General features: G+C 70.6%; 50 protein-coding genes (1 of these 50 running past the window's edge). 22 read left to right on the top strand and 28 right to left on the bottom strand.

Annotated features, from left to right (window positions below; translation table 11 throughout):
• The coding region (gene dsbD, locus G6N75_RS01915) for a protein-disulfide reductase DsbD (protein WP_165346370.1) at window positions 1–1,779 on the bottom strand (1,779 nt) is incomplete at its 3' end.
• A 13-nt stretch (window positions 1,780–1,792) separates the two neighbouring features.
• Window positions 1,793–2,131, bottom strand: a complete 339-nt coding sequence (cutA, locus tag G6N75_RS01910; RefSeq protein WP_165346369.1) for a divalent-cation tolerance protein CutA — start codon at window positions 2,129–2,131, stop codon at window positions 1,793–1,795.
• Between the two features lie 201 nt (window positions 2,132–2,332).
• On the opposite strand from cutA, the gene G6N75_RS01905 reads away from it, so the two are divergent.
• The 5 genes from G6N75_RS01905 (at window position 2,333) to G6N75_RS01885 (ending at window position 8,301) form a co-directional block, all read left to right on the top strand.
• A complete protein-coding gene (locus G6N75_RS01905) occupies window positions 2,333–2,623 on the top strand; it encodes a co-chaperone GroES (RefSeq protein WP_165346368.1) in 291 nt (96 codons plus the stop codon).
• A 63-nt stretch (window positions 2,624–2,686) separates the two neighbouring features.
• On the top strand, window positions 2,687–4,312 hold the full coding sequence (gene groL / locus G6N75_RS01900) for a chaperonin GroEL (RefSeq protein WP_165346367.1): 1,626 nt from the start codon (window positions 2,687–2,689) through the stop codon (window positions 4,310–4,312).
• A 100-nt stretch (window positions 4,313–4,412) separates the two neighbouring features.
• The gene (gene glnE, locus G6N75_RS01895) at window positions 4,413–7,319 is read left to right on the top strand and encodes a bifunctional [glutamate--ammonia ligase]-adenylyl-L-tyrosine phosphorylase/[glutamate--ammonia-ligase] adenylyltransferase (RefSeq protein WP_165346366.1); all 2,907 of its coding nucleotides are present in this window, start codon (window positions 4,413–4,415) and stop codon (window positions 7,317–7,319) included.
• A 27-nt stretch (window positions 7,320–7,346) separates the two neighbouring features.
• Window positions 7,347–7,556 (top strand): zinc-finger domain-containing protein, encoded by a 210-nt coding sequence (locus G6N75_RS01890; RefSeq protein WP_165346365.1) that lies wholly within the window; start codon window positions 7,347–7,349, stop codon window positions 7,554–7,556.
• A 13-nt stretch (window positions 7,557–7,569) separates the two neighbouring features.
• A complete protein-coding gene (locus G6N75_RS01885; RefSeq protein ID WP_165346364.1) occupies window positions 7,570–8,301 on the top strand; it encodes a 3-deoxy-D-manno-octulosonic acid kinase in 732 nt (243 codons plus the stop codon).
• Here the strand turns inward: G6N75_RS01885 and lpxL are convergent.
• Window positions 8,256–9,215 (bottom strand): LpxL/LpxP family Kdo(2)-lipid IV(A) lauroyl/palmitoleoyl acyltransferase, encoded by a 960-nt coding sequence (gene lpxL, locus G6N75_RS01880; protein ID WP_165346363.1) that lies wholly within the window; start codon window positions 9,213–9,215, stop codon window positions 8,256–8,258. The genes G6N75_RS01885 and lpxL overlap by 46 nt on opposite strands.
• A gap of 104 nt (window positions 9,216–9,319) precedes the next feature.
• On the opposite strand from lpxL, the gene waaA reads away from it, so the two are divergent.
• Window positions 9,320–10,597: a lipid IV(A) 3-deoxy-D-manno-octulosonic acid transferase gene (gene waaA, locus G6N75_RS01875; protein WP_165346382.1), complete on the top strand. Its 1,278-nt coding sequence runs from the start codon at window positions 9,320–9,322 to the stop codon at window positions 10,595–10,597.
• A gap of 18 nt (window positions 10,598–10,615) precedes the next feature.
• Here waaA and G6N75_RS01870 read toward each other — a convergent pair whose 3' ends face one another.
• The 3 genes from G6N75_RS01870 to G6N75_RS01860 form a co-directional block, all read right to left on the bottom strand.
• Window positions 10,616–12,061 carry a TolC family outer membrane protein gene (locus G6N75_RS01870; RefSeq protein ID WP_165346362.1) on the bottom strand — a complete coding sequence of 482 codons (1,446 nt, stop codon included), beginning with the start codon at window positions 12,059–12,061 and terminating at the stop codon, window positions 10,616–10,618.
• Between the two features lie 93 nt (window positions 12,062–12,154).
• A complete protein-coding gene (locus tag G6N75_RS01865; RefSeq protein ID WP_165346361.1) occupies window positions 12,155–12,475 on the bottom strand; it encodes a rhodanese-like domain-containing protein in 321 nt (106 codons plus the stop codon).
• Complete coding sequence (locus tag G6N75_RS01860) at window positions 12,475–13,125, bottom strand: protein-L-isoaspartate O-methyltransferase (RefSeq protein ID WP_165346360.1); 651 nt, start codon at window positions 13,123–13,125, stop codon at window positions 12,475–12,477. Before G6N75_RS01860 ends, G6N75_RS01865 begins: the two co-directional genes overlap by 1 nt.
• 184 nt (window positions 13,126–13,309) lie before the next feature.
• Here G6N75_RS01860 and thiC point away from each other — a divergent pair, with 184 nt between their 5' ends.
• From thiC to G6N75_RS01845, 3 genes are all read left to right on the top strand, one after another.
• On the top strand, window positions 13,310–15,202 hold the full coding sequence (gene thiC, locus G6N75_RS01855; protein WP_165346359.1) for a phosphomethylpyrimidine synthase ThiC: 1,893 nt from the start codon (window positions 13,310–13,312) through the stop codon (window positions 15,200–15,202).
• A gap of 25 nt (window positions 15,203–15,227) precedes the next feature.
• Entirely contained in the window at window positions 15,228–17,468 is a 2,241-nt protein-coding gene (locus G6N75_RS01850) for an EAL domain-containing protein (protein ID WP_165346358.1), read from the top strand.
• A gap of 117 nt (window positions 17,469–17,585) precedes the next feature.
• Window positions 17,586–19,604 carry a sodium-translocating pyrophosphatase gene (locus G6N75_RS01845; protein WP_165346357.1) on the top strand — a complete coding sequence of 673 codons (2,019 nt, stop codon included), beginning with the start codon at window positions 17,586–17,588 and terminating at the stop codon, window positions 19,602–19,604.
• Window positions 19,605–19,703: 99 nt separating this feature from the next.
• Here the strand turns inward: G6N75_RS01845 and G6N75_RS01840 are convergent, their stop codons facing one another.
• On the bottom strand, window positions 19,704–20,957 hold the full coding sequence (locus G6N75_RS01840; RefSeq protein WP_165346356.1) for a 6-phosphofructokinase: 1,254 nt from the start codon (window positions 20,955–20,957) through the stop codon (window positions 19,704–19,706).
• Window positions 20,958–21,118: 161 nt separating this feature from the next.
• On the opposite strand from G6N75_RS01840, the gene G6N75_RS01835 reads away from it, so the two are divergent.
• On the top strand, window positions 21,119–21,763 hold the full coding sequence (locus G6N75_RS01835) for an adenylate kinase (protein ID WP_165346355.1): 645 nt from the start codon (window positions 21,119–21,121) through the stop codon (window positions 21,761–21,763).
• A gap of 27 nt (window positions 21,764–21,790) precedes the next feature.
• On the opposite strand, the gene rnd is transcribed toward G6N75_RS01835, so the two are convergent.
• Window positions 21,791–22,894 carry a ribonuclease D gene (rnd, locus tag G6N75_RS01830; RefSeq protein ID WP_165346354.1) on the bottom strand — a complete coding sequence of 368 codons (1,104 nt, stop codon included), beginning with the start codon at window positions 22,892–22,894 and terminating at the stop codon, window positions 21,791–21,793.
• Between the two features lie 44 nt (window positions 22,895–22,938).
• Between rnd and G6N75_RS01825 the strand changes: the two genes are divergently transcribed.
• Genes G6N75_RS01825 through G6N75_RS01805 form a run of 5 tightly spaced genes read left to right on the top strand, consistent with a single transcriptional unit; the run spans window position 22,939 to window position 26,428 of the window.
• Window positions 22,939–23,505: a hypothetical protein gene (locus G6N75_RS01825; protein WP_165346353.1), complete on the top strand. Its 567-nt coding sequence runs from the start codon at window positions 22,939–22,941 to the stop codon at window positions 23,503–23,505.
• Window positions 23,505–24,887, top strand: a complete 1,383-nt coding sequence (gene mpl, locus G6N75_RS01820; protein WP_165346352.1) for a UDP-N-acetylmuramate:L-alanyl-gamma-D-glutamyl-meso-diaminopimelate ligase — start codon at window positions 23,505–23,507, stop codon at window positions 24,885–24,887. The genes G6N75_RS01825 and mpl overlap by 1 nt, the downstream gene beginning before the upstream one ends.
• Window positions 24,884–25,498, top strand: a complete 615-nt coding sequence (locus tag G6N75_RS01815; protein ID WP_165346351.1) for a flavin prenyltransferase UbiX — start codon at window positions 24,884–24,886, stop codon at window positions 25,496–25,498. Before mpl ends, G6N75_RS01815 begins: the two co-directional genes overlap by 4 nt.
• Window positions 25,495–26,079 (top strand): LON peptidase substrate-binding domain-containing protein, encoded by a 585-nt coding sequence (locus G6N75_RS01810; protein ID WP_165346350.1) that lies wholly within the window; start codon window positions 25,495–25,497, stop codon window positions 26,077–26,079. The genes G6N75_RS01815 and G6N75_RS01810 overlap by 4 nt, the downstream gene beginning before the upstream one ends.
• Window position 26,080: 1 nt before the next feature.
• The gene (locus G6N75_RS01805; RefSeq protein WP_165346349.1) at window positions 26,081–26,428 is read left to right on the top strand and encodes a DUF2007 domain-containing protein; all 348 of its coding nucleotides are present in this window, start codon (window positions 26,081–26,083) and stop codon (window positions 26,426–26,428) included.
• Between the two features lie 360 nt (window positions 26,429–26,788).
• On the opposite strand, the gene hemL is transcribed toward G6N75_RS01805, so the two are convergent.
• Genes hemL through G6N75_RS01790 form a run of 3 tightly spaced genes read right to left on the bottom strand, consistent with a single transcriptional unit; the run spans window position 26,789 to window position 29,545 of the window.
• Complete coding sequence (gene hemL / locus G6N75_RS01800) at window positions 26,789–28,060, bottom strand: glutamate-1-semialdehyde 2,1-aminomutase (RefSeq protein WP_346765466.1); 1,272 nt, start codon at window positions 28,058–28,060, stop codon at window positions 26,789–26,791.
• 52 nt (window positions 28,061–28,112) lie between these two features.
• Window positions 28,113–28,763: a thiamine phosphate synthase gene (gene thiE / locus G6N75_RS01795; RefSeq protein WP_165346348.1), complete on the bottom strand. Its 651-nt coding sequence runs from the start codon at window positions 28,761–28,763 to the stop codon at window positions 28,113–28,115.
• Window positions 28,763–29,545, bottom strand: a complete 783-nt coding sequence (locus G6N75_RS01790) for a hydroxymethylpyrimidine/phosphomethylpyrimidine kinase (RefSeq protein WP_165346347.1) — start codon at window positions 29,543–29,545, stop codon at window positions 28,763–28,765. The genes thiE and G6N75_RS01790 overlap by 1 nt, the downstream gene beginning before the upstream one ends.
• Window positions 29,546–29,616: 71 nt before the next feature.
• Here G6N75_RS01790 and G6N75_RS01785 point away from each other — a divergent pair, with 71 nt between their 5' ends.
• The gene (locus tag G6N75_RS01785) at window positions 29,617–29,781 is read left to right on the top strand and encodes a rubredoxin (RefSeq protein ID WP_165346346.1); all 165 of its coding nucleotides are present in this window, start codon (window positions 29,617–29,619) and stop codon (window positions 29,779–29,781) included.
• A 34-nt stretch (window positions 29,782–29,815) separates the two neighbouring features.
• On the opposite strand, the gene G6N75_RS01780 is transcribed toward G6N75_RS01785, so the two are convergent.
• The 3 genes from G6N75_RS01780 to G6N75_RS01770 are packed head-to-tail and all read right to left on the bottom strand — an operon-like array spanning window position 29,816 to window position 32,058.
• Entirely contained in the window at window positions 29,816–30,712 is an 897-nt protein-coding gene (locus G6N75_RS01780) for a TraB/GumN family protein (protein WP_165346345.1), read from the bottom strand.
• The gene (locus G6N75_RS01775; RefSeq protein WP_165346344.1) at window positions 30,713–31,297 is read right to left on the bottom strand and encodes a class II aldolase/adducin family protein; all 585 of its coding nucleotides are present in this window, start codon (window positions 31,295–31,297) and stop codon (window positions 30,713–30,715) included. It lies immediately after the preceding gene.
• Complete coding sequence (locus G6N75_RS01770; protein ID WP_206202845.1) at window positions 31,294–32,058, bottom strand: metallophosphoesterase; 765 nt, start codon at window positions 32,056–32,058, stop codon at window positions 31,294–31,296. Before G6N75_RS01770 ends, G6N75_RS01775 begins: the two co-directional genes overlap by 4 nt.
• Window positions 32,059–32,148: 90 nt before the next feature.
• Here G6N75_RS01770 and G6N75_RS01765 point away from each other — a divergent pair, with 90 nt between their 5' ends.
• Window positions 32,149–32,811, top strand: a complete 663-nt coding sequence (locus G6N75_RS01765) for a class I SAM-dependent methyltransferase (protein ID WP_165346342.1) — start codon at window positions 32,149–32,151, stop codon at window positions 32,809–32,811.
• 4 nt (window positions 32,812–32,815) lie between these two features.
• Here G6N75_RS01765 and ahcY read toward each other — a convergent pair whose 3' ends face one another.
• Both ahcY and metK read right to left on the bottom strand, forming a co-directional pair.
• Entirely contained in the window at window positions 32,816–34,234 is a 1,419-nt protein-coding gene (ahcY, locus tag G6N75_RS01760) for an adenosylhomocysteinase (protein ID WP_206202844.1), read from the bottom strand.
• 88 nt (window positions 34,235–34,322) lie between these two features.
• A complete protein-coding gene (metK, locus tag G6N75_RS01755) occupies window positions 34,323–35,477 on the bottom strand; it encodes a methionine adenosyltransferase (RefSeq protein ID WP_165346341.1) in 1,155 nt (384 codons plus the stop codon).
• 89 nt (window positions 35,478–35,566) lie between these two features.
• Here metK and G6N75_RS01750 point away from each other — a divergent pair, with 89 nt between their 5' ends.
• From G6N75_RS01750 to pyk, 5 genes are all read left to right on the top strand, one after another.
• Window positions 35,567–36,121, top strand: a complete 555-nt coding sequence (locus tag G6N75_RS01750) for a thioredoxin family protein (RefSeq protein ID WP_165346340.1) — start codon at window positions 35,567–35,569, stop codon at window positions 36,119–36,121.
• 119 nt (window positions 36,122–36,240) lie between these two features.
• Entirely contained in the window at window positions 36,241–38,235 is a 1,995-nt protein-coding gene (tkt, locus tag G6N75_RS01745) for a transketolase (protein WP_165346339.1), read from the top strand.
• A gap of 59 nt (window positions 38,236–38,294) precedes the next feature.
• The gene (gene gap / locus G6N75_RS01740) at window positions 38,295–39,308 is read left to right on the top strand and encodes a type I glyceraldehyde-3-phosphate dehydrogenase (protein ID WP_165346338.1); all 1,014 of its coding nucleotides are present in this window, start codon (window positions 38,295–38,297) and stop codon (window positions 39,306–39,308) included.
• A 7-nt stretch (window positions 39,309–39,315) separates the two neighbouring features.
• On the top strand, window positions 39,316–40,494 hold the full coding sequence (locus G6N75_RS01735) for a phosphoglycerate kinase (protein WP_165346337.1): 1,179 nt from the start codon (window positions 39,316–39,318) through the stop codon (window positions 40,492–40,494).
• Window positions 40,495–40,507: 13 nt separating this feature from the next.
• A complete protein-coding gene (gene pyk / locus G6N75_RS01730; protein WP_165346379.1) occupies window positions 40,508–41,929 on the top strand; it encodes a pyruvate kinase in 1,422 nt (473 codons plus the stop codon).
• Between the two features lie 17 nt (window positions 41,930–41,946).
• Here the strand turns inward: pyk and sulP are convergent, their stop codons facing one another.
• The 12 genes from sulP to G6N75_RS01670 form a co-directional block, all read right to left on the bottom strand.
• Window positions 41,947–43,650, bottom strand: a complete 1,704-nt coding sequence (sulP, locus tag G6N75_RS01725) for a sulfate permease (protein WP_165346336.1) — start codon at window positions 43,648–43,650, stop codon at window positions 41,947–41,949.
• Between the two features lie 104 nt (window positions 43,651–43,754).
• Window positions 43,755–44,285 carry a peroxiredoxin gene (locus tag G6N75_RS01720; RefSeq protein ID WP_165346335.1) on the bottom strand — a complete coding sequence of 177 codons (531 nt, stop codon included), beginning with the start codon at window positions 44,283–44,285 and terminating at the stop codon, window positions 43,755–43,757.
• A 50-nt stretch (window positions 44,286–44,335) separates the two neighbouring features.
• Window positions 44,336–45,244, bottom strand: a complete 909-nt coding sequence (gene rapZ / locus G6N75_RS01715; protein WP_165346334.1) for an RNase adapter RapZ — start codon at window positions 45,242–45,244, stop codon at window positions 44,336–44,338.
• 19 nt (window positions 45,245–45,263) lie between these two features.
• Window positions 45,264–45,740 carry a PTS sugar transporter subunit IIA gene (locus G6N75_RS01710; RefSeq protein WP_165346333.1) on the bottom strand — a complete coding sequence of 159 codons (477 nt, stop codon included), beginning with the start codon at window positions 45,738–45,740 and terminating at the stop codon, window positions 45,264–45,266.
• A gap of 30 nt (window positions 45,741–45,770) precedes the next feature.
• Window positions 45,771–46,088 (bottom strand): ribosome-associated translation inhibitor RaiA, encoded by a 318-nt coding sequence (gene raiA / locus G6N75_RS01705; RefSeq protein ID WP_165346332.1) that lies wholly within the window; start codon window positions 46,086–46,088, stop codon window positions 45,771–45,773.
• A 100-nt stretch (window positions 46,089–46,188) separates the two neighbouring features.
• Window positions 46,189–47,634, bottom strand: a complete 1,446-nt coding sequence (locus G6N75_RS01700) for an RNA polymerase factor sigma-54 (protein WP_165346331.1) — start codon at window positions 47,632–47,634, stop codon at window positions 46,189–46,191.
• Window positions 47,635–47,643: 9 nt separating this feature from the next.
• Window positions 47,644–48,369, bottom strand: coding sequence for an LPS export ABC transporter ATP-binding protein (lptB, locus tag G6N75_RS01695; RefSeq protein ID WP_165346330.1), 726 nt, complete (start codon window positions 48,367–48,369; stop codon window positions 47,644–47,646).
• The gene (locus G6N75_RS01690; protein ID WP_165346329.1) at window positions 48,366–49,025 is read right to left on the bottom strand and encodes an LptA/OstA family protein; all 660 of its coding nucleotides are present in this window, start codon (window positions 49,023–49,025) and stop codon (window positions 48,366–48,368) included. Before G6N75_RS01690 ends, lptB begins: the two co-directional genes overlap by 4 nt.
• Window positions 49,006–49,557, bottom strand: coding sequence for an LPS export ABC transporter periplasmic protein LptC (gene lptC, locus G6N75_RS01685; protein WP_165346328.1), 552 nt, complete (start codon window positions 49,555–49,557; stop codon window positions 49,006–49,008). The genes G6N75_RS01690 and lptC overlap by 20 nt, the downstream gene beginning before the upstream one ends.
• Complete coding sequence (locus G6N75_RS01680; protein ID WP_165346327.1) at window positions 49,558–50,046, bottom strand: HAD hydrolase family protein; 489 nt, start codon at window positions 50,044–50,046, stop codon at window positions 49,558–49,560.
• Entirely contained in the window at window positions 50,046–51,035 is a 990-nt protein-coding gene (locus tag G6N75_RS01675) for a KpsF/GutQ family sugar-phosphate isomerase (protein WP_165346326.1), read from the bottom strand. Before G6N75_RS01675 ends, G6N75_RS01680 begins: the two co-directional genes overlap by 1 nt.
• Before the next feature lie 3 nt (window positions 51,036–51,038).
• Window positions 51,039–51,102 carry the 3' end of a calcium/sodium antiporter gene (locus G6N75_RS01670; RefSeq protein ID WP_165346325.1) on the bottom strand. The gene runs 896 nt beyond the window's last position, so 64 of the gene's 960 nt are visible here — the last part of the coding sequence; its start codon lies off the right edge, out of view; its stop codon occupies window positions 51,039–51,041.

Below are 51,102 nucleotides of genomic sequence, written 5' to 3'. Positions count from 1 at the left end.
CTGCCCGCCGGCCGCCGCGCCGACCAGCAGCACCGCGCCGTAGAGCAGCGCCATCAGCCCCAGGCCCTTGGCGATGCGTCGCCCGGGGCCGGCTTCGGGCCGGAGCGGCTCCAGTCCGCCGAGGAAAATCGCCGCCAGGAAGAACAGGCCGGCCCACAGCGCCAGCGCCACCGGCGGCGGCACGATGCGCTCGAGCATCCAAACCGCCACGCCCAGCAGCAGCAGCCCGAAGAGGTTCTTGATCTGCTCCATCCAGGCGCCGGCCCGCGGCAGCAGCTTGCCCGCCGAGGCGCCGAAGGCCAGCAGCGGGGCGCCCATGCCGAGCGACAAGGCGAACAGCACTGCGCCGCCGCGCAGGGGATCGCCGGAGGCGCCGATCACGATCAGTGCCGCAGCCAGCGGCGCCGCGACGCACGGTCCCACGATCAGCGCCGAGAACACGCCCATCGCGCCGGCCCCCAGCCAGGTGCCGGACTGCTGGCGATTGGACCAGGCGGCCATGCGCGCCTGCAGCGAGGCGGGCACCTGCAGCTCATAGAAGCCGAACATGGCGAGCGCGAGCAGCAGGAACACCAGGGAGAAGCCGATCAAGAGCGCCGGATGCTGGAAGGTCGCCTGCAGGTTGTGGCCGAGCAGGGCGACCACCACCCCGGCAATGGTGTAGGTCAGCGCCATCGCCAGCACGAATACCAGCGACAGGGAAAAGGCCCGGCGAGTGGTGACGTCGGGACCCTGCCCGACGATCAGGCCCGAGAGGATCGGCACCATCGGCAGCACGCAGGGCGTGAAGGCGAGCAGCAGGCCGAGGCCGAAGAACACCGCCAGCACTGCCGGCAGGGAGCCGTCGCTGATCAGGGCCGCCAGCCGGTCGGTTTCCGATACCGGGCCGCCCGGGTCCGACGCGGCTGCCGGGCCGGCGCCGGCCGGCGCCGGCCCGAGGCTCGCCAGCTCGATGCGCCAGGTCTCCGGGGGATAACAGATGCCGTCCTTGGCGCAGCCCTGGTAGCGGGCGACCAGCACCTCCGTGCCGGCCGGCGGAACGACCCGGGTCGTGGCCCCGTCGAACAGCACCTCGACGTCGCCGAAGGTCTCGTCCCGGATCATCTCGCCACGGGGAAACTCGGCGGCCAGCGGGGCGTCGCCCGCGCTGACGCTGAACTTGTCGCGGTAGAGGTAGTAGCCGGGCGCGATGTCCCAGTCCAGCACGATCGCCTCGCCGTCGCGCCAGGCGCTGGTCCGGAACGCTTCGCCCGGCGGCAGGAAGGCCTGCTGGGTCGGCGCGCCATCGCCGGTCAGGAACGACAGCAGGGAGCGCCGGGGCGGCTCGGCGGCCGGGGTCGCGGCGGGCGCGGCCGGTGCCAGGCCGGCAGGCAGGACTTCGGCCTGCCAGGTCTGCGGCGGCAGGCACACGCCGATGTCGGCGCAGCCCTGGGAGCGGATCTCGATGCTGAACGGGGCGTCGGCCGGCTCGCCTGCCAGCGGGATGCGGATCTCGAACTCGCCGCGGTGGATGGTGGTGGCGCCGAAAAACTCGTCCTCGTAGGGCAGCCCGGCCGGCATGTCGGGCTCGCCCAGCTCGACTGCCGGGTCCAGGCTGCGGAACCCGAAGCGGTCCTGGTACATGTAATAGCCGTCGGCCACCTGCCAGCGCAGGACGACTGCGCTGCCGTCGTGCGCGGCGGTATAGCGGAAGGCCTGTTCGGCCCGCAGCAGCTGGGGCTCGGCCACGGCCTGGAAGGAGCCCAGCGTCGCCAGCACCAGCAGGAGGATTCTCAGCATTCTGGTTCGCCGTTCATGAGCCGGGGGCGCCGGCCACGCTGCTTCTGACCCAGTCGAGGTAGGGCTCGAGGCCACCGCTTACAGGGACCGCCACGATCTCCGGAAGTTCGTAGGGGTGCAAGGCCCTGATGCGGGCGCTCAGCTCGGCCAGGCGCGCCGTGGTGGACTTGATCACCAGCAGCGTCTCGCGCTCCTCTTCGACCCGCCCTTCCCAACGGAAATTCGATACCACGCCAGGCAGGCGATTCACGCAGGCGGCCAGCCCGTCGCCCACCAGCGCGCGCGCGATCCGGCTGGCCGTGTCGTCCTCCGGGGCGGTGCACAGCACGACAATGCATTGCGGCTCAGTCACTTGCGCTATCCCGCTGAATCTCGTGGCGGACAAGGATAGCCGCCCGGGCCGGTTCGCGCCATGCGTAGACGATAACCCTTGACTCCGGTGGAACCGCCCCTATTATTAGCACTCACTCGGGACGAGTGCTAACAGCTTCGCCCCCAAGAACAGTCCGGGTTGGAGCAATCAACCCATTGATTTTCCAAGGAGAATACGAATATGAAGATTCGTCCGCTTCATGACCGGGTCGTCATCAAGCGCCTCGAGGAAGAGCGCACCTCGCCAGGCGGCATCGTGATTCCCGATACCGCCGCCGAGAAGCCGATTCGCGGTGAAGTGATCGCCGTGGGCAACGGCAAGATCCTTGAGAACGGTGAGACCCGGCCGCTGGACCTGAAGGTGGGCGACCGCGTCCTCTTCGGCAAGTACAGCGGGACCGAGGTGAAGGTCAACAACGACGAAGTTCTCGTGATGCGCGAGGACGACGTGATGGCCGTCCTCGAGGGCTGAAGCCCCCGTCCGCCTCTCCCACCGCACTAATCCAGCGAACACCAAATCCAGGAGCAGACATCCATGGCTGCAAAAGAAGTCAAGTTCAGCGATGAAGCCCGCGGCCGCATGGTCCGTGGCGTCAACATCCTCGCCAACGCCGTCAAGGTGACCCTCGGCCCGAAGGGCCGCAACGCCGTGCTCGAGAAGAGCTTCGGTTCGCCGACCGTGACCAAGGACGGCGTCTCCGTCGCCAAGGAAATCGAGCTGGCCGACAAGTTCGAGAACATGGGCGCCCAGATGGTGAAAGAAGTCGCTTCCCAGACCTCCGACGAGGCGGGCGACGGCACCACCACCGCGACCGTGCTGGCGCAGGCCATCCTGCGCGAGGGCATGAAGTCGGTTGCCGCCGGCATGAACCCGATGGACCTGAAGCGCGGCATCGACAAGGCCACCACGGCCGTGATCGGTGAGCTGAAGGAGCTGTCGAAGCCCTGCGAGGACCGCAAGGCCATCGCCCAGGTCGGCACCATCTCCGCCAACGGCGACAGCGAGATCGGCAACCGCATCGCCGAGGCGATGGACAAGGTCGGCAAGGAAGGCGTGATCACTGTCGAGGACGGCTCGGGCCTGGAGAGCGAGCTGGACGTGGTCGAGGGCATGCAGTTCGACCGTGGTTACCTCTCGCCCTATTTCATCAACGACCAGCAGACGCAGTCGGTCGTGCTCGAGAACCCCTACATCCTGCTGCACGACAAGAAGATCTCGAACATCCGCGAGATGCTGCCGCTGCTGGAGGCCGTGGCCAAGTCGAGCCGCCCGCTGCTGATCGTCTCCGAGGACGTCGAGGGCGAGGCGCTGGCCACCCTGGTGGTCAACACCATCCGCGGCATCGTCAAGGTCGCCGCCGTCAAGGCCCCGGGCTTCGGTGACCGCCGCAAGGCCATGCTGCAGGACATCGCGATCCTGACCGGCGGCACGGTGATTTCCGAGGAAGTCGGCCTGCAGCTCGAGAAGGCCACCCTGGCCGACCTCGGCGAGGCCAAGAAGGTCCAGGTCACCAAGGAAAACACCACTGTCATCGATGGTCACGGCAAGGCCGACGACATCAAGGGCCGGATCGAGCAGATCCGGGCGCAGATCGAGGAGGCCACCTCCGACTACGACAAGGAGAAGCTGCAGGAGCGAGTCGCCAAGCTCGCCGGCGGCGTCGCCGTGATCAAGGTCGGCGCGGCCACCGAGGTCGAGATGAAGGAAAAGAAGGCTCGCGTCGAGGACGCGCTGCACGCCACGCGTGCCGCGGTCGAGGAGGGCGTGGTGCCCGGCGGCGGCGTGGCCCTGGTGCGCGCGGTGGCTGAGCTGGGCAAGCTCAAGGGCGAGAACCACGACCAGGACATGGGCGTGAAGATCCTGCTCCGGGCCGCCGAGGAGCCGCTGCGCCAGATCGTCGCCAATGCCGGCGAAGACGGCTCGGTGGTCCTGAACAAGGTGCGGGACGGCAAGGGCAACTACGGCTACAACGCCGCTTCGGGCGAGTACGGCGACCTGATCGACATGGGCATCCTGGATCCCACCAAGGTCACGCGCCTCGCGCTGCAGAACGCGGCTTCCGTGGCCGGCCTGCTGCTCACTACCGAGGTGATGATCGCGGAGGCGCCGAAGGACGACGAGAAGGCGCCCGCCATGCCCGACATGGACGGCATGATGTAGTCATCCGCGCCAGCGGCACTGACGAGGGCCGGGCGGCCGAGGCTGCCCGGCCCTTTTCTTGTCCGCCCCCCGTGGTGACTGGCTGCTATCCTCTGCAGCGATGAATCCCGCCTCCCCGACCGATGCCGTGGCCGCCGGCCTGGCAGCGCTGCCGAAGTCGTTGCGGCGCGACTTGCCGGAGCGCTGGCGGCGCTTCGCCGCCGCCGCCCCGGACGCGGCCCGTGCCTTGGCCGCCGACGAGACCCTCGCGGAGTCGGCGCCCGCGGTCTGGGCGGCCAGCGAGTTCGTCAGCGAGCAGGCCCTGAAGGACGGCGCGGCGCTGCAGGCGCTCGGCGCGGCCGCGCAGCGCCACTGGACGCCGGGCACGCTGCTCGCCCAGGTGCCCACGCTGCTGGAGGAGGCCGCCGACGAGGCCGCCGCCATGAGCCGGCTGCGCGCGTTTCGCCGCCAGGAAATGCTGCGCATCGCCTGGCGCGATCTCGCCGGCTGGGCAGCGCTGGAGGAGACGCTCGGCCACCTGAGCGAGCTGGCCGAGGTCTGCATCCGCGCCGCGGCCGACTGGGTGCATGCCGGCCTGGCGGCGCGCCACGGCGAGCCCCGCGGCGCCGACGGCGCGCCCCAGCGCCTGCTGGTGATCGCCATGGGCAAGCTCGGCGGCGGCGAACTCAACTTCTCGTCCGACATCGACCTGGTCTTCCTTTACCCCGAGGCCGGCGAAACCGACGGTGCACGCAGCCTGAGCAACGAGCAGTTCTTCACGCGGGCGGGGCGCCAGCTGATCCGGCTGCTGGACGAGGCGACGGCCGACGGTTTCGTATTCCGGGTCGACATGCGATTGCGGCCGTTCGGCGAGAGCGGCCCGCTGGTCATGAGCCTGCCGGCCTTCGCCAACTACCTGCAGCAGCACGGCCGTTCCTGGGAGCGCTATGCCTACGTCAAGGCGCGTGCGGTCACCGGCCATCGCGCCGGCATGGGCCTCTATCGCGACATCCTGCGGCCCTTCGTCTTCCGGCGCTACCTCGACTTCGGGCTGTTCGAAGCCCTGCGCGAAATGAAGCAGAAAATCGCGGCCGAGGTGGAGCGGCGCGAGTTGCGCGGCAACATCAAGCTCGGCCGCGGCGGCATCCGCGAGATCGAGTTCGTCGTCCAGTGCCTGCAGCTGCTGCGCGGCGGCGCCGATCCGCGGCTGCGCCAGCAGGGCCTGCCGGCCGCGCTGGCGCGGCTGGAGGAGACCGGGCTGTTGCCGGCGGCGGCGGTGACCGAGCTGCGGGCGGCCTGGCGCTTCCTGCGGCTGACGGAGAACCGGCTGCAGGCCTGGCAGGACCGCCAGACTCACCAGTTGCCGGCGGACGAGACGGGGCGGCTGCGGCTGGCCGTGGCGATGGGCTATGCCGCCTGGGACGAGTTTCACGCGGCGCTGGACGAGCACCTGGAGCGCGTCGACCGCTGGTTCCGGCACCAGACTGCCGGGGCCGCCGGCGGGCCGGCCGAGGACGCCGTCGACACCGCCTGGCGGGCCGACGCCAACGAGGCGGCTGCCCGTGACGGCCTGGCCCGGGCGGGCTTCGCGGCCCCCGAGCGTGCCCTGGCCGCGATGCAGGGTCTGGCGGCGGCCGGCTGGTACCGGCGGCTCGACGAGACCGCCCGCCAGCGCCTCGACCTGCTGGTGCCGGCCCTGGCCCGGGGGGCGGCGGCCCTGGACGCGCCGGAGGAAGCGCTGGAGCGCCTGTTGCGGGTGGTCACGGCGATCGGCGGCCGGAGTGCCTACTACGCCCTTCTGAACGAGAACCCGGCGGCCTTGCAGCGCTTCATCACGCTGTGCGGCGGCAGCGAATTTCTCGCCAGCCAGGTGGCGGTGCACCCGCTGCTGCTCGACGACCTGATCGACCCCCGGGTGATGGAGTCGCCGCCGGGCCGCGAGCAGCTGGCGGTGGAGCTGGAGGAGCGCCTCGCCGGCGTGGAGCCGGACGATCTCGAGGCGCTGATGGATGCGCTCCGGAATTTCCAGCGGGCCGCGGTGTTCCGGGTCGCCGTCGCCGACCTGACGGGCCGGCTGCCGGTGATGAAGGTCAGCGACCAGCTGACCTGGATCGCCGAGGTGCTGCTGGAGGCGTGCATCCGCATCGCGCGCGCCGATGCCGAGCGCCGCCACGGGCAGCCGCTGTGCGGCGCGACCACGGACACCCTGAGGCCGTGCCACATGGCGGTCATCGGCTACGGCAAGCTGGGCGGGATCGAGCTCGGCTACGGCTCCGACCTGGACCTGGTGTTCGTGCACGACGCGGCCGGCGAGCTGCAGCAGACCGAAGGCCCCGAGGTGATCGAGGCCGGCATGCTGTTCGCCCGCATGACCCGGCGCATCGTGCACCTGCTTGCCACGCCGACGGGCTCGGGCGTGCTGTACGAGGTGGACACGCGCCTGCGGCCGAGCGGCAAGGGCGGGCTGCTGGTCACCAGCCTGCATGCCTTCGAGGCCTACCAGCGCGAGCAGGCCTGGACCTGGGAACACCAGGCCCTGTTGCGGACCCGCGCCGTCGCCGGCGATCCCGGCGTCCGCGCGGCTTTCGAGGCGTTGCGCGAACGGGTGCTGGTGGAAGCCGTGCGCCGCGACGGCCTGCGCGGCGAAGTGGCGGCGATGCGCGAGCGCATGCGCAGCGAACTGTCGAAGGGCACCGCCGAGCTGTTCGACCTGAAGCAGGACGCGGGCGGCGTGGCCGACATCGAGTTCATCGTCCAGTACCTGGTGCTCCAGCACGCGGCGGAGCACCCGGGCCTGCTGCGCTGGAGCGACAACGTGCGCCAGCTGGAGGACTTGCGGGACGCCGGCCTGCTGGCGGCGGCGGACGCCGCGCTGCTGCACGAGGCTTACCTGGAATTCCGCCAGCGGCTGCACCGGCTCGCGCTCGCGGGCGGCCCCGGCCTGGTGCCGGCGGCCGACGTGGCCGGCTTGCGGTCGCGCGTCCGCGAACTGTGGCAACGCATCATGGAGGCGCCCGCCCCGCTATAATGCGCGGGCCGGGCAGCAGGAACGAAGATGGCCGAGAACGAACTCCTCGAGGCGAACGCCGAGCGTCACTACCAGGTCCGCCGGGAAGACCTGCCGCTGTCCTGTCCGACGCCGGCCATGATGCTGTGGAATTCCCATCCCCGCGTCTACCTGCCCATCGAGGCCACCGGCAGCGCGAAGTGCCCTTACTGCGGTGCCGTGTTCACCCTGGTCGACGGGCCGGACGAGACGGGTTGAGGCGGCGGCGGCCATGAGCCCGGCCGCCGCGCGCGGCCCCGGCTGGGGCCTGCTCTACGACGCCCGGCTGGTGCCCGACCCCGGCCCGGAGTTCATCGCGTCACTGTGGGCTCGCAGTCCGTCCGGCCTGGCGGAGCGCGGCCGCACGCGGGTGGTGTTCGTCGAGGCTCCGGGCGGGCAATGGGCGGTGCGGCATTACCGGCGCGGCGGGCTGTACGGCCGCCTGGTGCCCGATCTCTATGCCTGGCGCGGGGCCGAACGGACGCGGTGCTGGCGCGAATGGCGCATGCTGGCCCGGCTGCGCGAGCTCGGCCTGCCAGTGCCGCGGCCGGTGGCGGCCGCGTGGCGCCGGCAGGCGCTGTGGTACCGCGCGGACCTCGTGACTGTGCGCATTCCCGGCGCCCGGCCGCTGTCGAGCTGCCTCGGGGCAGGCGGGGAGGTCGACTGGGCGGGGATCGGGACCATGATCTGGCGCTTCCACGAGGCCGGCGCGCAGCACGCCGACCTCAACGCCCACAACGTCATGCTGGACCAGGCCGGGGCGCCGTGGCTGCTGGACTTCGACAAGGCGCGGTTTCGCCCCCCGGGGTCCTGGCGCGAGGACAACCTCGCCCGGCTGCAGCGTTCGCTGCGCAAGATTGCCGGCGAGCCGGGCGCGCCCGCCTTCGACGCCGCGGGCTGGGAGGCGCTGCTGGCCGCTTACGAGGAGGCGCGGCGCTTGCGCCTGCGCGCCAGCGGGCCGTAGTAGTCCTCGCCGTCCGCGCCGGCGGGCTTGAAACGCCGGTGCACCCAGAGGTACTGCTCGGGACAGAGCCGGATTCGCTCCTCCAGCAGCCGGTTGATGCGCGCGGCGTCCGCCGCCGGGTCGTCGCCCGGGAAGCCCGCCAGCGGCGGCAGGATCTCCAGGCGGTACCCCGCGCGGCCCGGCAGCCGTACCGGAAAGAAGGGAATGACCGGCGCCCCGCCGAGCCGGGCGAAGGCCGAGGTGGCCGTGTTGGTTGGCGCAGGCACGCCGAAGAAGGGCACCACGGCGCTGTACTTGCCGCGCTGGTGGGCCTGGTCCGGGGCGTACCAGACGAGGTGGTTGGTCCGCAGCGCCCGGATCATGGCGCGGACGTCGGTCTTGACGAAGGCCTGGCGCGCCGAGCGCTCGCGCCCGCGCCGCATGATCTCCTCGAACAGCGGGTTGCGGTGCGGGCGGTACATGGCGCTCACCGGCGCCAGCCGCGTCAGGAAGCGGCCGCCCAGGTCGAGCGTCGTGAAGTGGCCGGTGAGCATGATGCCGCCGTGCCCGGCCGCCAGCGCGGCCTCGACATGCTCGAGGCCGGACACCTCGACCAGTCGCGCAATGCGCTCGTCGCTCGCCCACCAGCAGATGCCGGTCTCGATCACCGACATGCCGAGCGATTGGAAATGCTGCAGCAGCAGGCGGCGCCGCGCCGCAGGGTCGAGCTCGGGGAACGCCAGCTCGAGATTGCGCGCCGCGATGGCCTTGCGCTTGCCGCCGAGGAGGAAAGCGACCCGGCCGATGCCGCGGCCGACTATGCATTGCGCGCCGAAGGGCAGCGCCACCAACAGCCGCACCACGCCGAGCGCCAGCCATAGCGGCCAGAACCTGGGGCCGAGAAAGCGATACAGCGGGGTCGGTTGTGAGCTCAAGGCGAGTCCGGTGGCGGCAGGGCTGCGGGGTGGCCCGCATTATAGCCAGCCCGGCCGAGGCGCGACCGGCGCTGTGCTACCATCGCGGCCACTCCCCGGGGGCTATGTCCTTGTACCGGTTCTACGTCCTCATCTCCTATCTCGCCCTGCCTCTGGTGGCCCTCGTCCTGCTCTGGAAGGGCGTCGGCAACCCGGCCTACCGCGAACGCTTCCCGGAGCGCTTCGGCTTCGGCCGCAGTCGCCTGGAGCGGCCGGGCATCTGGGTCCACGCGGTCTCGGTCGGTGAGGTCGTGGCCGCGTCGGCGCTGGTCGAGGCGTTGTTGCGCGACTATCCCGAGTACCCGGTGGTGATCACCACCGTGACCCCCACCGGCGCGCAACAGGTGCGCGACCTGTTCGGCGACCGCGTGCTGCACAGCTACGCCCCCTACGACACGCCGGGCTCCGTGCGCCGTTTTTTCGAGCGCATGCGGCCCCGGCTGGCCATCGTCATGGAGACGGAACTCTGGCCCAATCTGTATGCGGAATGCAGCGCCCGGGAAGTCCCGCTGGTGCTGGCCAACGCGCGCATCTCGCCGCGCTCGGTCGGCCGCTACCGCCGTTTCGGGAGGCTGTTCCGCGAGGTGCTCGCACACGGCGTCGTCGTGGCCGCACAGAGCCGTCAGGACGCCGAGCGGTTCCGCCTGCTCGGGGCGGAGCCGGCGCGCACCGTCGTGACCGGCAACCTGAAGGCCGACCTCCGGATACCTGCCGGACTGGTCGAGACAGGGCTGGCCTGGCGGCGCGAGAATGCCGGCGAACGCCCGATCTGGATCGCTGCGAGCACCCACGACGGCGAGGAGCTGGCCGCGCTCCAGGCCCACGACCGGGTGCGCGAGCAGGTCGGCTCGGCGCTGTTGCTGCTGGTGCCGCGTCACCCGGACCGCTTCGACGGCGTGGCCGACCTGCTGGCGCGGCGGGGCACGAGCTTCGTGCGGCGTTCCTCGGGACGCCTGCCGGGAGGCGATGACCCGGTTTACCTCGTCGACACGCTCGGCGAGTTGACGACGTTCTACGCGGCCGCGGATGTCGCTTTCGTCGGCGGCAGCCTGGTGCCGATCGGGGGGCACAACCTGCTGGAGCCGGCGGCCCTGTCCGTGCCCGTCCTGGCCGGACCGCACAACTTCAATGCCGAGGACATCGCCCTGCTCCTGCACGAGGCCGGCGGCCTCGAGATCGTGCCGGACGCCGCCGGCCTGGGGCACGCGGTTACGCGCCTGCTGCAGGACGACGGCCTGCGCCGCGAGCGAGGCGCGGCAGCGCGCCAGGCGGCCGCCGACAGCAGCGGCGCGCTGCAGAAACTGCTGGGGCTGCTGGCGCCGTTGCTGGACGGCCCCCCTTGAGGGGCGCCGGCGGCGGCGTCAGGGCTGGGTCGGCGGCGGGACCTCGGCCGCGGGCTTGAGCCAGCTGTCGACCAGGGCGATGTCCGCTTCCTGCAGCGTGCCCGCCGCCAGCTTCAGGCGGAGCGCGTTCACCAGGTAGGTGTACCGGCTGTTGGCGTAATCCCGCTGGGCCTCGAACAGCTGCCGGCGCGACTGGAGCACGTCGACCGTGGTGCGGGTACCGACCTCGAAGCCGGCCTCCGTGGCGCGCAGGGCGGTTTCGCTGGACTCGACGGCCTGCGCCAGGGCCTGCACGCGACTGATCTCGGCGGTCACCGACAGGTAGGCGTCGCGGGTCGCGCGCTCGGTCTCGCGGGCGACGCGCTCCAGTTGCTGCTGGCTGGCCTCGTGGCGGAAGGTGGCCTCCCGCACGTTGGAGGCAACGGCGCCGCCGGAGTAGATCGGCACGCGGACCTGCAACCCGTAGGCGTCCTGCCAGGAGTCGCTGTTGGCCGGCTGGAACGGCTGGGGATCCGGCGCCGGGTCGCCCGGCAGGGTCTCCGGGATGGTCTGGCGCTCGGACGTGATCCGCGTGTTGCCGCGCGAGGCGAACAGTTCCAGCGTGGGGTAGTGGCCGGCCCGCTGCAGCTCGATTCCGTCGCGGCTGATCTCGGCGGACAGGCGGGCCGCCTCGAGGTTGAGGTTGCGGGTCAGGGCGATCTCGACCCACTGCTCGACGTCGGCCGGGTCGGGCGTGATCAGCGGCGTGTCGCCGCCGGCATCCGCCAGGTCCTCGTAATACTCGCCGGTGATCTCCCGCAGGAATTCGCGGGCCACGGCATAGGCCCGCTTGGCCTCGATCAGCCCTGCCGTCGCCGCGTCGAAGCTGGCCCGGGCCTCCTGCACGTCGGTGATGGCCGAGAGGCCCACCTCGAAGCGCTTCTCCGCCTGCTCCAGCTGGCGGCCGATCGCCTCGCGCGCCGCCTCGGCGGCGTCCAGCGTGGCGCGGGCGCCGAGCACGTCGAAATAGCGCCTGGCGACCCTTGCCATCAGGTCCTGCTCGGCGGCCCGGAACTGGGCCTCGGCCTGCGCCAGCTGCTTGTCGGCCTGGCGCAGCGCAACCCACTGGTCCCAGCGGAACAGCGTCTGGGTCACGCGCAGCTGCCAGCTGCGGTTGGGCTCGACTTCCTGGCGAAAGCCCGTAGACAGCGTGACGACGTCGTCACCCGCCAGGGTGGTGAAAGTCTGGGTGCCCGACGATTCCTGGTGCTGGTAGCTGCCGGTGGCTTCGAGCTGGGGCAGCAGCCCGGCGCGCGCCTGCGGCTTCGCCTCCAGGGTGGCGTTACGGTTCGCGGCGGCCTCGCGCAGGGTCGGGTCGCTGCGCAGCGCGTCGCGGTAGGCATCGAGCAGGCTGGTGGCGCCGGCCTGCGGGGAAACCAGCAGCGCCAGGGCGGCGAGTAGCGGGCACAGGCGATAGAGCTTCATGGCGAATTCCTTCAATCTCGATTCATGGCACTGGTGATATAGTGAGATATATCACCATATCGCCTGTCGGCTGGCAAGGTCCGGCGCGGCGACTCAATAAGGGGTCAGGTCCGGGTCGAGCGCCTGGCCCCAGGCCAGGATGCCGCCGGCCAGGTTCCAGACCCGGGTATGGCCGTGATGCTGGAGGAAACGCGCGACCTGGGCGCTCCGGCCGCCGCTGCGGCACAACACCACGACGCCCCGGTCGGGGTCCAGTTCGCCGAGCCGGTCCGGCACGTCGCCCATCGGGATGTGCAGCGCCTCGTCCAGCCGCGAGATGGCCAGCTCCCAGTCCTCGCGCACGTCCAGCAACAGCAGGTCCTCGCCCTGCTCGCGGCGCGTCACGAATTCCCTCGGCGTCATCTCGGCCACCATCAGAACACGAACTCCGGGGGTTGCCGCGCGTTTTCCAGCGGCGGCAGGCAGGTCTCGAATATCTTCTCGGTCGTCCAGTCGTCCTCGCCCCGTCGCGTCACCAGCAGCGCTTCCATCACCGGCGGGCGCCCCGCCACGAGGAACAGGCGGCCTCCGGGGCGGAGGAGGCGGCTGAGCCGCGGCCCTGGAGCGGGGAGCGAGCCGTTCACGCATATGACATCGAACTCGGCGGGGAATTCCATCGCCAGGCCGTCACCTTCGACCACCTCGACGTTATGGATGTCGAGCGCGGCGAGATTGGCGCGGGCTGCCGCCGCCAGCTCGGGATGCAGTTCGACGGCCGTGACGCGGCGCGCCAGGCAGCCGAGGCACGCGGTCAGGTAACCGCTACCGCAGCCGATCTCCAGCACGTTGTCGTCTTCCCGGGGCCGCACGGACTGCAGGACGCGACCCTGGATCTTCGGCGGCGCCAGCGCCTTGCCGGCGGCCAGCGGGATCTCCGCGTCCGCGTAGGCCAGGGACTGCCACTCCGCGGGCACGAACCGCTCCCGCGGGACCGCCGCCATCACGTCCAGGACGCGCTGGTCGAGCACCTCCCAGGCGCGCAGCTGCTGGCCGATCATCTGTTCTCGAGCGGTGGCAAAATCCATCGTGACAGGCGCCTGGCGCGAGCCGCGGGGCGGCGGAGCGTGCTGAGGTTAGTTGCTGTCGCCCGGTGTGACAAGCGACGGCGCCATGGATTATGGTGAATCGTCGGCAGTCCGCGGGGACTGATCGGCTAAGCTCAACCGATTGCGCGCATGCGCTGTCGCCACAAGCGGACAAAGGAAAGGAATGAGCGCAAGCCCAAGGGACGAACTGCGCGATCCCACGCGCCTCGGCGACGCCGTCACGCGTCCCTATCCCGGGTCGCAGAAAATCCATGTGAGCGGCAGCCGGCCCGACCTGCGCGTGGCGATGCGGGAGATCCGGCAAACCCCGACGCCGTCGGTCGACGGTCCCCGGGTCAATCCGCCGGTGGTCGTGTACGACACGTCCGGGCCGTACACCGATCCCGCGCATCGGGTCGATCTCCTCGCCGGCCTGCCCGGCCTGCGCAGCCGCTGGATCGAGGAGCGCGGTGATGTCGCGCCGCTGGACGAGCGCAGCTCCACCTTCGCGCGGCAGCGGGCCCGGCACCCGGAAGCGGACGCGCTGGCTTTCCCGGCGCTGCGCCGGCCGCACCGCGCGACCGCCGGCGCCAACGTCACGCAGATGCACTACGCCCGGCGCGGGATCATCACGCCCGAGATGGAATACGTGGCGCTGCGGGAGAATGCCGAGCTCGAGGCCCGGCGCGAGGCCTATGCCGCCGCCGGCCTGCTCGCCCGGCACCCCGGCCAGGGCTTCGGCGCGCGGTTGCCGGCGATCGTGACGCCGGAGTTCGTGCGGGCGGAAGTCGCCGCGGGCCGGGCGATCATTCCGTCGAACATCAATCACCCCGAACTCGAGCCGATGATCATCGGCCGCAACTTCCGCGTGAAGGTGAACGCCAATATCGGCAACTCGGCGGTCACTTCCTCGATCGCGGAAGAAGTCGAGAAGCTGGTCTGGGCCATCCGCTGGGGCGCCGACACCGTGATGGACCTGTCGACCGGCAAGCACATCCACGAGACGCGGGAGTGGATCATCCGCAATTCGCCGGTGCCCATCGGCACCGTGCCGATCTACCAGGCGCTGGAGAAGGTGGAAGGGCGTGCCGAGGAGCTGAGCTGGGAGCTGTTCCGCGACACCCTCGTCGAACAGGCGGAGCAGGGCGTGGACTACTTCACCATCCACGCCGGCGTGCGCCTGCCCTTCATCCCGCTGACGGCGCAGCGCGTCACCGGCATCGTCTCGCGCGGCGGCTCGATCATGGCGAAATGGTGCCTGGCGCATCACGAGGAGAACTTCCTCTACACGCGCTTCGACGAGATCTGCGAGATCATGGCGGCCTACGACGTGGCCTTCTCGCTGGGCGACGGCCTGCGGCCGGGCTCGATCGCCGACGCCAACGACGAGGCGCAGTTCGCCGAGCTGGAAACCCTGGGCGAGCTTACGGCCAAGGCCTGGGAACGCGATGTCCAGGTGATGATCGAGGGCCCCGGGCACGTGCCGATGCAGCTCATCCGCGAGAACATGGACAAGGAGCTGGCCGCCTGCATGGAGGCGCCGTTCTATACCCTCGGGCCGCTGACCACCGACATCGCGCCGGGCTACGACCACATCACCTCGGCCATCGGCGCCGCCCAGATCGGCTGGTACGGCACGGCGATGCTCTGTTACGTCACGCCCAAGGAGCATCTCGGCCTGCCGGACCGGGAAGACGTGCGGGAGGGCATGATCGCCTACCGCATCGCGGCGCATGCGGCCGACCTGGCGAAAGGCCATCCGGGCGCGCAGCTGCGCGACAACGCCTTGTCGCAGGCCCGGTTCGAGTTCCGCTGGGAGGACCAGTTCAATCTCGGCCTCGATCCCGAGCGCGCCCGCGAATACCACGACCAGACGCTCCCCAAGGAAGCGCACAAGCTGGCCCATTTCTGTTCCATGTGCGGGCCGCAGTTCTGCTCGATGAAGATTACGCAGGAAGTTCGCGAGTACGCCGCCAGCCGGGGCCACGAGGACGTCGCCGAGGCGCGGCGCAGCGGGATGGCCGAGAAGGCCGTCGAGTTCCGCCGCGACCCCGGGCGGGTCTACCGGCCCGGCTGAGGCGAGAACAGGGAGGCGCACCAGGATGCCGCTGCTCGAAACCGCGACCATTGCCATCGCCGCCGGCATTCTCAGCTGGCTGGGCGTGTCGATGTGGCGGCGGCGCAGCGTGCCGCGCCAGGAGGCGGGCCCCGGCGCCATGCACATGACGGCCGACACCGGCCGGCTGGTGTCGATGCCGGCCCGCAGCGGCGAAGCCGGGCCCGGCGGCGGCCACCCCCTGGCCGGGCTGGGGGACCAGGCGCTGTTCATCAGCCTCGCCGAGCGCATCAGCGACGCCGTCCTGCTGCACGACGAGAACATTCATTACTCCAACGCCGCCGCCGAGACCCTGCTCGGCGCCGGCGCGCCGCTGGCCGGGCGCCGGCTGGCCGAGCTGCTCGAGGACGGGCAGGAGGACGCCTTCGCCGCCTGGCTCCAGGCCCGGCGGGCGGGCCGGCAATCGGTGGTCGCGCTGCGCCTCAGGGACGAGAATGGCCGGGTCCTCGAGTGCGAGCTGTCCGGGTTTCCGGTGCCGCAGGATGACGGCGTGCTCGGCACCGTGGTGCGGCTGGGCCGGGACGAGATGCTGCGCTCGGCGCGCCGGCAGGGCACGCAGCTGGCGGAGGCCACGCTCGACTCGATCAGCGAAGGCGTGGTCATCACGGACCTGCGGGGCCACATCGATTACCTCAATACCGCGGCCGAGGCGCTCCTGGACTGTACCCTGGAGCAGGCCCGGGGCCGGATGCTGGGCGACATTGCCGCACTGGTCGATGAAGCCGACCGCCATGCGCTGCCCGACCCGGTGCGACGGTGCCTGGACGAGGGCCGCCGCATCGACGTGGGCCGCCGCTCGCTGCTGGTGGCGCGGGCGTCGGGCAAGGAACTCTCCGTCGAGATGCGCGCCTCGCCGATCAAGAGCGGCGGCCACGAGCCGTCGGGCTGCGTCGTCGTATTGCACGATGTCTCCGAGCTGCGCGGCATCACCCGCCAGATGTCCTACCAGGCCAGCCACGACCCGCTCACCGGCCTGGCGAACCGCCGCGAGTTCGAGCGGCGGCTGGAGGATGCCCTGCAGCAGGCTCGCAGCCGCTCCACCAGCCATGTGCTGTGCTACCTGGACCTGGACCGCTTCAAGGCGGTCAACGACACCAGTGGCCACACCGCCGGCGACAACATGCTGCGCGAGCTGGCCGCCATCCTGAGCGACAAGGTGCGCGACTCGGACGTGATCGCCCGCGTCGGGGGCGACGAGTTCGGCATGCTGCTGATGGGCTGCCCGCTCGACAAGGCTCGCCAGATTGCAGACGACGTCTGCAGCGCCATCCGGGACTTCAACTTCGTCTGGCGCGACAAGATCTACAGCGTCGGGGTCAGCGTCGGCCTGGTCCAGATCGGCCCGGAGAGCGGCGCCCTGGAAGATGTCCTGAGCGCCGCGGACTCGGCCTGCTACATCGCCAAGCAGCAGGGACGCGGCCGGGTGCACGTGTATTCGGCGCGCGACGAGGCAGCGGCGCGGCAGCGCGGCGAGATCCTCTGGCTGCAGCGCCTGCAGAGCGCGCTGAAGGAAGACCGCTTCGAGCTCCGCACGCAGCCCATCGTGGCCGTGGCGGGCCGGCCGGAGAACGGCCCGGCCCTGGAAGTGCTGCTCCGGCTGCGGAACGCGGACGGCGGCGAGAGCCTGCCGCTCGATTTCATGCAGGCCGCCGAGCGTTACCACCTGATGCCCAGCCTCGACCGCTGGGTCGTGCAGGCGACTTTCGCGGCCGTGGGCGCGGGCACCCTGAAGCTGCCGCCGGATCGCAGCGTGGCGATCAACATCTCCGGCCAGACCCTGGGCGATCCCCAGTTCCTGGAATTCGTGGTCGAGTGCCTGGACCACGGGGCGGTGCAGCCCGAGCAGGTCTGCTTCGAGCTGCCCGAGTCGGCGGTGGCCGCTCATCACGGGCATGCCTCCCGCTTCATCGCCGTGCTGCACGGCCTGGGCTGCCGCTTCGCCCTGGACGACTTCGGCAGCGGGCTGGGCTCTTTCGCCAACCTGAAGCAGCTGCCGATGGACTACCTCAAGATCGACGGCTCCTTCATCCGCGGCCTCGGCACCGACGAGGTCAGCACCGCGATGGTCACGGCGATGATCGAGCTGGCCCGGTCGCTGGGCGTCAAGGTCATCGCCGAGCAGGTCGAGACCGAGCGCGCCTTCGAGGTGGCGCGCGCCCTGAAAGTGGATTTTGTCCAGGGCTACGCCATCGGCCGCCCGGTCCCGCTGGGGGCGCAAGCGGCCTGACCGGGCCCGGCTGCTGCCAAGCCGGCGCAGTCCCGCTATAATGCCGCGGTTTTGTCGGCCCCCGGACGGGGGCACGCGCGTTGTGCGCACTTGGGGAGACGAGGGAGAACTTTTGTCATGTTGACTGAATACGGATTGATCGCGGCACTCGCCTGCGCCGTGCTCGCGCTGGTTTACGGCGCGTGGTCGGTGGGCTGGGTGCTCAAGCAGCCCGCCGGCAACGCGCGCATGCAGGAGATCGCGGGCGCCATCCAGGAGGGCGCGCAGGCCTACCTGAACCGCCAGTACAGCACTATCGCCCTCGTCGGCGTGGTGCTGTTCGTGGTCGTCGGCTTCGTGCTGGACTGGGCCACCGCGATCGGCTTCGCGCTGGGCGCCGTCCTGTCCGCTGCGGCGGGCTACATCGGCATGTTCATCTCGGTGCGCGCCAACGTGCGCACGGCCGAGGCGGCCCGCGACGGCCTCGCGGCCGCGCTGCAGGTGGCTTTCCGCGGCGGCGCCATCACCGGCCTGCTGGTGGTCGGCCTGGGGCTGCTGGGCGTCGCCGGCTACTACCTGGTGCTGCTGCAGTTCGGCACCGTCGAGGATGCCGTGCTCGCGCTCCTCGGGCTCGCCTTCGGCTCGTCGTTGATCTCCATCTTCGCCCGGCTCGGCGGCGGCATCTTCACCAAGGGCGCCGACGTCGGCGCCGACCTGGTGGGCAAGGTCGAGGCCGGCATCCCTGAGGACGACCCGCGCAACCCGGCCGTCATCGCCGACAACGTCGGCGACAACGTGGGCGACTGTGCCGGCATGGCCGCCGACCTGTTCGAGACCTATGCCGTGACCATCATCGCCACCATGTTCCTTGGCGTCGTGATGGGCGCCTCCGTCGGTGCCAACGGCGTGCTCTTTCCGCTGGTGCTGGGCGGCGCCTCGATCGTCGCGTCGGTGATCGGCACCTTCTTCGTCAAGACCAGCGAAGGCGGCAAGATCATGAACGCCCTCTACAAGGGCGTGATCGTCTCCGGCGTGCTGGCGGCGGTGGCCTACTACCCGATCACGCAGTCGCTCATGGCGGACTCGCCGCTGGGCGCGACCAACCTGTTCCTGTGCGCCCTGGTGGGCCTGGCGCTGACCGCGGCCATGGTGGTCATCACCGAGTACTACACCGCCACCGAATACAGCCCCGTGCGCACCGTGGCGGCCGCCTCCGAGACCGGTCATGCCACCAACATCATCGCGGGCCTCGCCGTGTCGATGAAGTCGACCGCCCTGCCGGTCCTCGCGGTCTGCCTGTCGATCTGGGCCAGCTACACGCTGGGCGGCCTCTACGGCATCGCCATTGCCGCGACCGCCATGCTGTCGATGGCCGGCATGGTCGTGGCGCTGGACGCCTACGGGCCGATCACCGACAACGCCGGCGGCATCGCCGAGATGGCCGAGCTGCCGAGCGAGATCCGCGACATCACCGACCCGCTGGACGCGGTCGGCAACACCACCAAGGCCGTCACCAAGGGGTATGCCATCGGTTCTGCCGGCCTGGCGGCGCTGGTGCTGTTCGCCGACTACACGCACAAGCTCGAGGCCTACGACAAGGGGACGGTGTTCCTGCTCGACAACCACATGGTCATCATCGGCCTGTTCCTCGGCGGCCTGATCCCGTTCCTGTTCGGCGCCATGGCGATGGAGGCCGTCGGCCGCGCCGCCGGCTCCGTGGTCAACGAGGTGCGGCGCCAGTTCCGCGAGATCCCGGGCATCATGGAAGGCACGGCCAAGCCCGACTACTCGCGCGCGGTGGACCTGCTGACCAAGGCGGCCATCAAGGAGATGGTGCTGCCGTCCCTGCTGCCCGTGGCGGCGCCGATCCTGGTCGGCTTCCTGCTCGGCAAGGAGGCCCTCGGCGGGCTGCTGATCGGCACCATCGTCACCGGCATCTTCGTCGCGGTCTCGATGACCACCGGCGGCGGCGCCTGGGACAACGCCAAGAAGTACATCGAGGATGGCAACCACGGCGGCAAGGGCTCGGATGCCCACAAGGCGGCCGTGACGGGCGATACCGTCGGCGACCCCTACAAGGACACGGCCGGCCCGGCCATCAACCCGCTGATCAAGATCATCAACATCGTCGCGCTGCTGCTCGTCCCGATCCTCTAGGGAAAGCGCAGGGCAAACAATTTAAAGGGCCGGGAGGCGATCGCCTCCCGGCCCTTTCTTTCTCCGGCGCGCGCCGCGTCCCCGCGGCGATCCCGCCCGCTAGCCCTTCCAGGCGGGCAGCTTCTTGGGCGCCAGCTGGTTTTTCAGCTTCACGTACTGCGGCAGGCCGTCCTTGTAGGGCGGGTAGTCCTCGCCCCTGATCAACGGGGCCAGGTAGCGGCGGCAGGCGGCGGTGATGTGGAAGCCGTCGGCCGCGATGTACTTCTTCGGCACGGTCTTCTCGACGTTGGCGACTTTCGCCAGGTCGGCCTGGCCCACTTTCCAGCGGTACGGCTGGTCGGAGGTGCGGACGATGACGGGCAGCTTGCCGTGCACGCCGGCCAGCGCCATTTCCACCGCGGCCTTGCCCATCGCGTAGGCCTGCTCGACGTCGACTTTCGAGGCGATGTGGCGGGCGGAGCGCTGCAGGTAGTCGGCCACGCCCCAGTGGAACTTGTAGCCCAGCCGGCCACGGACGATCTCGGCCAGGTGGGGGGCCACGCCGCCGAGCTGGGCATGGCCGAACGCGTCGGTGGTGCCGGACTCGGCCACGAAGCGGCCGTCGGGGCGGCGGATACCCTCGGAGGCCACGATGACGCAGCTGTCATGGCGCTCGACCGACTCCTTGACCTTGGCGACGAAGCGGTCCTCGTCGAAGGGCACTTCGGGGAACAGGATGAGGTGCGGCGGCTCGCTCCGGTCCTTGCCCGCCAGCCCGCCGGCGGCGGCGATCCAGCCGGCGTGGCGGCCCATGACCTCGAGGATGAAAACCTTGGTGGCCGGCATGGAGGCGATATCGATGCCCGCTTCGAGCGTCGAGACCGCCACGTACTTCGCCACCGAGCCGAAGCCGGGGCAGTTGTCGGTGATCGGCAGGTCGTTGTCGACGGTCTTCGGCACGCCGACGCAGGTGATGTCGTAGTCCATCGACTTGGCCACCTGGGCGACCTTGTTGGCGGTGTCCATGGAGTCGCCGCCGCCGTTGTAGATGAAGTAGCCGATGTCGTGGGCGCGGAACACCTCGATCAGGCGCTGGTACTCGGCGGCGCTCTCCCGGATGCTTTTCAGCTTGTAGCGCACCGAGCCGAAGGCGCCCCCGGGAGTGTGGCGCAGCGCGGCGATGTCCCGGGCCGATTCCTTGCCGGTATCGACCAGCTCCTCGCGCAGCGCGCCGACGATGCCCATGCGGCCGGCGTAGATCTTGCCTACCCGTGCCGGCTGCTTGCGGGCCGTTTCGATGACGCCGCAGGCGGTCGTGTTGATGACGGCGGTGACGCCGCCGGACTGGGCGTAGAACAGGTTCCGCTTCTTCATCCTTGCTCCTGGGTGGGGCGGTGGGCGATGGCCCGGCAAGCATAGCGGATTCGCCCCGGCCCGGTCGAAGCCCGGCGCCGGGTTTGACCATGCCGCCCGGCGACGGCAATCTTGGCGGTCCGGCCGCGGCTGGCCGGCTATGGAACCAGGAGATAAACGCAATGCGCATCGTTCTGCTCGGCGCCCCGGGCTCCGGCAAGGGTACCCAGGCCAAGAAACTCGTCGCCGACTACGGCTATCCCCAGATCTCCACGGGGGACCTGCTGCGCGACGCGGTGGCCCGGGGTACGGAATACGGCCTGCAGGCCAAGGCCGCCATGGAAGCCGGGCAGCTGGTTTCGGACGAGATCGTGCTGGGCATCCTCAAGGACCGCCTGGCCCAGCCCGATACCTCCGCCGGGTTCATCCTCGACGGGTTCCCGCGCAACCTGTCCCAGGCCAGTTCGCTGGAGGAGGTCCTGGCCGAGATCGGCCAGCCGCTGGACGCGGCCGTGCTGATGGACCTCGATTTCGACATCCTGTTCAAGCGCCTGACCGGCCGGCGCAGCTGCACCGGCTGCGGCCGCGTCTACAACATTCACTTCCTGCCGCCGCCGGCGGACGGCCGCTGCGAGAGCTGCGGCGGCGAGCTGGTGCAGCGCGCCGACGACAAGGAAGAGACCATCGGCCGGCGCCTCGAGGTCTACCAGAAGGAGACCGCCCCCTTGGTCGACTACTACCGCGAGCTCGGCAAGCTGAAGGTCGTGGATGCCGAAGGTTCCTTCGACGAGGTCTATGCCCGGCTGGTCAGCGCGCTCGGGCTCTGACGGGCAACGACGCCAGCAGCGCCGCCGCTAGCCGGCGCCCCGCTGGGCGAGCGCCAGCAGTTCCTCGCCGGCCAGGGCCAGGCGCCAGCCCTGCAATAGCGACAGGTCGCGCCGGCCGCGCACCAGGGCCTCGAGGTCCTTGCGCGTGGCCACCAGCGGCGCGGCGATTTCGGCCGCGGCACAGATTTCCCGCAGCCGCCCGAGCAGCTCCTTGACCAGCCGCTCCTGCCCCGGTTCGAGCCGGGCCTGCACGTCCAGCGTCGGCGGCTCGTTCGCCGCCGCCTGCCGCAACACCTCGAGCAGCGTGTCGCCGATGCGCCGCAACGCGGCGGGCGGCAGGCGGGTGTAGCGGGCGAGGGCGGCCCGGCTGTCCGGGTTCGCCACGGCCAGCGCCACCAGGTCCTCGTCCTGCACGATCCAGCGCCGCGGCCGGTCCCGGTCGCGCGCCTCGCGCTCACGCCACGCCGCGAGGGCCGCCAGCCGCGCCAGCGCCGGCGGCTCCAGCCGGCCCGCGCCCTTGACGCGGCGCCAGGCGCCCTGTTCGTCGAAGAGGTAGAGCGCCGGGTCGCACAGGCTCGCGCTTTCCGCGGCGGCCCAGCTGTCCCGTCCCCGCCGGCTCAAGGTCTCCTCCAGCCGGTCGGCGAGCGGCAGCAGCCATGCCACGTCGGCAGCGGCATAGTGCAACTGCTCCGCGGAGAGCGGCCGCCGGCTCCAGTCCGTGCGAGCGTGGTCCTTGGGCAGCTCGACCTCCAGCTCGGTCCCTGCCAGCTGGTTGTAGCCGACCTGGTCCGGATACCCCAGCATCGCGGCGGCCACCTGGGTGTCCCACACCGGGCCGGGGACAGTCCCCAGGTGGTCGTGCAGCACCTCGAGGTCCTGCCGCGCGGCATGGAAGACTTTCAGGACCCCCGGGTCCTGCAGCAGGCCGGCGAACGGACCCGGCCCGTCGAGCGCCAGCGTGTCCACGCACGCGATGCGCTGGCCGTCCGAGAGCTGCAACAGGCAGAGCTGTGCGCGATAGGTACGCTCGCGCACGAACTCCGTGTCTACGGCCAGCCGGGCCACGCCCGCCCACTCCGCGGCCAGCGCCGCCGCCTCGTCGGCCCTGTCGATATAGAGATAATTGCCCATCGGGCGATTATCCCAGAACCTGCCGCCGTTTACGGGCGACGGGTATGATGCGCAACCATGAAGCCAACGGCAGCCCGGCCTTGATCCGGCTCTTCGTGGACATCGCCCTGCACCGGCGGGGCCCGCAGGACGTTCCGCCGGAACGGCGCGTCTTCGTCGGTGCGCTCGCCGCCTACCTGGCGGTCGGCGCCGCCGTGCTGTGGCCCTCCGCATCCGACCTGGGCGAGCTTTACGCCCAGCTCGCGGTCGACCTGGTGCTCCTGGTCGTCCTGTGCAGCAGCCTGCTCGCGCTCACCGGCCGGGCCGCGCGGGTCGGGCAGACGCTGGCGGCGCTGTTCGGGACCGGCGCCCTGCTCAGCCTGGCGGCCCTGCCCTTCGTCTGGCTGGTGGCGGGCAGCATCGGCGACCCGGCCACGCCCCCCGAGACGCTGCCCCCGGCGGCGCTGCTGGGCACGCTGGCCCTGTTCGGCCTGCTGCTGGCCTCGCTGCTGGTTACGGGCCATATCCTGCGGCATGCCCTGGAGTGGAGCTACGCGGCCGGCGTGCTGGCCGCCACCGCCTATTTCGCGCTCAGCACCTTCGTCTTCCGCAGCCTGTTCCCGGTGACCTGATGCACGTGCACATCCTCGGTATCGGCGGCACCTTCATGGCGGGCATCGCGGCGCTGGCGCGGGCGGCCGGGCATCGCGTCACGGGCTCGGACCGCCCCCTGTACCCGCCGATGAGCACCCAGCTGGCCGAGCTCGGGGTCGAGATCGTCGAGGGCTACGACCATGACCGGCTGGACCCCGCCCCGGACTGCGTCATCGTCGGCAACGTCATGCGGCGCGGCATGGACGTGGTGGAGCGGCTGCTGGACTCCGGGCTGCCGTACTGCTCCGGGCCCGAGTGGCTGGCGCGCGAGGTGCTGCACGAGCGCTGGACCCTGGCGGTGGCGGGGACGCACGGCAAGACCACCACGACCAGCATCCTCGCCTTCCTGCTGGATGCCGCCGGCCTGGAACCCGGCTTCCTGGTCGGCGGGATTCCCGCCGACTTCGGCGTTTCCGCGCGGCTCGGGAAGGCGCCCTTTTTCGTGGTCGAGGCGGACGAGTACGACACGGCCTTCTTCGACAAGCGCTCCAAGTTCGTCCATTACCGGCCCCGGACCCTGGTGCTGGGGAACCTCGAATTCGACCACGCCGACATCTTCCCGGACCTGGCCGCCATCCAGCGCCAGTTCCATCATCTCGTCCGGACGGTGCCCGGCTCCGGCCTGATCGTGTGCAAGGCGGGCGACGCGGCGCTGGCCGAAGTGCTGGCGCAGGGCTGCTGGACCCCGGTGGAATATTTCGCGGGGCCCCGGCAGGACCCGGCCGGAGGCCATGCGGCGCGGCTGGTGCCCGGCGGCTTCGAGGTGCTCGATCCCGCCGGCGAGGTCGCCGCCACGGTCCGCTGGCCGATGCCGGGCGCCCATAACGCCGAGAACGCGCTGGCGGCGATGCTGGCGGCGCGCCACGCCGGCGTGCCCCTGGCAGAGTCGGCGCGCGCGCTGGGCGCTTTCCGCGGCGTAAAGCGCCGGCAGGAATGGATCGGTACGGGCGCCGGCGTCGAACTCTATGACGATTTCGCCCATCACCCGACGGCGATCGCGCGCACGCTGCAGGCGATGCGCGACCCGGCCGGGGAGCGGCGCCTGGTGGCGGTGCTGGAGCCGCGCTCCAACACCATGCGCATGGGCGTGCACGCCGGGCAGCTGGCGCCGGCGCTGGCCGAGGCCGACCGCGCCTACGTGCTGGCGCCGCCGGAGCTCGGCTGGGATGCCGCCTCTGCGCTGGCGGCGCTGGGCCCGCGGGTCCGCGTCTGCGCGGCGCTCGAGGAGCTGGCCGCTATACTCGAGGACGAGCTGGCCGGTGGTGACCGGGTGGTGCTGATGTCCAACGGCAGTTTCGGCGGCCTGCATGGCCGCCTGCTGCGGGCGCTGCAAGCACGGGAAAGGAGCGAGAAAGGATGAGCCTGCATGTCGCGCTGGCGCTGACCGGGGCCTCGGGGGCGCAATACGGCCTGCGCCTGCTGGAATGCCTGCTGGCGGCGGACTGCCGGGTCAGCCTCATGATCTCCAAGCCGGCCCAGGTGGTGATCGGCATGGAGACCGACCTGGACCTGCCCGGGCGCAGTGCCGACATCCGGCGTTTCTTCTGCGAGCGCCACGGCGTTGACGAGGCGCGCCTGCAGGTCTACGGGCGCGAGGAGTGGACGGCGCCGGTGGCGAGCGGCTCGGCCGCGCCGGACGCGATGGTGGTCTGCCCCTGCACCACGGCCACGGTCTCGGCCCTGGCTACCGGCGCCAGCCGCAGCCTCATCGAGCGGGCCGGCGACGTGGTCCTGAAGGAGCGCCGTCCCCTGGTGCTGGTCGTGCGCGAGACGCCGTTCTCCGCCATTCACCTCGAGAACATGCTGACGCTGGCGCGCGCGGGGGCGGTGATCATGCCGGCCAATCCCGGGTTCTACCACCGGCCGCAGGCGGTCGAGGCGCTGGTGGATTTCGTGGTCGCCCGCGTGCTCGACCACCTCGGCCTGTCGCAGCGGCTCATCGCGCCCTGGGGCGCGGCGGAGGACGCATGAGCGCGCCCCTCGAGCTGCCGCTGTTCCCGTTGCAGACCGTCCTGTTCCCGGGCGGCCCGCTGCCCCTGCGCATCTTCGAGCCGCGCTACGTGGACATGATCGGCCGCTGCATGAAGACCGGCGTGGGCTTCGGCGTGACGCTCATCAAGAGCGGCGAGGAGACCAGCGCGACGACCATGCACGACTTCGGCACGGTGGCGAACATCGTCGATTTCGACCAGCTGGCGGACGGGACGCTCGGGGTGGTCGTCATCGGCAGCACGCGCTTCATGGTCCGCTCCGTGGGCCGGCAGCCGGACGGGCTCAACGTCGGCCAGGTGGAGCTGCTGGAGGATGAGCCGAAAATGTCGTTGCCGGCCCGTTTCTCGGACATGGCGCGGCTCCTCGAGGGCGTGTTCGAGGATCTCGGGCCCCAGTACCAGCACGTCACGCCGGATTTCGACGACGCGAGCTGGGTGGGTTGCCGCCTGGCCGAACTCCTGCCCATCGACCTCGAGCACAAGCAGCATTGCCTGGAGCTGTTCGACCCGGTGAAGCGGCTGGAGTACCTCGAGCCGCTGCTGCGGAGCCTGGGGCGCTGACATGAGCGGCGAGGACGCCCTGTTCGCCGGCCGCGAGCTGGTCTGCGTGAATCGCGGGACCGACCCCATCGAGGCCAGCCTGCTGGCGGGCCTGCTGCACAGCGAAGGCATACCCGCGACGGTGACGGGAGCCGACCTGGTCGGCGGCTACAGCGGCGTGCCCAAGGTGTGCGACGTGCGCCTGCTGGTGCCGGCGCGCTACCGGGCGGCGGCCGCGGACGTGCTGGAACGCTACCGCCATGAACGTCCCGCGGACGAGGAATGGACCTGCCCTGCCTGCGGCGAGGTCAACGCGGCCACTTTCGAGAGCTGCTGGAACTGCGGGCACGAGTGCGCTCCTGGCGCCTGACGCCGCTGCCTGTCAGGGCTGACGACCTGACCGCGCTCGCGGGCCGTCATCACCTCCCCTCGCTTGGAAATCTGATGCCGCTCGGCGAGGTGATGACATCCCGCGAGCGCTGCCGCGACCCCGTGGACAGCGGCACGGGCGCAGTTGCGCTGGGTGCCGAGTCCGACGCATGGGCGGTCGGGCGTGAAGTGGCCGCACGGGTGGCAGCGCACGCGCGGGTTTGCTGCGGCCCCGATGCAGCGGTGAAGCGCGTGATGCGTCACTCGAGGGCATCTCATTAACCGAGAGGGACGCATCACGCGCTCGCGCCGCGGACGGGTGTCTGGCCAGCCCTTCGCCTGCGTGCGGCGCACCCCCCGTTCAGCCGGCGAGCTGCTCCATCACCCGGCCGGCGGCGGCGACGGTGGCGTCGATGTCCGCGTCGGTGTGGGCCAGCGAGACGAAGCCGGCCTCGAAGGCCGATGGCGCCAGGTAGACGCCCTCGTCGAGCATGCCGTGGAAGAAGGCCTTGAAGCGCGCCTGGTCGCAGGCCATCACCTGGGCGAAGGTCTGGATCGGGGCGTCGCCGCTGAAGAACAAGCCGAACATGCCGCCGACCGAGTGCCCGGTGAAGGGAATCCCGGCCGCGTCGGCCGCGGCCTGGATGCCGGCGACCAGCTGCTCGGTGCGGGCGCCGAGTTCCTCGTAGAGCTCCGGCCGCAGGCGGTCGAGGGTGGCGATGCCGGCATGCATGGCGACCGGGTTGCCGGACAGGGTGCCGGCCTGGTAGACGGGGCCGAGCGGCGCGATCTGTTCCATGATCTCGCGCTTGCCGCCGAAGGCGCCCACCGGCATGCCGCCGCCGATGATCTTGCCCAGCGTCGTGAGGTCCGGCGTCACGCCGGAGATCTCCTGCACGCCGCCGCGGGCGACGCGGAAGCCGGTCATGACCTCGTCGAAAATGAGCACCGCGCCGCTGGCGTCGCAGACTTCGCGCAGCCCCTCGAGGAAGCCCGGCGCCGGCAGCACCATGTTCATGTTGCCGGCGATGGGTTCGACGATGATGCCGGCGATCTCGGCGCCGATCTCGTCGAACACCTGCCGCACCTGCTCGAGGTCGTTGTAGGTCAGGGTGATGGTGTGCTGCGCCAGCGAGGCGGGCACGCCCGGCGAAGTCGGCACGCCCAGCGTGAGCGCGCCCGAGCCCGCCTTCACCAGCAGCGAGTCCGAGTGGCCGTGGTAGCAGCCCTCGAACTTCACGATCTTGTCGCGTCCCGTGTAGCCGCGGGCCAGCCGGATGGCGCTCATGGTCGCCTCGGTGCCCGAGCTGACGAAGCGCACCAGCTCGATCGACGGCATGATTTCGCAGACCCGGCGCGCCAGCTCGGTCTCGATCGCGGTGGGCGCGCCGAAGGACAGGCCGTCGAGCGCCGCAGTGCGCACCGCCTCGATCACGTCGGGATGGGCGTGGCCGAGGATCATCGGGCCCCAGGAGCCGACGTAGTCGGTGTAGCGCCGCCCGTCCTCGCCCCAGATGTAGGCACCCGCCGCCTTGCGGATGAAGACCGGTTCGCCGCCGACCGAGCGGAAGGCACGGACGGGTGAATTGACCCCGCCGGGGATGTAACGCTGGGCTTCCTGGAACAGGTTCACGATGGCGAGTCTCCTGGATCTGGGCCGGCGCAGGGCGCGCGCGGCAAAACCGTTATTTTATCTGCGCGCGCCCGCGCTCGCAGGCTGCGGAAAGTACTTGGGCTGCCGCATGCGGGTCCGGATCGCCGAACAGGTCCCGGATCACGGCCACGGCATGAGCGCCCGCCGCGATCGTCTCGGCCGCATTGTCCCGCGTGATGCCGCCGATGGCGACCAGGGCAATCGGCAGCGTCGCCGCCAGCTCGCGGAGCAGCGCCAGCGGCGCGCGGACGGCCCCGGGCTTGGTGCCCGACGGCCATACGCTGCCGATGCCGACGTAATCGGCGCCGGCCGCGGCCGCGGCGCGGGCCCGGTCCGGCTCGTTGTAGCAGGACACGCCGATGAGCCGCTCCGGGCCGAGCAGGCGGCGGGCTTCCTGCATGCTGCAGTCCTCCCGGCCCAGGTGCAGGCCGTCGGCGCCGAGTTCTGCGGCCAGGCCCGCATCGTCATTGATGATGCAGAGCGCGCCGCCGGCCCGGCAGGCGGCCAGCACGAGCGCGGCCCGGCGACGGCGCGTGTCGGCGTCGGCCGACTTGTCGCGGTACTGGACCACGCCGGCGCCGCCGGCGATTGCCGCGGCGACGCGCTCGGCCAGCACCGCCTCCGGCAGCAGGTCCGGGTCGGTGATGGCGTACAGGCCAAAAGGCAGGGCGGGTCGTGACATCAGCGCGGCCGGCGCAGCGGCACCAGCTGCCCGCGGCCGGGCCGGAAGGCGCGCTCGAGCCAGCCGTGCACCAGGGCCTGGGCCCTGGCCACCGCCGTGTCCACCGGCTCGCCCAGCGCGATCCTGGCGGCGCAGGCGGAGGCGAGCGTGCAGCCTGAGCCGTGAAAGCTCCCTTCGAGCCGCGGCCAGCGGAACACCTGCGGCGCGCCGGCACCGTAGAGCGTGTTGACCACTTCGGCGCCCTGGTCGGTCTCGTCGCCGCCCTTGGCGAGCACCCAGTCGCAGCCGGCATCGAGCAGCGTCGCGGTTCGCTCCGCCGTGCTGTTGCCCGCCGGCGCCAGGCGCCGGATCTCCAGCGCGTTGGGCGTCAGCAGTGTAGTCAGCGGGCAAAGCCGCTCGAGTACCACGTCGACCAGTTCGTCTTCCGCCAGGCGCGCGCCCCCGGCCGCCACCAGCACGGGGTCAAGCACCACGGGAACGTCCGGATGCTGCGCCAGCAGCTCCGCCACGGCGCGTGCGATCCCGGCCGTGGCCAGCAGCCCGATCTTCACCGCCGCCACCGGGATGTCCGCCATTACCGCTGCCGCCTGCGCGGCCACCAGCTCGGGCGGGGCCGGTTCGACGGCGCTGGCGTTCACCGTGTCCTGCACTGTCAGCGCAGTGATCACGGGGGCGGGATGGGCCCCGGCTGCCGTCACGGCCTGGATGTCGGCGGCGATGCCGGCGCCGCCGGAAGGGTCATTGCCGGCGATGACGAGAACAGTGGGTGGGGTCAGGGGCATCTGGCTTGGGCCGGGAAGTTACACATGCGAGAATTCGCGCCAGTGAGAATTATCGCCGTGGCGGAGAGTCGATGAAAGCTTATATGTGCGTGATCTGCGGTTATGTCTACGAAGAGGCGGAGGGCGACCCGGACGGCGGGGTCGAGCCTGGCACCAAGTGGGACGACGTGCCGCTGAGCTGGCGCTGCCCGGACTGCGGCGCCGGCAAGGAAGACTTCGAGATGATCGAGATCTAGGCCGGGCGGTCGCGCGGCTCCCCCCCGGCCGGCGTCAGCGCGCCCGCGCCGACACCCCGGCCTGGAAGGGCACGACGAGATAGCCCCGGCGGCGCAGCTGTTCCGGCAGGCCCGCGGGGCCGACCAGGTGCAGGGCGCCCACCACCACCAGCGATGTGCCTGGCTGCTGCAGCAGCGCGGCGACCTGCGGCGTCCAGGCCGCATTGCGCTCTTCCACCAGCCGGGCGCGCAGCGCCGGGTAGCCCCGGAAATCCTCCTCCAGCGTCAGCGCCAGGGCTGCCAGGTCGGTGTCGCGCCACGCCGTGACCAGGCGGTCGGTTTCCACGGCGACGATGTCCAGTTCTTCCAGCGTCTTGCGCAACAGGTCGCGCTGGGTCTCTTCCGGCAGCGCCTTGAAGATGCCGAGCTGCTGCTCCAGCGTCTCCAGCCCCGCCGCGGGCCGGCCGTCGCGCATCGCACGCAGGCCCAGCTGGTGATCCACGCCCAGCGCGGGGTCGAAGCCGGCCGCGGCCAGCGCGCCGGTGTAGAGCGACACGGCGGCGAACCAGGGCTCGAGCCCGGCCAGCGCCGCAGGATCGACCCCCGCGTCGCGCGCCAGGGCCTCCAGCTCGCGCCAGCCGGTCGCGCCGAACAGCTCGCGGCTGCGGCGGCCGGGCGTGTCGATGCCCACCCGCTCCAGCGCCGCGGCGGTCGCCGCCGGCTCGAGCTCGGCGGGGTCGAGCTCCATCACCAGCCGGTCGGCTGCGGCGTAGGCCGCCTCGATGGTGGCCGGCAGGGGCAGGTGGCTTGCCCGCAGGAGGTGCACCGAGCCTACCAGCAGCACCTCGCCCGGCGCCCCGGGCGCCGAGACCCGCCAGGCGGGCACGGCAGCCAGCGGGCCTGCCAGCAGGCCGAGCAGCAGGAACAGGGCGAGGCGCGGGACCAGGGCCATTCAGTCGCCAGCGGTGCCGGCGACGCGCGCCAGCCAGGCGAGGCGGGCGGAGGACTCCAGCGAGCAGGTCCACTTGTAGGCCAAATCCAGCGTCTCCGCGGCCGCATAAACGCCATGGCCGCGCACGATACAGGCGCGGTGTCCGGCCAGCGCCGCCGCCACGGCGGCGGGCGAGCGGGCGACGTAGTCCTCGGGCGGGATGTCCAGTACCGGCACGCGCGGGAAATAGTAGCGGCCCTCGAAATCCCGCGGCAGGAAGTCGCCGCCGGCGAGGGTCATGGCGATGCTGTGCGGGCCGTGACTGTGGAGGACCGCGCGGGCACCGGGACTGGCGGCGTAAACGGCGAGATGCAGCGGGGCATCCAGCGAGGCGCCGGCCGGCGGCGGGCCGCCCGGCGAGCAGCGCAGCAAGGCTTCCGGCGTGAGCGTGTCGCCGCAGCAGCCGGTCGGCGTGACCCAGACCGCGTCGCCGTCGCGCACCGAGGCGTTGCCGCTGTGCGAGTCGTTCAGGCCGTGCTGCCTGAGCCAGCGGTAGTAGCGGACCAGGTCCGCGCGCGGGTCGGGCGCGCCTCCGGCGTCGCTCAAGAGACGGCCTCCACCCCTACGGGCGCCCAGCCGACGCTGGTCGCGATCCGCCCGTCGGGCAGCAGTTCCAGCCGGCGGTAGCCCGGCCCGCGCGCGGCATCGACGTCCGCGCGCTCCACGCCCGGCAGGAACTGGAAGCAGGTGGAGGGGGTGGCGAGAAAATGGACGCCGCGGCGCTGGCGCTCGAACACCTGGTGCACGTGGCCCCACACCACCCCCCGGATGCGGCTGTCGCTGTCGGCAATGCGCATGAACTCGTCGGCGTTGTCGAGCCCGACCTTGTCCAGCCAGGAGTGCACCGGCACCGGCTGGTGGTGCAGCACCACCAGCAGGTGGGGCTCCGCGGCGCGGTCGAGGACCCGCTGGAACCGCTCCAGCTCGTCCGGGGGGAGCCGGCCGCCGCCGCGGTCCCCGTCCCAGGTGGCGAGCATCACCAGCCGCCACTGCCCGAGGCGGTGGTCGCCGCAGTAGTGGAAGGGGGGCGCGGAGAGCTCGGCCGCCATGGCGGGCGGGTGGTCGTGGTTGCCCGGGATGCAGTAGACCGGCACGCCGGCCGCCTCCAGCACGCGCCGCAGGTGGCGGTAGGACTCGGGCGAGCCGTCCTGCGACAGGTCGCCCGTCGCCAGGATCGCATCGGGCGCCGGCTGCTCGTCGAGGGCCGCCGCCAGCGTCGCCTCGAGGGATTCGAGGGTGCGCCAGCCCTTGAGCGCGCCGTCGGCTGCGGCACGCACATGGCTGTCGGTGAGCTGTAGCAGCCGCAAGGGCCGTCCTGCGTCCATCTCCCTACCCGGATAGAATCGGCTTGACGGCTAGTGTAACCAATGGCGCCGGCAGAAATTGGGATGCAGTTCATGTCCAACCGGACGATTCCGCTCGACGACCGCCTCTACGACTACCTGCTCCGGGCATCGCTGCGCGAGCATTCGCTGCTGGCGCGCCTGCGGGCCGAGACCGCGGCCCACCCCCGCGTGAGCATGCAGATCGCCCCCGAGCAGGGCCAGTTCATGGCCCTGCTGGCGCGGCTCACGGGGGCGCAGCGCTGCATCGAGGTCGGGGTCTTCACCGGCTACAGCAGCCTGGCGCTGGCGCTCGCGCTGCCCCCGGAGGGGCGGATCGTCGCCTGCGACATCAGCGCGGAGTACACCGCCGTCGCCCGGCGTTACTGGGCCGAGGCCGGCGTGGCGGAGAAGATCGACCTGCGGCTGGCGCCGGCGCTGGAGACTCTCGACGGGCTCCTCGCCGCGGGCGAGGCGGCCCGCTACGACTTCGCCTTCATCGACGCCGACAAGGAAGCCTACGCGGACTACTACGAGCGCCTGCTGGAGCTGCTGCGCCCGGGCGGGCTGGTTGCGGTCGACAACACGCTGTGGGACGGGGCCGTGGCCGACCCGTCCGACAACGAGCCGGACACGGTGGCGATCCGCGCCTTCAACGCCCGGCTGCATGGCGACGAGCGGATCGACCTTTCGCTGGTGCCGATCGGCGACGGCCTGACCCTGGCACGGAAGCGCTGAGCCCTCAGTAGCGGTAGTGGTCGGGCTTGTACGGCCCCTCGACCTCGACGCCGATGTACTGCGCCTGGTCGGGCCGCAGCTTCGTCAGCTTCGCCCCGATGCGCTCGAGATGCAGGCGGGCCACTTCCTCGTCCAGGTGCTTGGGCAGGACGTAGACCTTGTTCTCGTACTGGCCGTCGTTGCCGTGCAGTTCCATCTGCGCCAGCACCTGGTTGGTGAAGCTGTTGGACATGACGAAGCTGGGGTGGCCGTGGGCGCAGCCCAGGTTCACCAGCCGCCCCTCGGCCAGCAGGATGATGCGCTTGCCGTCGGGGAAGATGATGTGGTCGACCTGCGGCTTGATGTTCTCCCACTGGTACTGCTTCAGCCCGGCCACGTCGATCTCGTTGTCGAAATGGCCGATGTTGCAGACGATCGCCTGGTTCTTCATCCGCGCCATGTGCTCGCGCGTGATGACGTGGTAGTTGCCGGTGGCGGTGACGAAGATGTCGGCCTTGTCGGCGGCCTCGTCCATGGTCACTACGCGGTAACCCTCCATGCTGGCCTGCAGGGCGCAGATCGGGTCGATCTCGGTGACCCAGACGGTGGCGCCGAGACCGCGCAGCGACTGGGCGCAGCCCTTGCCGACGTCGCCGTAGCCTGCGACCAGGGCGATCTTGCCGGCGATCATCACGTCGGTGGCGCGCTTGATGCCGTCCACCAGCGACTCGCGGCAGCCGTACAGGTTGTCGAACTTGCTCTTGGTGACCGAGTCGTTGACGTTGATGGCGGGGAAGGGCAGGCGGCCCTCCTTTTCCATCTGGTACAGGCGGTGGACGCCGGTGGTCGTCTCCTCGGTCACGCCGCGGATTGCGGCCTGGGCCTTGGCGTACCAGCCCGGGCGCGCCTCGATGCGCTTTTTGAGGGCCTGGAACAGCGCCACCTCTTCCTCGCTCGACGGGTTGTCGAGCAGGGAGGGGTCCTGTTCCGCGCGCGCCCCCAGGGTGACGGCCAGCGTGGCGTCGCCGCCGTCGTCCAGGATCATGTTCGGCAGGCCGCCGTCGCCCCATTCCAGGACGCGATGGGTGAACTCCCAGTACTCGTCCAGCGTCTCGCCCTTGAAAGCGAATACCGGCACGCCGGCGGCGGCGATGGCGGCCGCGGCATGGTCCTGGGTGGAGTAGATATTGCAGCTGGCCCAGCGCACGTCGGCGCCGAGCTCGACCAGCGTCTCGATCAGCACGGCCGTCTGGATGGTCATGTGCAGGCTGCCGGCCACGCGGGCGCCCTTGAGCGGCTTGTCCTTGCCGTACTTGGCGCGCAGGGCCATCAGGCCGGGCATCTCGGTCTCGGCGATGGCGATTTCGCGCCGGCCCCAGTCGGCCAGGCCGATGTCGGCGACGTGATAATCCGGTGTGATGGTCTGGGCTGCTTGCATGCTCATGATCGCTCCATAATGTCGGGGTCTGCGCGCCGCCGGCGGCGGTGCTGGCAGGCCTCGTGGTCCGTTCGGGAAGGCCTTCGCTGGAAACTCAGGTTTCGTTTCGCAGCAGCTCGGCCCGGTCGGTGTTTTCCCACGTGAATTCGGGGTTGTCGCGCCCGAAATGGCCGTAGGCCGCGGTGGCCCGGTAGATGGGCCGGATCAGGTCGAGCTCCTGGATGATGCCGTAGGGCGTCAGGTCGAAGTGGCGCCGCACCAGCTCGGTCAGCTTCTGGTTCGACACCTTGCCGGTGCCGAAGGTCTCGACCGTGATCGAGGTCGGCTCGGCGACGCCGATGGCGTAGGAGATCTGGATCTCGCACCGCTCGGCCAGGCCCGCGGCGACGATGTTCTTGGCGACCCAGCGCGCGGCATAGGCGGCCGAGCGGTCCACCTTGGACGGGTCCTTGCCCGAGAAGGCGCCGCCGCCGTGGCGGGCCATGCCGCCGTACGTGTCGACGATGATCTTCCGCCCCGTCAGCCCGCAGTCGCCCAGCGGGCCGCCGATGATGAACGAGCCCGTCGGGTTGATATGGAAGCGCTTGCAGGAGGCCAGCCATTCGGCCGGGATCACCGGCTGGATGATGACCTCCATCACCGCTTCCTCGAGCTCCTTGCGGCCGATGTCCGGCGCGTGCTGGGTCGAGAGCACGATTGCCTCGACGCCGGCCGGGCGGTTGTCCTTGTAGCGGAAAGTGATCTGGCTCTTGGCGTCCGGGCGCAGCCACGGCAGCGTGCCGTTCTTGCGCTCCTGGGCCTGCCGCTCCACCAGCTTGTGGGCATAGTAGATGGGGGCGGGCATCAGCGAGTCGGTCTCGCTGGTGGCATAGCCGAACATCAGGCCCTGGTCGCCTGCGCCCTGCGCCCGGGGGTCGCTCCGGTCCACGCCCTGGTTGATGTCCGGCGACTGCTTCCCGATGGCGTTCAGCACGGCGCAGGTGGCGCCGTCGAAGCCGAGCTCCGAGCTGGTGTAGCCGATGTCCAGGATGGTCTGGCGCGCCAGGTCCTCCAGGTCCACCCAGGCCTGGGTGGTGACCTCGCCGGCGACGATGGCCATGCCGGTCTTCACCATGGTCTCGACGGCGACCCGGGCTTTGGGGTCCTGCGCGAGGATGGCGTCGAGGACGGCGTCCGAAATCTGGTCGGCGATCTTGTCCGGGTGGCCCTCGGAGACCGATTCCGAGGTGAAGAGATAGTCGTTGGCCATGCGTCGGGTTCCATCAGGGGGCGGAAAAAGTCCGATAGTATACCGGCAGAGAGGCCGGCTGGCCCCGCAGTGCCGCCGAGGAGGAGCACATGGCCCGTACCGAAACCCCCGCTGTCGAGCTCGGCGCCCCCGCGCCGGACTTCCTGTTGCCCGATCCGGCGGGCCGCCGCTGGAGCCTGGCGGACTGCCGCGGCGAGCAGGGCACGCTCGTCATGTTCATCTGCAATCACTGCCCCTACGTGCAGGCGGCGCTGGCCCGCATCGTCCGCGACTGCCGGGAGCTGGCAGGACACGGCGTGCGCAGCGTGGCCATCATGCCCAACGATATCGCGGCCTATCCCCAGGACGGGCCGGAGGCGATGGCCCGGCTCGCTCATGAAGCGGGTTTCAGCTTCCCCTACCTGCTGGACGAATCGCAGGCCGTAGCGCGGGCCTTCGGGGCGGTGTGCACGCCGGACTTCTTCGGCTACGACGCCGGGCTGAAGCTGCGCTACCGCGGGCGGCTGGATGCGGCCACCCCGGGCCGCGCGGCGCCCGAGGCGGACCGGGAGCTGTTCGAGGCCATGCGCCAGGTGGCTGCGACGGGGACCGCGCCGGAGCCGCAGCTGCCCTCGGTCGGCTGCTCGATCAAGTGGCGTTCATGAGCGCAAGTCGCTGAATATACTGCGGATGCCGCTTGCGCTCGCGCTCGCCGGGCTTGCCGCTGGCGCCCGATTGGGCGAACATGCCCAGTTTACCCGCCAGCTGCCTTTTCGGAGCGTAGATGCCCTCGCGTAGAGATCTCGCCAACGCCATCCGCGCGTTGAGCATGGACGCCGTCCAGCAGGCCAATTCCGGTCATCCGGGCATGCCCATGGGCATGGCCGACATCGCGGAAGTGCTGTGGAACGATTTCCTTCGCCACAATCCCGGCAACCCCCGCTGGCCCAACCGCGACCGCTTCGTGGTGTCCAACGGCCACGGCTCGATGCTCCTGTACTCCTTGCTGCATCTCGCCGGCTATCCCTTGAGCATGGACGAGATCCGCAACTTCCGGCAGTTCGGCTACCGCACCGCCGGCCACCCGGAATACGAGCCCGAAATGGGCGTCGAGACCACCACCGGACCGCTGGGCCAGGGGCTGGCCAACGCGGTCGGCATGGCCATTGCCGAGCGGGTGCTGGCGGCTCGTTTCAACCGGCCGGGCTTCGAGGTCGTCGACCACCACACCTGGGTGTTCACCGGCGACGGCTGCCTGATGGAAGGCGTGTCGCACGAGGCCTGCTCGCTGGCCGGCACGCTGGGGCTGGGCAAGCTCGTCGCCTTCTACGACGACAACGGGATCTCCATCGACGGCGAGGTCGAGGGCTGGTTCACCGACGACACGCCTGCCCGTTTCGCGGCCTACGGCTGGCACGTGGTGCCGGCGGTGGACGGCCATGACCCGGAGGCCGTGCAGGCCGCGATCGAGGCGGCGCGCGCCGAGACCGGCCGCCCGACCCTCATCTGCTGCCGGACCGTGATCGGCTGGGGCGCGCCGAACAAGCAGGGCACCGAGGCGACCCATGGCGCGGCGCTCGGCGCGGAGGAAGTGGCGGCCACGCGCGCCAATATCGGCTGGCCCCACGAGCCTTTCGTCATCCCGGACGACATCCGTTCGGCCTGGGACGCGCGGGAACGGGGCGCGGCGGCGGAGGCGGCCTGGTCCGAGCTGATGCGGGCATATGCCGGCGAATACCCGGAGGAGCACGCCGAGCTGCGGCGGCGCCTGGCCGGTGAGCTGCCCGCCGGCTGGGACGAGGCGGCCGACGCCGTAATTGCGCGGCTGGCCGCCAGCGACAAGGCGGTCGCGACCCGCAAGGCCTCGGAGCTGGCGCTGGACGGGTTCGGCCCGATGCTGCCGGAGCTCGTCGGCGGCTCGGCCGACCTGAGCGGCTCCAACAACACCTTTTTCAAGGGCAGCCGCCGCATTGCCGCAGGCGACTTCGACGGCAATTACCTGCACTACGGCGTCCGCGAGTTCGGCATGACTGCCATCATGAACGGCATGGCGCTGCACGGCGGCTGCAAGCCCTACGGCGGCACCTTCCTGGTGTTCTCGGACTACGCCCGCAACGCGGTCCGCATGGCGGCGCTGATGCACCAGCCGGTCACGCTGGTCTACACGCACGATTCCATCGGCCTCGGCGAGGACGGCCCGACCCACCAGCCGATCGAGCATCTCGCGAGCCTGCGGCTGATCCCCAACCTGCGGGTGTGGCGGCCCTGTGACCAGGCGGAGACGGCCGTGGCCTGGCGCGACGCTATCGAGAGCACGGCCACGCCGACGGTGCTGGCGCTGTCACGCCAGGGCCTGCCGCCGCAGGCCCGCAGCGAAGACCAGGTGGTGGCGATCCGCCGCGGCGGCTATGTACTGAGGGAGGCCGAGAGCGCCCCGGCGGCCATCATCATCGCCACCGGTTCGGAAGTGGCGCTGGCCGTGGCAGCCGCCGAGCTGCTGGGGGCCGACGGGATCGGCGTCCGGGTCGTCTCGATGCCTTGCATCGAGGCCTTCCGGGCGCAGGACGCGGCCTGGCGCGAGGCGGTGCTGCCGCCGGCGATCAGGGCGCGGCTGGCGGTGGAGGCGGGCGTCCCGGACAGCTGGCACCCGCTGGTGGGCGACGCCGGGGACGTGGTCGGGATCGAGCGCTTCGGCGCCTCGGCGCCGGCCCCGGCACTGTTCGAACATTTCGGTTTCACGGCGGAACGGGTGGCCGAGAGGCTGCGCGCACTGCTCTAGTTTCATCAGCGTCAATCGCTCCCCGTCGCCAGGCGGGGCGGCAGGCAAGGAGAAAGACCATGGCGATCAAGGTTGGCATCAACGGTTATGGCCGCATCGGCCGCAACATCCTGCGCGGGCTGTACGAGTCGGGCCGCACCGGCGAGATCAGCATCGTCGCGATCAACGACCTGGGCGACGCGAATACCAATGCCCACCTGACCCGCTACGACACGACGCACGGCAAGTTCTCGGGCGACGTCAGCGTCGACGGCGACAGCCTGGTGGTGAATGGCGACCGCATCCGCGTGCTGGCCGAGCGCAACCCGGCGAACCTGCCGTGGAAGGCGCTCGGCGTCGACGTGGTGCTGGAGTGCACCGGGTTGTTCACCAGCAAGGAGAAAGCCTCCGCCCACCTCCAGGCCGGCGCGAAGAAGGTGATCATCTCGGCCCCCGGCGGCAAGGACGTGGATGCGACGGTGGTGTACGGCGTCAACCACGAGACCCTGAAGGCCTCCGACGAGGTCATCTCCAACGCTTCCTGCACCACCAACTGCCTGGCGCCGCTGGTGCACCCGCTGCACCAGTCCATCGGCGTGGTACATGGCCTGATGACCACTATCCATGCCTACACCAACGACCAGGTGCTGACCGACGTCTTTCACTCGGACCTGCGCCGGGCGCGCTCGGCCACCATGTCCATGATCCCGACCAAGACCGGCGCCGCGGCGGCGGTCGGACTGGTGCTGCCGGAACTGGCCGGCAAGCTGGACGGCTTCGCCATCCGGGTGCCGACCATCAACGTGTCGATGGTCGATTTGACCTTCACCGCGGCCCGCGACACCAGCAAGGAAGAGATCGACCAGGTGCTGGAGGCGGCTGCCCAGGGCCCGCTCAAGGGCATCCTCGGCATCAACCGCGAGCCGCTGGTGTCGATCGATTTCAACCATGACCCGCGCTCTTCGGTCTACGAGGCATCGCTGACCCGCGTGGTCGACCAGCGCCTGGTGAAGATCTGCGCCTGGTACGACAACGAGTGGGGCTTCTCCAACCGGATGCTCGACACCACCATCGCGCTGGTCAACGCCAAGTAGGCCGGCGATGGACGTGATCCGCATGGCGGACCTCGACCTGGCCGGCAAGCGGGTCCTGGTCCGCGAGGACCTGAACGTGCCCGTCGAGGACGGCAAGGTGGCCAGCGACGCCCGTATCAGGGCGTCGTTGCCGACCATCCGCCTGGCCCTCGACAAGGGCGCCGCCGTGATGCTGCTGTCGCACCTGGGCCGGCCCACCGAGGGCGAATTCGACCCCGAGTACTCGCTGGCGCCGGTCGCCGAGCACCTGTCAGGCCTGCTGGGTCAGCCGGTGCGCCTGGAGCGCGACTGGCTCGACGGCGTCGAGGTGGAGCCGGGCGAGGTCGTGCTGTGCGAGAACGTCCGCTTCAACAAGGGGGAGAAGAAGGACGACGAGGGCCTCGCGCGGCGCATGGCGGCGCTGTGCGATGTCTTCGTGATGGATGCTTTCGGTACGGCGCATCGCGCCCAGGCGAGCACCCACGGCGTGGCGCGCTTCGCCCCGGTGGCCTGCGCCGGGCCCCTGCTCGCGGCCGAGCTGGAGGCCCTCGGCCAGGCGCTGCACGCGCCGGCCCGGCCGCTGGTCGCCATCGTCGGAGGCTCCAAGGTCTCGACCAAGCTCACCGTGCTGGAGACCCTGCTCGACAAGGTGGACCAGCTGATCGTGGGCGGCGGCATCGCCAACAACTTCATCGCGGCGGCCGGCCACGGTGTGGGCAAGTCGCTCTACGAGCCGGACCTGCTGGACGATACCCGCGCGCTGGTCGCCAAGGCGCGCGAGCGGGGCGCCGAGATCCCGCTGCCCGTGGACGTGGTCGTGGCGCAGGGCCTGGAGACTCACCACGAGGTGGCCCTGCGGCCAATCGCCGAAGTCCGGGCCGACGAAATGATCCTGGACGTCGGCCCCGCGACCTCCAGTGCCTACGGCACCGTCCTGGCGCGCGCAGGCACCATCGTGTGGAACGGGCCGGTGGGCGTGTTCGAGGATGAACGCTTCGCCGCGGGGACGCGCGCCCTGGCCGAGGCGGTGGCGGCGAGCGAGGCCTTCTCCATCGCCGGGGGCGGTGACACGCTGGCCGCGCTGGACGCCTTCGGCCTGACGGACCGGATCTCTTACGTCTCCACCGGCGGCGGCGCCTTCCTCGAGTTCATCGAGGGCCGCACGCTGCCCGCGGTGGCCATGCTCGAGCAGCGGGCGCGGGATTGAGCGCCGGCCCTTGCTGAAGCGCACCAAGATCGTCGCCACCCTCGGTCCGGCCACCGACCGGCCGGGCGTGCTGGAGCAGATGCTGCGGGCCGGCACCGACGTGGTGAGGCTGAACTTCTCGCACGGGACCGCGGCCGATCGCGAACGCCGGGTGCGGGAGGTCCGGCAGGCTGCCGCCGCGCTCGGACGGGACGTGGCGGTGCTCGGCGACCTCCAGGGCCCGAAGATTCGTATCGAGCGATTCGCCGGCGGCGCGATCGAGCTGGCCGACGGGGCGCCGTTCGTCCTCGACGCCGGGCTGGCGGCGGACGCCGGCGACCAGGGCGCGGTCGGGGTCACCTACCGGGACCTGCCGCGTGACGTCCGCCCGGGCGACACCCTGCTGCTGAATGACGGCGCCATCACGCTCGACGTCGAGCGGGTGGCCGGCAGCCGCGTGGAATGCGTGGTCCGGGTCGGTGGCACGCTCAGCGGCGGCAAGGGCATCAACCGCCAGGGCGGCGGCTTGTCCGCCGGGGCGCTGACCGACAAGGACCGCGGCGACATCGAGCTGGCGGCGCGGCTGGAGCTCGACTACCTGGCCGTTTCCTTCCCGCGCGACGCGGCCGACATGGATGAGGCGCGCGGGCTGCTGCGCGCAGCGGGCGGCGAAGCCCCGCTGGTGGCGAAGATCGAGCGGGCCGAGGCGGTGGCTCATATCGAGGAGATCGCCGGCGCCAGCGAAGTGGTCATGGTGGCGCGCGGCGACCTGGGCGTGGAGATCGGTTTCGCCGAGGTGCCCGGGGTGCAGAAGAACATCATCCGCATCGCGCGGGCGCACAACAGGGTCGTGATCACTGCGACCCAGATGATGGAGTCGATGATCCACGAGCCGATTCCGACGCGCGCCGAGGTTTCCGACGTCGCCAATGCGGTGATCGACGGCACCGACGCGGTCATGCTGTCCGGGGAGACGGCCGTGGGGCGGCATCCGGTGAAGGCCGTGGAGGCGATGGCCAGCGCCTGCCGCGCTGCCGAGCGGCAACGGGTCACTTCGACCTCGCATCACCGCATGGACGAAGTCTTCCAGCGCACCGACGAGGCGATCGCGATGGCCGCCATGTACACCGCCAACCACATGGACGTGCGCGCCATCGTGGCCCTGACGGAGTCCGGCAACACCGCCCTGTGGATGTCCCGGATCCGCTCGGGCATCCCCATCTACGCCTTCAGCCGGAACGAGGCCACGCGCCGCCGCGTGGCGCTTTATCGCGGCGTCTATCCCGTGCCCTTCGACGTGCTCGCGCAGCGGGGCGAGGCCGAATCCGAGGCCGTCTGCCGCGCCCTGCTGGATCGCGGCCTGGTCGCTTCCGGTGACCGCATCCTGCTGACCGAGGGCCATGCCGCCGGCATCGCGGGCGGCACCAATTCCCTGCGGATCCTGTCCGCGCCCTGAGCGGAGCAGGCCGGCGCCTAGAGCGGGATCAGTTCCTTCTCGCGCTCGGCCGCGCGGGACAGCGCGGTGACGGCTACCTGCGCGGTGGGGAAGACCTGGCCGGGCGCCAGCTGCTCGAAGATCCTGGTGCGCCGCAGGCGGTCCATGACCGGGCCCTTGACGTCCGCCAGATGGACCGTGACGCCGGCGGCGCGCAGGTTCTCCGCGGCCGCCTGGAGCGTGCGCAGGGCGCTGGAATCGACGAAGCCGACGCCGCTCATCACCAGCACCAGGTGCTTGATCCCGGGCCGCTGCTCGAACTCGCGGGTGATCATGTCCTGCACATTGCCGACGTTGGCGAAGTACAGGTTCTCGTCCACCCGCACCAGCAGGATCTCCGGCCAGGTCTCCACCTGGTGCCGCGCGACGCTGCGGAACTCGGTCGAGTGGGGCAGCCGGCCGACCACCGCGATGTTGGGGTGCCCGGTGCGCCAGATGTAGAGCAGCACCGACAGCAGCACGCCCATCACCAGCCCCGCCTCCACGCCGTAGGCCAGCACGCCGAGGAAGGTCACCAGGTTGGAGGCGCCGTCGGCCTTGCTGTAGCGCCAGGTCTCCGGGATCGAGCGCAGGTCCACCAGGCCGGCGACCGCCACGATGATGATGGCCGCCAGCGCCGCCTTGGGCAGGCCGCTGAACAGCGGCGCGAACAGGAGCAGCGTCGCCGCAGTGAAGAGCGCGAGGAAAATGGAGGAGAACTGGGTCCGCGCCCCCGAGTTGAAGTTCACCATGCTGCGGCTGAAGCTGCCGGCCACCGGCATGGCGCCCGACAGCGCCGAGCCGAGGTTGGCGGCGCCCAGCGCGACCAGTTCCTGGTCGGCGTCCACGGTTTCGCGGCGCCGGGCCGCCAGGTACTTGCCGATGCTGACACTTTCGACGAACACGATGATGCTGATCAGGGCCGCCGAGGGCAGCAGGTCGATCCAGGTGCTGAGGCCCGGCATCTCGAGATCCAGCATCGGCGGCCGGGTCGTGATCGCGCCCACCAGCGGGACGCGCTCCAGGCCGAAGGCGACCACCGCGCCGGTGGCGAGCGCCAGCACCACCACCGGGGCCAGGCGGGCCGCCAGCATGCGCAGCCGCCGGCCGGCCCAAGTCGAGCCGGCGCTCGCCAGCAGCAGCAGCAGGGCCAGGCCGCCGACTGCGAGCGTCTCCGGGTTGAGAATCGCGGCGCGGGCCCCGAGATAAGCCACCACCTCGTGCGGATGCAGCCCCGAAGGCAGCTCGATGCCGGCGAAATGCCGCAGCTGGTCGGCCATGATCACGATCGCGGCGCCGCTGGAGAAACCCGTCAGCACCGGCTGGCTCAGCAGGTTGGCGAACACGCCCATCCGCAACAGGCCCATGCTCAGCAGGATCAGGCCGGACAGCGCCGACAGGATCAGCGCCGCGGCGACGGGATCGACGTCGCTGCCCGCATGGACCGTGGCTGCGGCCACCATGATGGCGGCCACCGAGGCGGGACCGACCGACAGGTTCCGGCTGGTGCCGAGTAAAGCGTAGAGGATCGCCGGGAGCACCGAAGCGTAGAGGCCGACGACCGGCGGCAGCCCGGCCACCATGGCGTAGGCCAGCCCCTGGGGCACCAGCAGGATGGTCGTAATGGCCGCGGCGGCAAGATCCCCCGCCAGGTCCTGCCGCGTGGCCAGCGGCGCCCAGTGGAAGATCGGGAAGAATTTCAATGCTCGGGAGGGCACGGCCTGCAGCCTGTCAAACGCGTGCCTGCACGATAGTCAAGGCACGGTCCCCCGGCAAGCTGGGGACTGTCCCGGGGACAGTCCCCACCCTAGTTGCCGGCGCCAAGCGCCTCCAGGTCTGCAAGCACCTCGGCCGAATGCTCGTCGACGTCGACCTTGTCGTAATGCTTCGCAATGGTGCCGTCCGGCGCGACCAGGAAAGTCTGGCGGCTGGCCAGCTTCATCACCCCGAAGTTGCGCAGCACCCCGTACCGTGCCGCGACCTCGCCGCCCTCGTCGGCCAGCAGCGGAAACGGCAGGCTGTTTTTCTCGGCGAAGGCCTGGTGGCTGGCCACGTCGTCGACGCTGATGCCGACGATCTCGGCGCCGAGCCGACGGTAGGCGAAGATGTTGTCACGGAACTCGCAGGCCTGGGTGGTGCAGCCCGGCGTATCGTTCTTGGGATAGAAATAGAGCACCAGCCACTTGCCGCTATAGTCCTCGAGGCGGTGCATCTCCCCCGCCTGGTCCGGCAGCTCGAACGCCGGCGCCGGGGCGCCGGGGGCCGGCGCGGCATGCGCGGTAGCGGCCAGCAGCAGCGCGGCGAGCAGGGCAATGATCTGCGGGGCGGCTCGGGTCACGGCGATATCCTGTGTCGGGAGATGTGTTGCGGGTTTCGGCCGGGCACCGGCTACGGATTCCGCGCGCCGGCCTCGGCGCGTTCGGCCGCGAGGCGCTCCAGCGAGGCGTGCCGCACGGACACCCCGGGGAAACTCTCCTGGAAATGCGCCGCCAGCCGCTCGACGATGTAGACCGAGCGATGCCGCCCGCCGGTGCAGCCGATAGCGATGGTCAGGTAACTGCGGTTCGCCGCTTCGATGCTGCCGAGCCAGGTCTCGAGAAAGCGGACGATATCCTGCACATAAGCTTCGACCGTCGGGCTGGCTGTCAGGAACTCGATCACGCCGGCATCGAGCCCCGTCAGCGGCCGCAGTTTCGCCTCCCAGTAGGGATTCGGCAGGAAGCGGGCATCGAACACGAAATCGGCGTCCTTGGGCACGCCCTCGCGAAAGCCGAAGGACTCGAACTGGAGGCCGATCTCGTTCCGCGGCTGGTTGGCTACGCGGTTGCGGATGATGTCGCGCAGTTCGTGCACGCTCATGGTGCTGGTGTCGAGCACCAGGTCGGCGGACTCGGCCAGGGGCGCGAGCAGTTCCTGCTCGAAGCTGATTGCGGAGGACAGCGTCCGGTCGCCGGCCTGCGCCGGCGTATGCGGGTGGCGCCGGCGGGTGTCGAGATAGCGCTGCACCAGGACGTTGTCTGACGCGTGCAGGTAGACCACCTGGCAGCTGAGGCCGCGCTGCCGCAGGTCCTCGAGCAGGCCCCGGATCACCGGGAGGTCTTCCGGCCGCGGCCGCGTGTCGAGACCGATGGCGAGGCGCTCGAACTTGGCATCGTCGCTGTCCACCAGTTCGCCCACCACCAGCGCCAGCAGGCGGGCCGGCACGTTATCCAGGGTGTACCACTGCAGGTCTTCGAGCATGGCGAGCGCCACGCTCTTGCCGGAACCCGAGAGACCGCTGACGATTACCAGTTCCATCGTCGGCGCGGTCCGCGGTTCAGGCCGAAGCCGCGTGCGACTTGTCGTGGCTGACGAGCAGGTCGTAGACGCCGCGGCTGGAACTCGCGCGCCGCAGCGCTGCCGCCAGCGCGTGATCCGACAGCCCCCGCGCGATGGCCGAAACTTCTTCGTGATGACAGCCGACATCCCCGGCAGGCATGGGCACCAGCAGGCCGAAGATCAGGTCCACGGGCTCGCGGTCGGGCATGTCGAAATCGATCGGCTTGGACAGCTTGAGAAAGGCGCCCACCGGAGCTTCCAGCTCGCTCAGGCGGCCGTGCGGAATGGCGATGCCGTTCTCGATGGCGGTGCAGCCGAGCTTCTCGCGGGCGATGAGGCTCTGGAACACGTCCCCCTGGTCCAGGTCGGCGGCCGAGGACAGCAGCTCGCTCAGGATATCGAGGGCGTGTTTCTTGCTGCGAGCCTCGACATTGCCGAGCACGCGGCCGGGTTGCAACAGGGATCCGAAAGTCATTTGGGTACTCCGGGCGCGACGCCCGTAGGCTCAGGCGTTGCGCGGGCGGCCGGCGCCGTTGTGATGATCGGTCAGCTTGTCCTTGTGCCGGCGCACCTGGCGGTCGAGCCGGTCGGTCATGGCGTCGATCGCCGCATACATGTCCTCTTCGACCGCCGCAGCGTGCAGGGTGTCGCCGGCGAGCCGCAGGGTGGCTTCGGCCTTGTGCTGCAGCTTCTCGACCGTGAGGATGCAATGCACGTCGATGAGATTGTCAAAATGCCGGATGACCTTGTCCATCTTGGTGTGCACATAGTCGCGCAGCGGGTCGGTGATGTCGACGTGGTGGCCGGTCATGTTGATCTGCATAGGATTACCCCTTGGAGGTGACGGGGGCTTTCCTGGCGGAAAGCCCGCGGTGTACTTGTATTCTAGTAGCAGCTTTCGTCCGCTGGCTAGGCCGGTGCCCTCAGCGGATGGCCACCCGCCGGCGCTCGTTGGAAGACGGAAATCCCATGGATTCCCGGTACTTGGCGACTGTCCGACGGGCCACCTCGATGCCTTCGCCAGCCAGGACCCGGGCCAGCGCGCTGTCCGAGAGGGGCTTGGCGGGGTCCTCGTCGGCGATCAGCTTGCGAATGCGGGCCCGGATGGCGGTGGAGGAAACGCTCTCGCCGTCGCTGCCCGCGACCTGGCTGGAGAAGAAGTAGCGGAACTCGAACACGCCGCGCGGCGTGTGCATGAACTTCCCGGTAGTGGCGCGCGAAACGGTGGATTCGTGCAGCTCGAGGGTCTCGGCGATTTCCCTCAGCACCAGCGGGCGCATGCCTTCCTCGCCGCGCTCCAGGAACGCCTGCTGGTGGCCGACGATGGCGCGCGCCACGCGCAGCAGGGTCTCATTGCGAATCTCGAGGCTCTTGACCAGCCAGCGGGCCTCCTGCAGCTGGCTGCGCAGCGTCGAGTACTCCCCGCTGCGGCCCAGGCAGCCGGCATAAGCCGCATTGACCCGCAGCCGCGGTGCGATCGCCGGGTTGATCTCGACCTGCCATTCGTCCTCGACGCGGCGCACGAACACGTCCGGCACCACGTACTCCGGCGGCCGCGAGTCGGCTGCTCCGCCGGGCCGCGGGTTGAGTGAGCGCAGCAGCGCCACCGCCGATTCGAGTTCTTCGACGTCGCAGCCCAGCCGGCGGCGGATGGCGGCGTAGTCCTGCTCGCCCAGCTCCGCCAGGCATTCGGCCGCCAGGCGGCGGGCCAGGTCGAGCCCCGGGGTGTCGGGCGCAAAGGGCGCCAGCTGCAGCAGCAGGCACTCGCAGAGGTCGCGGGCGCCGACGCCGAGCGGATCGAAGCGCTGCACGCAGGCGAGCACGCGCTCGATCTCGTCGACGTCGCTGTGAATCTCCGGCTCCAGGTTGGCACAGATCTCTTCGAGGCTGTCCTGGAGGTAGCCGTCGTCGTCGATCGCGTCGATCAGCATGGTGGCGATCATCTTCCGGTCGCCCTCCGGCATGGTGACGTCGAGCTGCGCCAGCAGGTGGTCGCGCAGCGAGCTGCCGCTGGCATCGGCATAGTCGCGCTGCTCGTCGCCCTCGCCGCGGCCCGCACCGCCGTAGCTGCCCGGATAGTCGGGCACGTCGGCGTAGGGCAGGTCCTCCCGGTACGCCTCGCCCTCGCCCGGGGGCTCCGCCGCGGGCTCGGCCTCGGCGGCGCTGTCGGACGGCCGCTGCTGCTCGCCTTTCGGCGGGGCCAGCTCCAGGCCGTCGTCCATCTCCAGCATCAGGTTGTTTTCCAGCGCTTCCCTGAGCTCCGCCTGCAGGTCGAGCACCGGCAGCTGCAGCAGCCGGATGGCCATCTGCAGTTGCGGCGTCAGCGTCAGTTGCTGACTGAGCTTGAGTTGCAGGGTCTGTTTGATCATCGCTGTCGCTTACAGGCGGAAATGCTCGCCGAGGTACACCTCGCGTACCTGCCTGTTAGCCAGTATCTCATCCGCGGTGCCCGAGGCGATGACTTCGCCGGCGTTCAGGATGAATGCCCGCCGGCAGATGCCCAGGGTCTCGCGCACGTTATGGTCGGTGATCAGCACGCCGATCCCGCGGTCCCGCAGGTGGCCGATGATGCGCTGGATATCCAGCACCGAGATCGGGTCCACGCCCGCGAAGGGCTCGTCCAGCAGGATGAAGGACGGCTCCGCGGCCAGCGCCCGCGCGATTTCGACCCGCCGGCGCTCGCCCCCCGACAGGCTCAGTCCCCGGTTGTCCCGGATGTGGCCGATGCTGAGCTCCTCCAGCAGCTCCTCCAGCAGGTTGCGCCGGCCCACCTGGTCCAGGTCCTTGCGGGTCTCGAGCACCGCGAGGATGTTCTGTTCCACGCTCAGGCCGCGGAACACGGAGGCCTCCTGCGGCAGGTAGCCGACGCCGAGGCGGGCGCGCCGGTGGATGGGCAGGGCCGTGATGTCGGTGTCGTCCAGCAGGATCCGGCCGCGGTCGCAGGGGACCAGGCCGACGATCATGTAGAAGGCCGTCGTCTTGCCCGCGCCATTGGGTCCCAGCAGGCCGACCACTTCCCCGCTGGAGATGGCGAGGGTGAGCGAGTTGACCACGGTGCGCCCGCGGTAGCTCTTGGCGATGCCCTCGGCGCGCAGCGTCGTCAAGGCGTCGGCTCCCGTTCCGGTTCGGGCTCCGGTTCCTCCTCCGGCGGGGTGATGATGATCCGGACCCGTTCCCCGCCTTCTTCATCGGCGCTGGCGATCAACCGCTCCTCGGCGATGCGGTAGACCAGCTTGGCGCCGCTGGCCTCGCGCAGGCCGTCGCTCAGCCTGGCCTGGCCCTGCAGCGTCAGCTCACCGGCGCTGAGGTCGTAGCTGATCTGGTTGGCCGTGCCCTGCACGCGGCGCGCCTCCGGCCCGGGCATGGTGCGGGCGAAGCGGGCCGGGGCGCCCTCGGCGCGCGCAAATTGGAGCCGATGGTCGGTGAACCCGATGCTGGCCCGGTCGGACTCGATCGAGCCCATGGGGCCGTCGAGGGTCACGTCGCCGCTGAATTCCCAGGTTCCGCTGGTGAATTCCAGGTCCCGGGTCTCGGCCGTCGCCGCCGTGATCACGATGTCGCCCTGCTGGATGCGCACGTCGCGAAACAGCAGGCGTTCGCCGCGGCGGTCGAAATCGGATGAGGCGGCCTCCAGCAGGATCTCCTGCTGCGCCGGGGGCGGTTGCTGCGCGGCGACCGGCGCGGCGGCGGCGAGCGCCAGCAGCCAGGCGGCGCGACGCCGGGCGCGATGCGCGCGGGATTCAGGGGAGGAAGCGGCCATGCACATCGGATTGTAGCTGCAGCCGTTCCTCCAGCAAGTACGCGACGAGCCCCACGGCATGCAGTTCCTGCGGCCCCAGCGCCAGCGTCACCGGGGCATCGCTGCGCGCCACGCTGGTATCGATGTCCACCTCCAGGCGGTCGGTGCGCAAGCGGGCCGGGCCGTGGTCGCTGGAGTCACCGACGATGTTCACGCCGCCCCACAGCTCGAGCGCCTCCTGGTCGGCAGTGACGGCGCCGGCCGGGGCCGTGAGGAGCCAGGGATTCGGCGAATAAACGTTGTACTCGACGCGCACGTCCTTGAGGAGCGTCTCCCCGCCCAGCGTCACCTGCCGGATTTCTTCTGCCACCAGGCGGTACCGGGGCAGCCCCTCCGCATCGGACGAGGTGATTTCGGCCCCGGTCATGTAATAGCCGTCGGGGGCCGGCCTGGTGTCGACCGGGGGCGGTTCCTGCAGCCGGTGGTTGAGCCACCAGGCGCCGCCGGCGGCCGCCGCCAGCAGGACCAGTGCCAGGCGGTCGCGCCGGTCCACTCAGCGCGCCCCGAGCAGCAGTTCGCAGAACTCTCGTACTGCGCCGCGGCCCCCGGGTCGGCTGGATACCCAGTCGCTGGCTGCGAGGGCTTCCGCCTGGGCGTCCGCCACCGTGGCCGGCAAGCCGACCATCTGCATCGCCGGCACGTCCGGAATGTCGTCGCCGAGGTAGGCGACCTCGGCCGCGGGAATCCCGGTTTCGCGCAACAGCTGCTCCAGCACCGTGGCCTTGTCGTCCCGCCCCTGGATCACGCGGGTCACGCCCAGCTCGCCCATGCGCTTGTTGACCGCGGGGGAGTCGCGACCCGAGATGATGGCGACTTCCACGCCGGCGGCCAGCAGCGCCTTGATGCCGTAGCCGTCGCGCACGCTGAACGACTTGTACTCGACGCCGTCGCTGCCCAGCCAGATGCGCCCGTCGGTGAACACCCCGTCGACGTCGAAGACCGCCAGCCGGATGCGCGCCGCGCGCCGGGCGAGTTCCACCATCACATCACCCCCGCCTGCAACAGGTCGTGGACGTTGAAGGCGCCTTCCAGCCGCCCGTCCGCAGCGACCACCAGCAGGGCCGTGATGGAGTAGGTTTCCATGAGCCGTACCGCCTCCGCGGCCAGCATGTCGCCGCGCACGGTCTTCACGTTGCGCGTCATCACGGACCCGATCGGCGTGGTGGTGAGCTCATGCTTGCCGTCGAGCGTGCGGCGCAGGTCGCCGTCGGTATAGATGCCCAGCACGCGATCCTCGGCGTCGACCACCGCGGTCATGCCGAGTCCCTTGCGCGAGATCTCGAACAGGCCTTCGGCGACGACCAGGTCGGGCGCCACCCGCGGTACCCGCTCGCCGGTCCGCATGATGTCGCGGACGTGCAGCAGCAGGCGGCGGCCCAGCTGCCCGCCGGGATGGGAGAAGGCGAAATCCTCGCGGGTGAAGCCGCGGCTGTTGAGCAGCGCCACCGCCAGCGCGTCGCCCATGGCGAGGGCGGCGGTGGTGCTGGCCGTCGGCGCCAGGTTGAGCGGGCAGGCTTCCTTCGCCACACCCACGTCGAGATGGGCATCGGCGGCGCCCGCCAGGGTCGAGCCGGGCTTGCCCGTCATGGCCACCAGCGGCACGCCGAGGCGCTTGATCAGCGGCAGGATGGTCAGGATCTCGGGCGTCTCGCCGGAGTTGGAGATGGCCAGCACGACGTCCTTGGGCGTGATCATGCCGAGATCGCCATGGCTGGCCTCGCCGGGGTGGACGAAGAAGGCCGGCGTGCCGGTGCTGGCCAGGGTCGCGGCGATCTTGCCGCCCACGTGCCCGGATTTGCCCATGCCGGTGACGACCACTCGTCCGCTGCATTCCAGGCAGTACCTGCAGGCCCGCACGAAGCCCCCGTCGAGTCGTTCCCGGAGGTCCAGCAAGGCCGCCGCCTCCACGTCGAGCACCTCCCGCCCGAGTTTCTTGATCAGTCCGTCGTCGATGTGAGTCTCTGCGGCCATCACTTACCCCAGTAACACATAGCCGTGATAGGCGAAGAACGCGCCCAGCAGCAAGGCGCCTTCGGAC

This window comes from Thioalkalivibrio sp. XN8 (genome assembly GCF_011058255.1).
Taxonomy (GTDB): Bacteria; Pseudomonadota; Gammaproteobacteria; order Steroidobacterales; family XN24; genus XN24.
This window is presented reverse-complemented; position numbering and strand designations above follow the sequence as displayed.

Excerpts from the sequence above, each read along its gene's own strand:
- G6N75_RS01735 (WP_165346337.1), top strand. The coding sequence starts at position 39,316 with ATGGACGTGATCCGCATGGCGGACCTCGACCTGGCCGGCAAGCGGGTC.
- mpl (WP_165346352.1), top strand. The coding sequence starts at position 23,505 with ATGCACGTGCACATCCTCGGTATCGGCGGCACCTTCATGGCGGGCATC.
- rnd (WP_165346354.1), bottom strand. The coding sequence starts at position 22,894 with ATGGGCAATTATCTCTATATCGACAGGGCCGACGAGGCGGCGGCGCTG.
- G6N75_RS01835 (WP_165346355.1), top strand. The coding sequence starts at position 21,119 with ATGCGCATCGTTCTGCTCGGCGCCCCGGGCTCCGGCAAGGGTACCCAG.
- G6N75_RS01680 (WP_165346327.1), bottom strand. The coding sequence starts at position 50,046 with ATGGTGGAACTCGCCCGGCGCGCGGCGCGCATCCGGCTGGCGGTCTTC.
- G6N75_RS01780 (WP_165346345.1), bottom strand. The coding sequence starts at position 30,712 with ATGGCCCTGGTCCCGCGCCTCGCCCTGTTCCTGCTGCTCGGCCTGCTG.
- waaA (WP_165346382.1), top strand. The coding sequence starts at position 9,320 with ATGTCCTTGTACCGGTTCTACGTCCTCATCTCCTATCTCGCCCTGCCT.
- ahcY (WP_206202844.1), bottom strand. The coding sequence starts at position 34,234 with ATGAGCATGCAAGCAGCCCAGACCATCACACCGGATTATCACGTCGCC.
- G6N75_RS01785 (WP_165346346.1), top strand. The coding sequence starts at position 29,617 with ATGAAAGCTTATATGTGCGTGATCTGCGGTTATGTCTACGAAGAGGCG.
- G6N75_RS01890 (WP_165346365.1), top strand. The coding sequence starts at position 7,347 with ATGGCCGAGAACGAACTCCTCGAGGCGAACGCCGAGCGTCACTACCAG.
- G6N75_RS01710 (WP_165346333.1), bottom strand. The coding sequence starts at position 45,740 with ATGACTTTCGGATCCCTGTTGCAACCCGGCCGCGTGCTCGGCAATGTC.
- G6N75_RS01805 (WP_165346349.1), top strand. The coding sequence starts at position 26,081 with ATGAGCGGCGAGGACGCCCTGTTCGCCGGCCGCGAGCTGGTCTGCGTG.
- G6N75_RS01790 (WP_165346347.1), bottom strand. The coding sequence starts at position 29,545 with ATGCCCCTGACCCCACCCACTGTTCTCGTCATCGCCGGCAATGACCCT.
- thiE (WP_165346348.1), bottom strand. The coding sequence starts at position 28,763 with ATGTCACGACCCGCCCTGCCTTTTGGCCTGTACGCCATCACCGACCCG.
- groL (WP_165346367.1), top strand. The coding sequence starts at position 2,687 with ATGGCTGCAAAAGAAGTCAAGTTCAGCGATGAAGCCCGCGGCCGCATG.
- G6N75_RS01845 (WP_165346357.1), top strand. The coding sequence starts at position 17,586 with ATGTTGACTGAATACGGATTGATCGCGGCACTCGCCTGCGCCGTGCTC.
- G6N75_RS01905 (WP_165346368.1), top strand. The coding sequence starts at position 2,333 with ATGAAGATTCGTCCGCTTCATGACCGGGTCGTCATCAAGCGCCTCGAG.
- G6N75_RS01815 (WP_165346351.1), top strand. The coding sequence starts at position 24,884 with ATGAGCCTGCATGTCGCGCTGGCGCTGACCGGGGCCTCGGGGGCGCAA.
- G6N75_RS01675 (WP_165346326.1), bottom strand. The coding sequence starts at position 51,035 with ATGGCCGCAGAGACTCACATCGACGACGGACTGATCAAGAAACTCGGG.
- tkt (WP_165346339.1), top strand. The coding sequence starts at position 36,241 with ATGCCCTCGCGTAGAGATCTCGCCAACGCCATCCGCGCGTTGAGCATG.
- G6N75_RS01690 (WP_165346329.1), bottom strand. The coding sequence starts at position 49,025 with ATGGCCGCTTCCTCCCCTGAATCCCGCGCGCATCGCGCCCGGCGTCGC.
- G6N75_RS01865 (WP_165346361.1), bottom strand. The coding sequence starts at position 12,475 with ATGGTGGCCGAGATGACGCCGAGGGAATTCGTGACGCGCCGCGAGCAG.
- metK (WP_165346341.1), bottom strand. The coding sequence starts at position 35,477 with ATGGCCAACGACTATCTCTTCACCTCGGAATCGGTCTCCGAGGGCCAC.
- G6N75_RS01885 (WP_165346364.1), top strand. The coding sequence starts at position 7,570 with ATGAGCCCGGCCGCCGCGCGCGGCCCCGGCTGGGGCCTGCTCTACGAC.
- G6N75_RS01850 (WP_165346358.1), top strand. The coding sequence starts at position 15,228 with ATGCCGCTGCTCGAAACCGCGACCATTGCCATCGCCGCCGGCATTCTC.
- G6N75_RS01840 (WP_165346356.1), bottom strand. The coding sequence starts at position 20,957 with ATGAAGAAGCGGAACCTGTTCTACGCCCAGTCCGGCGGCGTCACCGCC.
- glnE (WP_165346366.1), top strand. The coding sequence starts at position 4,413 with ATGAATCCCGCCTCCCCGACCGATGCCGTGGCCGCCGGCCTGGCAGCG.
- rapZ (WP_165346334.1), bottom strand. The coding sequence starts at position 45,244 with ATGGAACTGGTAATCGTCAGCGGTCTCTCGGGTTCCGGCAAGAGCGTG.
- G6N75_RS01810 (WP_165346350.1), top strand. The coding sequence starts at position 25,495 with ATGAGCGCGCCCCTCGAGCTGCCGCTGTTCCCGTTGCAGACCGTCCTG.
- G6N75_RS01825 (WP_165346353.1), top strand. The coding sequence starts at position 22,939 with ATGATGCGCAACCATGAAGCCAACGGCAGCCCGGCCTTGATCCGGCTC.
- G6N75_RS01700 (WP_165346331.1), bottom strand. The coding sequence starts at position 47,634 with ATGATCAAACAGACCCTGCAACTCAAGCTCAGTCAGCAACTGACGCTG.
- gap (WP_165346338.1), top strand. The coding sequence starts at position 38,295 with ATGGCGATCAAGGTTGGCATCAACGGTTATGGCCGCATCGGCCGCAAC.
- thiC (WP_165346359.1), top strand. The coding sequence starts at position 13,310 with ATGAGCGCAAGCCCAAGGGACGAACTGCGCGATCCCACGCGCCTCGGC.
- G6N75_RS01870 (WP_165346362.1), bottom strand. The coding sequence starts at position 12,061 with ATGAAGCTCTATCGCCTGTGCCCGCTACTCGCCGCCCTGGCGCTGCTG.
- G6N75_RS01765 (WP_165346342.1), top strand. The coding sequence starts at position 32,149 with ATGTCCAACCGGACGATTCCGCTCGACGACCGCCTCTACGACTACCTG.
- raiA (WP_165346332.1), bottom strand. The coding sequence starts at position 46,088 with ATGCAGATCAACATGACCGGCCACCACGTCGACATCACCGACCCGCTG.
- G6N75_RS01750 (WP_165346340.1), top strand. The coding sequence starts at position 35,567 with ATGGCCCGTACCGAAACCCCCGCTGTCGAGCTCGGCGCCCCCGCGCCG.
- G6N75_RS01860 (WP_165346360.1), bottom strand. The coding sequence starts at position 13,125 with ATGGATTTTGCCACCGCTCGAGAACAGATGATCGGCCAGCAGCTGCGC.